Origin of the sequence: Nocardia sp. NPDC006630 (assembly GCF_040611495.1) — a bacterium.
Taxonomy (GTDB): domain Bacteria; phylum Actinomycetota; class Actinomycetes; order Mycobacteriales; family Mycobacteriaceae; genus Nocardia.
The window spans coordinates 286,380-344,050 of sequence record NZ_JBEXOK010000005.1 but is presented as its reverse complement, the minus strand read 5'-3'; the positions used below and the strand labels follow the sequence as shown (position 1 = coordinate 344,050).

The window sequence follows — 57,671 nt, the reverse complement described above, 5'->3', positions numbered from 1 at the left end:
CACCCGCGCGCCGATGGCAGCACCCAGCCGGCCGACCACCTGGGTGGCGCTGAGCGAATTGCCGCCGAGCTCGAAGAAGTCGTCGTCCGCACCGACGCGTTCCGCACCGAGCACCGAGGCGAACACCTCGGCCACGGTCCGCTCGGCGGTGGTGGACGGGGCCCGGTAGGCCCGCGCCTGGAACTCGGGTATCGGCAGCGCTTTACGGTCCAGCTTGCCGCTGGCATTGAGCGGCAGGGCCTCGAGCCGGACCACAGTGGCGGGCACCATATACGACGGCAGCGCCGCCCGGACATGCGCCAGCAGCGCGGCATCACCCACTCGCGCACCGGATTCGAGCACCACATAGGCCACGAGCCGATCACCCGTCGCGGCCCGCACCAGCGACACCGCGGCACGATGCACCGCACTGTGGCTCAGCAGCACCGTCTCGATCTCGCCGAGCTCGACACGCTGACCGCGCAGCTTCACCTGGAAGTCACTGCGGCCCAGATACTCCAGCGCATAACCCTCGACGTCCGGGTCGGCCACCCAGCGCACCACATCACCGGTGCGATACAACCGCTCACCACCGGCATGCGCGACAAACCGCTCCGCCGTCAACGCGGGCGCACCGAGATAACCGCGCGCCAACTGCACACCGGCCACATACAGCTCGCCCGCCGCCCCGAACGGCACCGGCTGCAACTGCCGATCCAGCACATGCACACGTGTATTGGCGACCGGGCTGCCGATCGGCACCGCGACGCCCGCCGACCGGTCCGCGGGATGCGCAGTGACCACGGTCGCCTCGGCCGGGCCATACCAGTTGACCAGCGCCGTATCCGGCAGCGCCGCAACGGACTTCGCGGCGGTCTCGGCGGACAGCGCCTCACCGGCGGCGAACACCCAGCGCAGCTGCGCCGAAGCGGGCACCGCCGAGGTCGCCGCACCGTCGAGGTACGCCTCGAGCATGGACGGCACGAAATGCACCGAGGTGACGCCGTAGTCGGCGATCATGCGCGCGATGTAGGCCGGATCGCGATGTCCGTCCGGCTCCGCGACGACCACCGCCGCACCGGTCTGCAACGGCCAGAACAACTCCCACGTGGAGATGTCGAACGTGATCGGCGTCTTGTGCAGCACCACATCCCCCGCACCGTGCGGGTAGGTGCGCTGGGCCCAGCGGAACTGATTGGCCATCTGCCGGTGCGTGATCACCACGCCCTTGGGACGACCGGTGGAACCGGAGGTGTACATGACGTATGCCGCATGATCCGGCCGTACCGCGGCCGCACCGACGAACTCGATATCGTCGGCGCCCGCCACGGCTTCGATGAAGAAAAGCGTTACACCCGAAGCGGTTTCGAACGAATCATCGCCGCGGGTCAGCACGCATACCGGGGCCGAACCGGCCAGCACGTATTCATTGCGCTCCGCCGGATGATCGGGATCGACCGGCACGTACGCACCGCCGGCTCGCAGCACGGCATAGAGGGCGACAACGAGGTCGATGCTGCGCCGCATGGCGACCGCGACCCGTGTCTCCGGTCCGACGCCGCGCAGCGTGAGTTCCTGCGCCAGCCGCCGCGAGCGCGCATCGAGTTCGGCATAGGTCAGCGTGGTGTCGCCGAACATCACCGCGAGCGCATCGGGCGTACGCGCCGCCTGCGCGTCGAACAGTGTCAGCAGCGTCGAATCATCGAGCAGCTCGGCCACTTCGGTGGCATTGACGGTGTCGAGCGCTTCGCGCTCGCTGTCCAAGAGCGCGTCCACCTCGCCGACTCGCGCCCGCGGATCGGCGCCGAAGCGGCCCAGCAGCAGTGCGAGCCGCTCCGCGAGCGCTTCCGCCGCCGCATTGTCGAACAGATCGCGCAGATACTTGAGAGTGACCCGCAGCGTCTTGCCCGGCGTCACCATGACGGTCACCGGATAGTGCGTGCCATTGGCCGCCGAGGTGCCGAGCAGGCCCACCCCCTCGATGGGCGCGGCCGCCTCGTCCAGCGCCGCATCGTCCACCGGGAAGGAGGCGAACACCACCAGCGAATCGAAAATCCCGTCTATGCCGGTGATTTCCTGGATTTCGCCGAGGCCGAGGTAGTGGTGATCCAGCAGTGCCGCCTGCTCGTCCTGCAGCTGCCGCAGCACATCGGCGAGGGTGTCGGCGGCATCGAGCCGCACCCGCACCGGAATGGCATTGAGGAACAGGCCGACCATGGTCTCGATGCCCGCCAGCTGCGGCGGGCGGCCGGAGACCGTTGCACCGAAGACCACGTCGTCACGATCGGTGCTGCGCCCGATGAGCAGACCCCAGGCCGCCTGCACGATGGTGTTCACCGTGACGCCGGTCTCGGCGGCGACCGCGCTCAGCGCGGCGGTATCTGCGGCGGACAGCTCGAAGCCCAATTCGCCGATGCCCGCGGAGATTTCGCGCGACCGGTCGACCGGCGCCAGCGGCGACGGCTCGGTGAATCCGGCGAGCGCCTCCTGCCAGGCCGCCCGCGCGGCATCGCGATCCTGTGCGACCAGCCAGGCCAGATAGTCCCGGTAGGAGCGCACCGGCGGCAGCAGCGCCGGATCCCCGCCGAGCGCGTAGAACGCCAGCATGTCCTGCATGAGCAGCGGCAGCGACCAGCCGTCGAGCAGAATGTGATGGCTGGTGACGAACAGCTGATACCGCTCCGGCGCGGTGCGCACCAGGGTGAACCGCAGCAGCGGAGCGGACCGCATATCGAAGTGGCCGCTCATCTCGGCGGCCATCAGCCAGTCGGTGCGCGCGGGGGCCGCGCCCGGCTCGCGATCGCCGAGATCCATATAGCGCCAGGGCACTTCGAGATCGTCGACGACCACCTGCAGCGGGTTGCCCGCGGAATCCTCCGCGAAGGCGACACGCAGATTCACATGCCGGTCCAGCATGGCCTGCGCGGCGGCGCGCAGTCGGGGAATATCGAGTTCACCGCCGAGCTCGACGGTGAACTGCACCATGTACGCATCGACAGAGGATTCGGCCAGCAGCGCGTGGAAGAGCATGCCCGACTGCAGCGGCGTGAGCGGCCAGACATCCGACATGGCCGGGTAGATCTCTTGCAGCCGTTCGCGATCCGCATCACTGATCTGCACCAGCGGACCGGTGGACAGCTCCAGCTCGCCCGAACCCGGTGTCACCGATTCGGCGATCTCCGCCAGCCCCGCCACGGTGCGCGCGGCGAAAACATCCTTGGCCTTGAACGCCAAACCCTGTGCCCGCGCCCGGGACACGATCTGAATGGAGGTGATGCTGTCGACGCCGAGGGCGAAGAAATCATCGTCCAGCCCGACCTGCTCGACCCTCAGCACCTCGGCGAAGATATCCGAGATCAGTTGCTGCGCAGGTGTTTCCGGAGCCCGATAGGCGGTCACGGCCAGTTCCGGCGCGGGCAGCGCGGCGCGATCGAGCTTGCCGACGGGCGTCAGCGGGATCTCGTCCAGCACCGTGATCCCGGCGGGCACCATATGCGGCGGCAGCGCGCTCTCGGCCAGCGCCGTCAGGTCGGCCACATCCACGGTTGCGCCGGGTGCGGCATGCACGTAGGACACCAGAACCGTTGCGCGGTCCTGCACCTGGTGACCGACGGTCACCGCGAAATCGACGGACTCGTGCCCGGCGAGCACGGCGTCGATCTCCCCGAGCTCGATCCGGAGCCCGCGAATCTTCACCTGGAAGTCATTGCGCCCCAGGTATTCCAGTTCACCGTCGGCAGTCCAGCGCACCAGGTCGCCGGTGCGGTACAGCCGGGAACCACTGTCGTCGAACGGATTCGCCACGAACCTGGTCGCGGTGAGCCCGGGCCGCCGATGGTAACCGCGCGCCAGCAGCACGCCGGCCACATACAGCTCGCCCGCCACGCCCGGTGCGACCGGCCGCAACCGCTCGTCCAGCACGTACTCGACGGCACTGCGAATGGGCGTGCCGATGGTGACCGGACGCTCCGGCGACAGTTCGGCGCTATTGGTCCAGATGGTGGTCTCGGTGGGTCCGTAGCCATTGAGCAGCGACCGCTCGCCGTCGGCGATCGGAGTCACCCAGCGCCGCACCACCTCGGGCGGGCAGGCCTCGCCGACGGCCACCACGACCCGCAGTTCGTCCAGCCCGTTCGGGTCCAGTGAGGCCAGCACCGACGGCGTGATCACCGCATGGCTGACCGACTCCCGGGCCAGCAGCGCACCCAGATCCTCGCCGCCGTAGACCTCGGGCGTGGCCACGACCAGGGTGGCCGCCGAACCGAGGGCGATGAGCTGTTCGTAGATCGAGGCGTCGAACGACGGGGACGCCACCTGCAGCACCCGGGATTCGGGCGTGACCCGGAAGCGCTCGCGCAGCTCCTCGGTCACGCCGGACAGACCTGTATGCGAGACGACCACGCCCTTGGGCAGACCGGTCGATCCGGAGGTGTAGATCGTGTACGCCGGATGTTCGGCCCGCAGCGGCTGCACCCGGTCGGCATTGGTCACCGGTTCGGCCGGGTAGCTCTGCAGCTGCTCGCCGAGGTCGGCGGTGTCCAGTTCCAGCCAGGTCACCGCGTCCGGCAGCTCGGCGCCCCGGCCGCCGACGGTCAGACCCAGCACCGCCTGCGAATCGGTGACCATGTGCAGTACCCGGTCGGCCGGATAGTTCGGGTCGACCGGGACGAATCCGGCGCCGGTCTTGGCGACCGCCCAGATGGCGAGCACCGATTCGACCGAGCGCGGGATGGCGAGGGCCACCAGGTCCTCGGGCCCCACGCCCCGGTCGATCAGCAGCCGGGCCAGCCGGGTCGAGCGCTCATCGAGCTCGGCATAGCTGAGCTGGTCATATGCCTGTGCGGCATCGGCCAGGACGAGGGCAACCCCGGTCGGGTTGGCCTCGACCGCGGCCGAGAGCAACTGCGGCAGTGTGGGGACGCGGGGACGTCTGGTGCGGGTGGGCCGTACACGAGCTGTACGGGTCATGCGCGCACCGCCCGAATCGCGCTGTGCCGCTGGCCGACCACCCGAATCATGAAGATGTCCCTCATCCTGTCCGTTGTTGCTCGTGCCGCCGGTACACCCCCCGAAATGAATCGAGTGTGCGCGGGGTGTGTTACTCGGCCAGCCGGGGACAGCCGGTAATCACCGTGCACGGCCGCCGGGAGCGACCTGCAACATCGAAACAGGGTTATCGGGGTGCCTCTCCGATAACGCTCGATATTACGGATTGTTCGCGCGACCGTGGTCGGCGAGTCCGCCCAATGCCTGTACCCAGCCCTCCACAAGTCGCTTGATCTGCTCCAGGTCCAGCACCGCGCCCGCGAAGTCGAAGCGGGCGACGAGACCGTCCTGGAGGGTGTCGACGGTGACGTCCAGGTAGACGTCATCGGCGACCGGATCCGGATACACCCTGGCCGGGCGCAGATCGCGGTAGCGGAAACCGATGCGCCCGGCCGGCAGTGCGGCCGTTTCGGCAGCGGTCACGGGATTCAGATGCCGCAGCAATCCGAATCCCACGCCTCGGGACGGAACCCGCCGGCAGAGGTCGCGGATCTGTTCGATCACCGCTCCGGCCGCCGGGCCGCCGCGGCGCACCTCGTCGAAATCCGCACCGGTCAGCCGCAGTGCCAGCGGGTAGGAGGTGCTGAAGGCCCCGACCGTGCGGTGATCGGCGGGATCGCCGAGCACCCGCGCGTCCGCGATCAACCTGACCACCGAACCGAGTCCGGCCCGCGCCGAAGCGCCGCTGTCGTCCAGCAGGGTTACCGCGAGCGCGGTGAGCAGTACCTCCTCGAGATTCGACCGATACGAGCTCGCCACCGCCTCGACGGCCGACGCGCCCTCACCGGTGATGAACACCGAGACCCGGCCGCGGCTGATCGGGTCCGCGCCCGCGCCGAGCACCGCCGCGAGCGCCATGCCCCGGGACTCCGAGCCCAGAGCCGCATGCCACCAACCCATTTCGCTGACGGTCGATATCGCCGCGGCCCGTGCGGCGAGCTGCTCCGCGAGCACGGCCGGATGCGTGTCCGCGCCGGGCGGCGCGGCCTGACCCGACCAGGACGCGGTCAGCTCCTCGATAATGGTGTGCCACGAGGTGTCGTCCACGACCAGGCCGTTGGCGACCACGACCAGCACCGCCGCCGGGCCGTCGGCCGGATCGAGAGTCGGATCCGCCTGGACGCCCTGCATCAGCACGAAGCGAATATTGCGGCCCTTCTCCGGATCCAGCTCCGCGGCGGCGGCATGGACGACGGCCTCGATCGGATCGCCCACCGCCTCGACGGACGGATCCACCTGCCACACCATCGCATCGCGGGAATTCGCCTGCGCCGGAATATCGAGCACGCTCGCCGGCCCGTCCCGCCGCAGTCGCGAGCGCAGGGCGGGATGCCGATCGAGCAGGGCCGCCACCGCGCGCCGGACCCGTGACCCGGAGACATCGGCCGCGATCTCCAGCGTGATCGCCCGGACCGACCGGCCCGACCGCTCGACCTCGAGCAGTTCCATCGCACCGGCCGGGAGCGGCGAGATCGTGCCCACCGCGGCCAGGCGCGGTCCCATGACGGGCAGGGCCCGCGGCGCGGCGACGGGATCCACGGCGAAGACCGGCAATGCCCGGGAACCGGTATCGACGGGAGAAGGATCCATTCGGGTCCGCAGAGTCACGCCCGGCGGCGGGCCCGAGCTGGTGATGACCGGAAGTACCTGCGTGACAGCCCAATCGGCGACCGGATCCAGGTCCGGTTCGGCCGGCTCTGCGATCTCCTCGACAAGATCGCCGGCCGACTCCTCGGCAGTTTCGCCGGCCGCTTCGGTGGTGTCGCCGGTCCGCTGATCGGCGGCCGCGAGCACGGCGGCCAGTTTCGGGCCGATGATCGCAATGGCCTCGGGGGTGACCATCAACTGGTGCAGGAACGGGATGGGATGGTCGGTGATCGCCCCCGTGACGAACGCACGCCAGTCCGCGGCGGTGTGCGGATAGTCGTCGATGCCGCGGATCTCGGCTCGGAAGAGATCCATATCGCCGTCGAAAACGTCCGGCCGATAGGCGGATCCGAGTTCGACGGTGCGCACCGCGCCCCGGTAGATGCGGCGCACGCCCTCCAGGCTGAGTACCGCGAGGTCGGCGGGAATGGCCGCGTGCAGCGCGGCCAGCGCCTCATCGCCCAGATCCTGCAGATCCCCTTCGGGGAAGTCCTCCGTGCTGACACCGAGCGCCGCGAACTCGTCGCGCAGTGCGCTGCGGAAGTCGGACATGTCGGCCTCCGGGTAGGCGTCCAGGACGGCCAGCACATCGGTGCGCTCGCCCTGGGCACGGAGTTCGGTGCCGATGGCCTGGGCCAGCACACCGCCGAGTGAATAGCCGAGCAGCCGGTACGGGCCCTCCGGCTGGATGGCCCGCATCTCCGCGATATAGCGGCGGGCCACCTCGGTCAGCGATTGCGGCTGGTAGTCGTCCTCGGTCAATGCCGGGGACTGCAAGCCCAGAATCGGCTGATCCTCGGGCAGGTAGCGCGCCAAACCGGCGTAGCACCAGGACATTCCGGCCATCGGTGGCGCACAGAACAGCGGTGTGCGGGTACCTGTGGCGCGAATGGGCAGCACCACCTGTAGCGCCGCGTCAGCCGTAGCGCTGTCGGCGCTGCTGCCGAGCGCGGCCGAAACCTGTTCGGCCAGACCGGCGACGGTCGGATCGGTGAAGAACCAGGCGACCATGACCTGCGCGCCGGTCAGCTTGCGCAGCCGGCTCACCACCTGGGTGGCCAGCAGGGAATTGCCGCCGAGGGTGAAGAAATCGTCATCCCTGCCGACGCGGTCGGCGGCGAGCACCTCGGCGAAGGCGGCGGCGACGGTCTCCTCCATCGGGGTGACCGGCGCGCGGTATTCCCGCTGTGCCAGTACCGGTTCCGGCAGGGCCGCCCGATCCACCTTGCCGATCGGGGTCAGCGGAATCTCGTCCAGCACCACGATCGCCGACGGCACCATATGCGTCGGCAAACTGCGCGCGGCATATTCGAGCAATCGCTCCGGCTCCGCTGCCACGCCCGGCACGGGCCGCACATAGGAGACGAGAATCGTTGCGCCGGCGGGGTTCTTGCGGCCGAGGGTGAGCACGAAGTCCACCGCATCGTGCCCGGCGAGCACCGCGTCGATCTCGCCGAGTTCGATGCGGAAGCCGCGGATCTTCACCTGGAAGTCGGAGCGCCCGACATAGTCGAGCTTCCAATCCACCGACGGCACAGCGCGATTGCCGGATCGCAGCGCCGGATCGGCATACCAGCGCACCACATCGCCGGTGCGGTACATTCGCGATCCCGGTCTGCCCCAGGGGTTTGCGATGAATCGCTCCGAGGTCAGTCCGGGCCGGTTGCGGTAACCGCGCGCCAGCGAGCCGCCCGCCAGGTACAGATCGCCCGCGACGCCCGGCGGCACCGGACGCAGGCGGGCATCGAGCACCAGGGCCGAAACACCGTGCACCGGTGCGCCGATGGTGATCTGGTCACCGGCTTCGAGCCGGGCGAACGAGGAGATGACGGTGGCCTCGGTGGGGCCGTAGGCATTGTGATAGACCCGGCCGGGCTGCCATTTGGCCAGCAGTTCCGGTGTGGTCACATCGCCGCCGACGGTCAGCAGCCGCAATTGTTCCTGATCGGCCGGGTCGAGGGTGCCCGCCACCGCAGGGGTGAGGATCGCATGCGTCACGCTCTCGGAACGCAGCAGCTCGGCCAGTTCCGGGCCGCCCATGATCTCCGAGGGCACGATCACCAGCACCGCACCCATATGGAAGGCGCACACCCATTCCAGCACCGACGGATCGAAGCTCGGTGAGCAGTTGTGCAGCATGCGATGCTGCGAATTCAGCTCGTAGCAGGCCACCGCGTAGTCGGCGAGACCGCCGAGACCGGCATGGGTGACGGTGACGCCCTTGGGCATACCCGTGGATCCGGACGTGTAGATCATGTACGCCGGATGCTGCGCGCGCAGCGGCGTGATCCGATCGCCATCGGTGATCGGCGCCGCCGATTCGGTCATCAACCGGGCGTCGGTCGCCGCATCGTCCAGTGCCAGCCATTCCACGTCGCCGGGCAGCGTGCCGAGGTGCGCGGTGCCGGTAATGCCCAGCGCCGCACCGGAATCCGCGATCATGTACCGGACCCGGTCGGCGGGATAGGTCGGGTCGACGGGCACATGCGCCCCACCGGCCTTGGTGATGGCCAGGACGGCGGCCACCATTTCGAACGACCGCGGGAAGGAGACCGCGACCAGCGTTTCCGGTCCGACGCCGCGTGCGATGAGCACCCGCGCCAGCTGCGAGGTGTAGTCGTCGAATTCACCGTAGGTGATGGAGTGACCGCGGTAGCGGATAGCGGTGCGGTCGCGGCCGAGGCGCAGTCCCCGGGTGAGCAGGTCCGGCAGCAGCCCCGCCTCCATGACGCTGTCGCTGTGCACCCGGGTGAGCAGTGCGTACTCGTCGACGTCCAGCAGCAACAGGTCGCCGATCGGCGTATCACGCTGTGCTACAACAGCTTCCAGTAGCTGCGTGAATCGCTCCGCGAACACCCGCACCGATGCCTCGTCGAAAAGGTCACGGGCGAAGGTGAATACCGCGTGCATACCGATGTCGTCACCGGCAACGGCCTCCCGCATGATCAGCGACAGATCGAATTGTGAGGTCGTGACGCCCGAATCCAGTGCGGCAATCCGCAATCCGGGCAACTCGAAGCCCGAGTCGGCGAGATTCTCGAACGACAGCAGCACCTGGAACAGCGGATTGCGGGCGGTGGAACGCTCCGGATTGAGCAGTTCGACCAAGCGCTCGAAAGGCACATCGGCATGGGCGAAGGCCGCCAGATCGGCCTCTTTGGTCTCGGCCAGCAGTTCGGTGAACCGCAGTTGTCCGGGCACCCGCGTGCGCAGCACCAGGGTATTGACGAACATGCCGATCATGTCGTCCAGCTCGGCTTCACCACGTCCGGCGACCGGCGTGCCGATCACGATGTCGTTCGTCCCCGAAATACGCGCGAGGAAGGCCGCCAGCGCGGCGTGCACCACCATGAACAGCGTCGCGTGCTGTTCGCGGGCCAGCGAGCGCAATTGTTCGCACAGTTCGTTGCCGATCGAGAAGGCGACCTGCCCGCCCGCGAAGGACGGGCGCGGCGGACGCGGGCGATCGGCGGGCAGGTTCAACTCCTCCGGAACACCCGCCAGCGCATCGCGCCAGTACGAGCTCTGCGCCGAGATCAGGCTCTCCGGATCGGATTCCGTGCCCAGCACCTCACGCTGCCACAGCGCGTAGTCCACGTACTGCACCGGCAGCGGCGGCCATTCGGGTGCGCTGCCCGCCGTCCGCGCCAGATACGCGGTCATGACATCCCGCGCCAGCGGTCCCATGGACCAGCCGTCCGCACTGATGTGATGCGCCACGAACATCACCACATGCTCGATCTCGCCGCTGGGGCTCGGCGTGATGCGGAACAGCTTGGCCCGCAGCGGAACCTCGGAGGTCACATCGAATCCGCTGCTCAGTTCGGCGGTTATCCGCTCCAGCAGTACCGCCTGCTCGACCGGCTCCGGCGCGAGGCTCGGCACCGCGTGTTCGACGGGCAGCACCACCTGGTGCGCGATGCCGTCCACCTCCGGATACACGGTGCGCAGCGATTCGTGCCGGGCGACCACATCGGCGACGGCCCGCTGCAGTGCGGCGGCATCGAGCTCGCCGGTCAATTGCAGCACCACCGGCATGTTGTACACCGCCGCGGCGGGTTCGAGCTGATTCACGAACCACATGCGCTGCTGCGCGAGTGAGAGCGGAATCAATTCCGGGCGCGGCCGGGCTGCCAGCGGAATGCGATCCCCGGTCGCCTGCGATTCGAGGAAGGCGGCGAGCGCCCGCACCGTCGGGACCTCGAACACCGCGCGCACCGGGACGCGTGTCTCCAGTGCCGCGCCGAGCCGGGCCACCAACTGGGTGGCAATGAGCGAATTGCCGCCGAGTTCGAAGAAGTCGTCGTCGCGGCCGGCGCGGTCCACGCCGAGCAGTCCGGCGTACACCCCGGCCACCAGCTCTTCGAGCGAGGTGCAGGGTTCCCGGTATTCCCGTTGCGCCAGTTCGGGTTCCGGTAGCGCCCGGCGGTCCAATTTGCCGACCGGGGTCAGCGGAATCTCGTCGAGCACCACGACCACCGCGGGCACCATATGCGACGGCAGCTGCCGCCCCGCGTACTCGAGCAGCCGAGCCTCGTCCACCGAACGGCCCGCCACCCCGAGCACGTACGATACCAGCATGGTTGCGCCGGCGGCGTTTTCGCGGCCCAGTGTCACCGCGAACTCGATATCCTCGTGCGCGGTCAGTACCGCGTCGATCTCGCCCAGTTCGATGCGGTAACCGCGGACCTTCACCTGGAAGTCCGTGCGCCCCAGGAAATCCAGTTCCCAGCCGTCCGCCCCCGGCACCCAGCGCACCAGATCACCGGACCGGTACATCCGGGAACCCGGCGCACCCCACGGCGCGGCCACGAAGCGCTCGGCGGTCAGCCCACCGCGATTACGGTAGCCCCGCGCGAGCGCCGAGCCCATCAGGTACAGCTCACCGGGAACTCCCGGCGGCACCGGATTCAGCCGGGTGTCCAGCACCAATGCCGAAATACCCCGGATCGGCGCACCGATCGTCACCCGCTGTCCCACAGCGAGATTCACATAGGTCGAACCGATCGTCACCTCGGTCGGACCGTAGCTGTTGAGGTAGCGGCGTCCGGGCTGCCACTTGGCGATCAGCTCCGCGGAGGTCGCATCGCCACCGGTGCCCACCACCCGCAGCTCGTCCAGCCCCGCCGGATCGACCGTGCCCAGCATGGCCGGGGTGATCATCGTATGCGTGACCCGCTCGGCCTGCAGCAACTCACGCAGCTCGAGGCCGCCGACCACCTCCGGCGGGACGATGACGAGCGTCGCACCCGTGGAGAAGGTGTACAGCCACTCCTCCATGGACTGGTCGAAGCTCGGCGAGCACACGTGCAGGAAGCGGGCATCCGCTGTGACAGCACATAATTCGATGCCCTGCTCGACAAGTCCACCTAACCCGGCGTGGGTGACCGCGACGCCCTTCGGCAGACCGGTCGAACCGGAGGTGTAGATGACATAGGCGGGGTGCTGTAGTCGCAGGGGCGCGCGGCGATCCGCATCGGTCACCGCGGCGGGCGACATCCGGGCGCACGCATCGGTGACCGCCGGGGCGTCCAGAGCCAGCCATTCCACGTCACCGGGCAGGTCACCCGCGAGACCGGTCAGCGTAAGACCCACCGTCGCAGCGGAATCGGTGACCATATGCCGAATCCGGTCCGCCGGATACGCCGGATCGACCGGCACATAGGCGGCACCCGATTTCGCTACGGCCCAGACCGCGGCGATCATTTCGTACGAGCGGCCGATGGCCAGTGCGACCACCGATTCCGGCCCGGCTCCGCGCGCGATCAGCACGCGCGCCAGCTGCGACGAATAGTCGTCCAGCGCACCGTAATCGAACGAGCGGTCCCGGCTCCGTACCGCGATCCGGTCCCGGCCCAGCCGCACGCCCCTGGTCAGCAGCTCGGGCAGGAGCGCCGGCTCGGCGACATCGCCGGAGATTCGGGTCAGCAGCTCGTATTCGCCGGGGTCGAAGATCGGCAGCTCGCCGACCGGCAGCTCCGGGTTGCGGGTGACGGCCTCGAGCACCCGCACGAAACGCTGCGCGAACGACCGCACCGTGGCGTCGTCGAACAGTTCGGTGGCGTAGTTGAAGGCCGCCGAAATCCCCTGCGGCGCACCGTCGTCGCCGATGCTCTCGATAAGCGTGAGATCCAGGTCGAACTTGGCCACCGGGAGATCCAGCTCGACGGACGACACCGTCATGCCCGGCAGGGCGAGCTCGGCGCGGGTCATGTTCTGCAGGGTCAGCGCCACCTGGAACAGCGGGTTCCGCGCCTGCGAACGCGGCGGATCCAGCAGTTCCACAATGCGTTCGAACGGCACGTCCGCATGCTCGAACGCCGCGAGATCGACCTGCCGGACGGCGGCGAGCAGTTCGGTGAAACCGGCGGCCGGATCGATATCGGTGCGCAACACCAGGGTGTTGACGAACATGCCGATCAAATCGTCCAGTTCGGCCGCGCCCCGGCCGGCGATCGGTGCGCCGATCGCGATATCGCGGGTGCCGGACAGTCGGGCCAGCACCGTGGCGAAGGCCGCGTGCAGCACCATGAACAGGGTGCTGTTGTGCTCCTGCGTCATTCGCTGCAATCCGGCGTGCACCGCCGGATCGATCTCGAAGATCAGGGTCGCGCCGTGGCCGGAGGACGCCGCGGGGCGCGGCCGATCGGCGGGCAGGTCCAGCTGATCGGGCAGCCCCGTCAGGGTGGTGCGCCAGAAGTCGAGCTGACGGGCCAGCAGGGATGCGGAATCGGTTTCGTCGCCGAGGATGTCGCGCTGCCACAGCGCGAAGTCGGCGTACTGCACCGGCAGCGGCGTCCACTCCGGTTCCCGGCCCCGGATGCGGCTCAGATAGGCCGTCACGAGATCGCGGGTCAGCGGTCCGGCGGAGAAGCCGTCGCCCGCGATGTGGTGCACCACGCACACCAGCACGTGGTCATCGGCGGCCAGCCGCAACAGCCCCAGCCGCAGCGGCGGCGCGGCGCTCACGTCGAAACCGGCGACCACGGCCTCGGTGACATACGCGGCGAGTTCGGCCTCGGTGCCATCGCGCAGCGGGACGGCGGGCAGCGCCTCGGGGTCTCCCGCGGCCAGCACCACCTGACAGCCGATACCGTCGTGCTCCCGGTACACGGTGCGCAGCACTTCGTGCCGGTCGACCAGGTCGTAGACGGCGGCCCGCAGTGCGGGCACGTCCAGCGGCCCGGTGATCCGCAGCGCGGTCGGCAGGTTGTAGATGCCCGCACCGGGGTCGAACCTATTGAGGAACCACATGCGCTGCTGGGCGTACGACAGGGGTATCCGCTCCGGGCGCTGCCTCGGCCGCAGCGGGGCGATCGCCGAATCCACATGCTGGGCAAGCTGTTCCGCGAGCAGCGCGACAGTGGGCGCTTCGAAGACGGCACGCACCGGCACCCGGGTTCCGAGCGCGGCGCCGAGCCGCGCCACCACCTGGGTGGCATTGAGCGAATTGCCGCCGAGTTCGAAGAAATCGTCGTCCGCCCCGGCCCGTTCGACACCGAGCACCGCGGCGAAGACCTCGGCGACGGTGCGTTCGGCCGGAGTCGACGGCGCACGGTAGGCGCGGGCCTGAAACTGCGGCACCGGCAAGGCTTTACGGTCCAGCTTGCCGCTGGCATTGAGCGGCAGGGCCGCGAGCCGGACGACCGCGGACGGCACCATGTACAAGGGCAGCGATTCGCGCGCGTGCGCCAGCAGATCCGCATCGGTGACCTGTGCACCCGATTCCGGCACGAGGTAGGCGACCAGGCGGTCTCCGGTATCGCCGCGCACCAGCGAGACAGCCGCACGATGCACCGCGGCATGGCTCAGCAGCACGATCTCGATCTCGCCGAGCTCGATGCGCTGACCGCGCAGCTTGACCTGGAAGTCACTGCGGCCCAGGTACTCCAGCGCATGACCGGCCCCGGCGGGATCGGCCACCCAGCGCACCACATCACCGGTGCGGTAAAGCCGCTCCCCACCGGAGTGCGCGACAAAGCGTTCCGCGGTTAACGCGGGTGCACCGAGATAACCGCGCGCCAACTGCACACCGGCCACATACAACTCCCCCGCCGCACCGAACGGCATCGGCTGCAACTGCCGATCCAGCACGTGCACACGTGTATTGGCAACTGGACCACCGATCGGCACGGCGACACCCGCGGCATTACCGGCGGGCTGCCCGGTGACCACCGTCGCCTCGGCCGGGCCGTACCAGTTCACCAGCGCCGTATCCGGCAGCGCCGCACCGAACTTGGCGACGGTCCCAGCCGAGAGCGCCTCACCGGCGGCGAACACCCAGCGCAGCGAGGGATGGGTCGCGGCGGGGCCGTCGAGATAGGCGTCCAGCATCGACGGCACGAAATGCACCGTGCTGACGGCATATTCGTCGATGACACGCGCAATGTACGCCGGATCACGGTGCCCATCGGGCTCCGCGATCACCACGGCGGCACCGGTCTGCAACGGCCAGAACAACTCCCACGTGGAGATGTCGAACGTGATCGGCGTCTTGTGCAACACCACATCACCCGCACCGTGCGGATACGTCCGCTGCGCCCAGCGGAACTGGTTCGCCATCTGCCGGTGCGTGATCACCACACCCTTGGGACGACCGGTCGAACCCGAGGTGTAGATGACATACGCGGCATGATCCGGCCGCACCGCCGCCGCACCGACGAACTCGATATCGGCCGCACCCGCCACGGCATCCACCAGAAAAAGCGGTACACCCGAGGCGGTTTCGAACCCGTCGACAGTCCGCGTCAGCACGCATACCGGAGCCGAACCGGCCAGCACGTACTCGTTGCGCTCCGCCGGATGATCCGGATCGACCGGCACATACGCACCGCCCGCCCGCAGTACCGCGTAGATCGCGATCACCAGATCGATATCGCGCCGCATGGCCACCGCCACCCGCGACTCCGGCCGCACCCCGCGCAGGGTCAGTTCCCGCGCCAGCCGCCGCGACCGCGCATCGAGTTCGGCGTAGGTCACGGTGGTATCGCCGAATATCACCGCCACCGCGTCCGGGATGCGCGCCACCTGCGCGTCGAACAGCGTGAGCAGTGTCGAATCATCCAGCAGCTCAGCGACTTCGGTGGCATTCACGCTCGCCAGGGCAAGGCGTTCGCTCTCGATGAGCGCATCCACGTCCGCCACCCGCGCCTGCGGCTCCACCGCGAAACGGGTGAGCAGCTGCGAAAACCGCTGTGCCATGGCCTGTGCCGCGGGTTCGTCGAACAGATCGCGCAGATACTTGATGTTCACGCGCAGCCGATCGCCGACCGGCTGAACCATGACCGTCACCGGATAGTGCGTGCCATTGGCCGCGCCCGTTCCGAGCAGGCCCACACCGTCGATCGGCGCCGCCGCCTCGTCGAGCGCGTCCCCGTCGACCGGGAAGGAGGCGAACACCACCAGCGAATCGAAAAGCCCTTCGAATCCGGCGATTTCCTGGATTTCACCCAGACCGAGGTAGTGGTGATCCAGCAGGGCCGCCTGCTCGTCCTGTAGTCGCCGCAGTACCGCGCCGAGCGTGTCGGCCGCGGCCAGCCGCACCCGCACCGGAATGGCATTGAGGAACAGGCCGACCATGGTCTCGATACCGGCCAATTGCGGCGGACGGCCCGACACTGTCGCACCGAAGACGACATCGTCACGATCGGTGCTGCGGGCGATCAGCAGTCCCCAGGCCGCCTGCACGATGGTATTGACCGTGACACCGGTCTCGGCGGCAACACGGCTCAGGGCGGTGGTGTCGGCAGCGGGCAGATCGAAGCCCAATTCGCCTATACCGGCGGAGATTTCACGCGATCGATCGACCGGGGCGAGCGGTGTCGGCTCGGTCAGACCGGCCAGGGCGGCACGCCAGGCATCGCGCGCCGCGGCCTGATCCTGCGCACCCAGCCACGCCAGGTAATCGCGGTAGGAACGCGGCTGCGGGAGCGCTTTCGCATCGCCGCCGAGCGCGTAGAGGGCGAGCATGTCCTGCATGAGCAGCGGCATGGACCAGCCGTCGAGCAGAATGTGATGGCTGGTGACCCACACCCGGTACCGCTCGGGCGCGGTGCGCACCAGCGAGAATCGCACCAGCGGCCCGGTCGCCATATCGAAGTGGCTCGCCATATCGGCCGCGAGCAGCCAGTCCGTCTTGACGGCGGACCCGTACGGCGCACTGTCGGCGAGATCCAGGTAGCGCCAGGGCACTTCGACATCGTCGAGGACGATCTGCAGTGGATTGCCCGCCGCGTCCTGCGCGAATACCACCCGCAGATTCACATGCCGATCCAGCACCGCCTGCGCGACCGCGTGCAGCAGGTCGACATCGATGGCACCGCCGAGATCGACGCTGAACTGCGTCATATAGGCATCGACCGAGGACTCCGCCAGCAGCGCGTGGAACAGCATGCCCGACTGCAGCGGCGTGAGCGGCCAGACATCGGCGAGGTTCGGATACACCTCGCGCAATCGCGCCAGCTCGGCATCGTCGAGCCGCACCAGCGGACCGGTCACCGGTTCCGCCTCCGCCTGTGCTGTTGCGGCAGTGGCGATCTCGGCGAGCGCGGCCAGGGTACGGGTGGCGAACAGATCCCTGGGTTTGAACGCCAGGCCCCGCGCACGCGCACGCGAGACGATCTGGATCGCGGTGATGCTGTCCAGGGCGAGCGCGAAGAAATCGTCGTCGAGACCGACCCGTTCGCTCTTCAGCACCTCGGCCAGGACTACGGAAATATCCTGCTGCACAGCGGTTTCCGGAGCACGGTACGATGTGCTCCGCAGGTCCGGTTCGGGCAGAGCGCGACGATCCAGCTTTCCGGCAGGGGTCAGCGGTATCTCGTCGAGCACCACGATCGCGGCCGGCACCATATGGCCGGGCAGGCGACGCTCGGCGTGCGCCGTCAGTTCGGCAGGCCGCACCGCGGCGCTCCCGGCCGCATGCACGTAGGTGACGAGCACCGTGCTGCCATTGGCAAGCTCATGGCCGACGGTGACGGCCAGATCGATCGCGGGGTGTTCGGCCAGCACGGCATCGATCTCACCGAGCTCGATCCGGAACCCGCGGATCTTCACCTGGAAGTCGTTGCGGCCCAGGTACTCCAGTTCACCCGCGGCGGTCAGACGCACCAGATCACCGGTGCGATATAGTCGAGATCCCTTGGTGTCGAAAGGGTTTGCCACGAATCGCGATGCGGAGAGCCCCGGCTGCCCGTGATACCCACGAGCCAGCGGGCTGCCCGCCACATACAGCTCGCCCGGCGTACCGACCGCCGCCTCGGCCAGCCGCTCGTCGAGCACGTACTGGGTGACGCCGGGAATGGCCGCACCGATGGTGACGTCCCGGTCCGGGAGCAGGCGCGCCATATGCGTCATGACCGTGGCCTCGGTGGGGCCGTACGCATTCCAGAACGCGCGCCCCTCGGAATTGAAGCGCTGCACCAGGTCCGGCGGGCAGGCCTCACCGCCGGTGACGACCACCCGCAGCTCGTCCAGCCCCGCCGGATCGACGGAGGCGAGCGCGGCCGGTGTGACGAAAGCGTGCGTCACCCGCTCACGCCGCAGCACCGCCGCCAGATCGGCGCCGCCGTACACCCGGGGCGACACCACCACCATGGTGGCCGCGCCGCCGACCGCCAGCAGCAGCTCCAGCACCGAGGCGTCGAACGACGGGGACGCGAAATGCACCGTGCGCGAATCCGCGGTGATGTCGTACCGGCCGCGCTGTGCCTCACAGAAGGCAGCCAGCCCGGCGTGCGTGACGACCACGCCCTTGGGTGTGCCGGTGGAGCCCGAGGTGTAGATGACATAGGCCGGATGTCCGGCCCGCAGTGGCCGCACCCGATCGGCATTGGTGACCAGATCGGACGGGTACGCGAGCAGCCGGGCGCCGAAATCACCGGCGTCGAGGGCCAGCCACTCGACCTCATCGGGTAGTTCGGACCGGGCGACCTCGACGGTCAGGCCCAGTACGGCACCGGAATCGAGCACCATGTGGGCAATCCGGTCGGCCGGGTAATTCGGGTCCACCGGAACGAACGCGGCACCGGTCTTGGCGATCGCCCAGACGGCGATCACCGACTCCAGTGAGCGCTCGATGCCGACGGCGACGCGGTCCTCCGGGCCGATGCCGCGGTCGATCAGCAGGCGCGCCAAGCGACTCGACCGTTCGTCGAGCGCGGCATAGCCGAGAGTTGCCAAGGTGCCGGTGGCATCGGCCAGTACCAGCGCCACCCCCTCGGGATTCGACTCGACCGCAGCCGATATCAGCTGCGGAAGCGTCGGTACCCGCGAAGGCCGCGCGCGAGTAGGTCGTACGCGCGTTGTGCCGATCATCCGCACACCGCCCAGATTTTGTGCTGCCACTGCCCGGCAACCCGATCCATTAAGTTGTCCCCCACCGTATTCATTGTTCCCCGTACCGCGCGTGCGCATCGGAAGAACCGAGCGCGCACGCTCGACTTTTCCGCTAACGCGCGGAGAATACAACCGGAAAAGGAACTACGGCCGGTACTTCAGCTCAGTGCAAGTGAACATCCGCTAGCCCCGGGAGCATTACCACGGCGGACGTCCATGCCTCCGTATCGGCACTCGAGGCGAGAATCACAGTTTGTAAATCTTCGAACGGGGCAGGATCCAGGCCGGCCAGACCGGACGCGTCGGCGAACAGATGGGTAACCCACTCATCGCCCAGTGCCGCGGACAGGTCGGCGGCTGCCGGATCGACGAGTACGAACGAGGCTCCCGCCGCACCGGCCGCGACCAGCTCCACCAGGGCCAGCGCCGATCCCGGCGCACCCTCGTGGAAGGTCCGGGATTCGAAGGTGATTTGGGCGGTGTCGCGGGCGCGATCCGCGGCAGCGGCCAGTGCGTCGTAGGTCAGGACGCCACCGGACGCGAGGTACGCCGGGTCCACCCCACGCAGCGCGCGCGTGCGGCTGGCGTAGGTGACCGGGCGCGCGGATTCGGCGGCAACTTGAGCGGCCACTTCCGCATCGTCGAGCACCAGCCAATCGATGCCCACCGCCGTCGCGGGCACGGCGCCCACGGTGATACCCACCTTGACGTCCAGACCCGGTGCATCGGCCGCCGCGAGCGGCACCAGCATGGCGCCGGTCTTGAGCACGGCCCAGGTCGCCACGGCCTGATCCACACTGCGCGGCAGACTGACCACCACCCCCGCGCCCGGTCCGCTGCCGTGCGCGATCAGCACCCGGGCCAGCCGCGAGGAGCGGGCGTCGAGCTCCTGATAGGTCACCGAGTCCTCGCCCCACACCAGCGCCGGACTGTCCGGATCATCCTCGACCGCGGTGGTCAGGACCTGTGTCAGCGCGGCGCCCCGGGCGGCCGGAGCCGCCGGTTCGGGAGTCGGCCGCGGTGCCGCGGCCACCCCGGAACCCGGTGTGCCGAGCAGTTCGATATCCCCGACCACCGCGTGCGGGTCGGCGGCCACGGCCAGCAGGATCCGCTCCAGCACCCGGCCGAACGAGTCGATGGTCGCCTCGTCGAAAAGGTCGGTGGCATAGGCGAAGATCACGTCGAGCACGCCCAGCGCACCGTCGGCGCCGGACCGCGGCTCCATGCTGATCTGCAGATCGAACTTGGCCGCGGCCAGTTCGGTATCGATGGCCGACACCCGCAGCCCCGGCAGTTCCAGCACCGGAGTCTCGGTGTTCTGCAGCGAAAGCACCACCTGCAGTAGCGGATTCGCGGTGCCGCGACCGGCGGCCGCCACCTCGGAAACCCGCTCGAACGGCACATCGGCGTTGCCGAAGGCGTTCAGGTCGGTCTCCCGGGCCTGCGCGACCAGCACATCGAACGGCGCATCGAGATCGACCGGGGTGCGCAGCGTCAAGGTATTGACGAACATGCCGACCAGATCGTCCAGCGCCCGTTCACCACGACCGGCGACGGCGGTGCCGATAACCACATCGGTACTACCCGACAGCCGGGCCAGCCAGGCCGCCACGGCCGCGTGCACCACCATGAACAGCGAGGCATTGTGCTGCCGCGCAATACGATTCAGTGCGACGTGCACCTCGGCGGGCAACCGGAAGTCCGCGAACGCGCCCGCCGTGGAGGAGGCCGCGGTGCGCGGCCGGTCCAGCGGCAGGCTCGGGGCCGGCAGGTCCGCCAGCTGCTCGCGCCAGAACGCCAATTGCTGTGCGGCCAGGGAGTTCTCGTCCTCGTCGACGCCGACCACCGCGCGCTGCCACACCGCGAAATCGGCGTACTGCACCGACAGCGGCGACCAGCCGATCTCCCGGCCCGCACTGCGTGCCAGGTACGCGGCCATGAGGTCGCGCGCCAGCGGAGCCATGGAGGCGCCGTCGGCCGCGATGTGATGGGCGACCAGCACCAGCAGGTAGTCGTCCGGATCATCGCCGGTGATCAACCGCACCCGCAGCGGAACACGCTGCGCCACATCGAATCCGGTGAAGACCAGCTCGGCCACCCGGGCGCCGATATCCTCTGCCCGCTCCACCTCGAGACCGTCCGGCAGCACCTCGGCCACCGACAGGATCTCCTGGTACGCCGCCGCGCCCGGCGCCGATTCCGGATACCACGTGCGCAGGACCTCGTGCCTGGTCAGCACGTCCTCGACCGCCTGCCGCAGCGCGGGCACATCGAGCGCGCCCTGCAGGCGGATGGCCATGGGGATGTTGTAGGCCGCCGACTCCGGATCGAACTGGTTCAGCACCCACATGCGCTGCTGCGCCAGCGACAGCGGCACCCGCGCCGGGCGCTCGCCCGCCACCAGCGGCGGTCGCGCGCCCACGCCCGCACCGGGCACCACACGCGCGGCCAGTCCGGCGACCGTGGAGGTCTCGAACAGTTCGCGCACCGCGACATTGGTATCGAGCGCCTCGTTCACCCGCGCCACGGCCCGGGTGGCGATGAGCGAATTACCGCCCAGCTCGAAGAAGTCGTCGTCCGCGCCGACCCGGTCCGCACCGAGCAGTTCGGCGAAGACACCGGCCACGATCTCCTCGATGGGAGTCGACGGCGCCCGGAACACCTTGGCCTCGAAAACCGGTGCGGGCAGCGCCTTCCGGTCCAGCTTGCCCGAGGCATTGAGCGGGAACTCGTCGAGCGCCAGCAGTGCGGACGGCACCATGTAAGCCGGAAGAGACTGTGCAAGAGCAGTTTTCAGCTCTTCACCATCGGCATCCGCGACCACGTAACCGATGAGCTGATCGCCGGTGTGCGCATCGGCGCGCACCACGACCACCGCCTGCGAGACACCGGGCTGCGCCAGCAGCGCCGCCTCGATCTCGCCCAGCTCGATCCGCAGCCCGCGCAGCTTCACCTGGAAGTCGGTGCGGCCCAGGTACTCCAGCTCACCGGCCGCATCCCACTTCACCAGATCGCCGGTGCGGTACATGCGCGCGCCGATGCCGAACGGATCGGCCACGAACCGATCGGCGGTCAGATCCGGTCGCTCCACATATCCGCGCGCCAGCTGCACACCCGCGAGATACAGCTCGCCCGCGACACCCGGCGGAACCGGGTTCAGTCGCGAATCCAGCACGTACACCTGGGTATTGAAGACGGGAGCGCCGATCGGCACCGAGGTGATGTCCGCGTCGGTGACCTCGTGATAGGTGACGTCGACCGCGGCCTCGGTCGGGCCGTACAGATTGTGCACCCGCGCACCGGTCAGCTCGCGGACCTTCTGCGCGGTGCTGCCGGGCAGCGCCTCACCGGAGGCGAACACCTGCCGCAGCCGCAGCGCGGAGGTCTCGGCGCCGCCGAGCGTGCCCACGAACACCGACAGCATGGACGGCACGAAATGCGCCGTGGTGATGCCCTGTTCGGCAATGATCTGCGCCAGGTACACCGGATCGCGATGCCCGTCCGGCTTCGAGACCACCAGTCGCGCACCGGCCTGCAGCGGCCAGAAGAACTCCCACACCGAGACGTCGAAGGTGGCCGGAGTCTTCTGCAGCACCGCGTCATCGGCGGTGAGGCGGTACTGCGCCTGCATCCACACCAGGCGATTGACAATGGCCCGGTGGCTCACGGCCACACCCTTGGGCTTGCCCGTCGAACCGGATGTGAAGATCACGTAGGCGGTGTTGTCCGGCCGCAGCGGTTGCGTGCGTTCGGTATCGGCGATCGGCGCGGCGCTCAGACCCTGTGCGGCCTGCTCCAGATCCTCGACCCGGGCCGTATTGATCACGCGTCCCGAGCTGAAATCGTCTGCGCGCGTGGTCAGAATCAGGCGCGGCTGCGCGGTATCGAGAATGTGGCCGATGCGATCGAGCGGCTGATCCGGATCGATCGGCAGATACGCCGCGCCCGTCTGCACCACGGCGTACATGGCCACCACGAGCTCGGTGGAACGCCGAATGGCCAGTGCCACAGTCGATTCCGGACCCGCGGCGAAGCCGCCCATCATGAGCCGGCGGGCCAGGCGATTCGCGCGCTGCTGCAACTCGCGGTAGGTGAGCCGCTCGTCCTCGAATACCACCGCAATGGCATTCGGGGTGGCCGCGACCTGTGCGTCGAACATCGACACCAGCGTCGCCGGAATACCGTGCGGCAGACCGACGGCCGCCTCCAGATCGAATCCGGTGGCATTCCAGTCGCTGACGACCTGCTGCCGTTCCCGGGCGCCGAAGACCGTGATATCTCCGACCGAGGCGCCCGGATCGGCGGTCACGGCCGCCAGCACCCGCTCGAAGCGCTCGGCGAACACCGCCACCGTCGGCTCGTCGAAAAGATCCAGCGCATAGGAGAATTCGCCGGCCAGACCATCGGCGTCGCCGTGCTCGTCGTGCGATTCCTGCATGGTCAGCTGCAGATCGAACTTGGCGAACGGAATCTGCAGATCCGCGCCCGCCACACTCAGCCCGGGCAGCTCCAGCCGGGTGGGCGCCATGTTCTGGAAGGCCAGCATGACCTGGAACAGCGGATTACGCGCCTGCGAGCGCGCCGGATCCAGCAGTTCCACCAGGCGCTCGAACGGCACGTCGGCATGCCCGAAGGCCCGAATATCGGTATCGCGCACCTGGTGCAGCAGATCCTCGAAGCTGGTGGCGGGATCGATATCGGTCCGCAGCACCAGCGTATTGACGAACATGCCGATGAGATCGTCGAGTTCGGCCGCACCGCGTCCCGCCACCGGGGTGCCGATGGCGATATCGCGGGTGCCGGACAGTCGCGCCAGCAGAATGGCGAGCGTCGCGTGCACCACCATGAAGAGCGTGGTGCCGCGGGCCTCGGCCAGATGCCGTGCCGCCGCATAGGTTTCGTCGGTGATCCGGAATCCGAAGGTCCCGCCCCGGTACGAGGCCACCGGCGGCCGCGGCCGGTCGGCGGGCAGCACCAGCTCATCGGGCAGATCGTCGAGTGCTTCGCGCCAGAACGCGATCTGCTGCGCCAGCACCGAATCCGGATCGTCCTCGCTGCCCAGCGTCTCGCGCTGCCACACCGCGTAATCGGCGTAGTGCACCTCGAGCGGCGTCCACTGCGGTTCCCCGCCGCGCGCCCGCTCGGCATAGGCGGTCACCAGATCGCGCGCGAGCGGACCCATGGAGACGCCGTCACCGGAAATGTGGTGCACGGTCGCGACGAGCACATGCTCCTGCGCGGCGATCCGCAGCAGTCGCAGGCGAATCGGCGGTGCGGCGGTGACGTCGAAACCGGCGCCGACCACCTCGGCGACCCGCTCCGGAATCTCGGCCGCGGTGATATCGAGCAGCGAAAGTTCCGGCACCGCACGGGGATCGTCGGCGGCCAGCACCAGCTGGTAGCCCTCGCCGTCGACCTCGGGATAGATGGTGCGCAGGACCTCGTGCCGCGCAACCAGATCCCGCGCCGCCGCACGCAGCGCCTCGACATCGATGGCGCCGCTCAACCGCACCGCGAGCGGAATATTGTCCACCGCGCTGTCAGGATCGAAACGGTTCAGGAACCACATGCGCTGCTGCGCGAAGGACAGCGGAATCCGTTCCGGCCGGGGCAGCGAACCCAGTGCCGGACCCGCGGTCACGGCCGCGCCGCCGTCGAGTTGCGCGGCCAGCGCGGCGACCGTCGACGCCTCGAACAGCACGTGCACGGGCACCCGGGTACCCAGCGCGGTGCCGATGCGCGCCGCGGCCTGCGCCGCGAGCAGCGAGTTGCCGCCGAGTTCGAAGAAGTCGTCGTCCGCGCCGACCCGCGCCTCCGGGTTGTCCGGAATCAACAGCGTCGCGAAGACCTGTGCCACAGCCTCTTCGGCGGGAGTGGACGGCGCGCGGAACTCGCGGGCCGCGAACACCGGCTCCGGCAGTGCCGCCCGATCCAGCTTGCCGACCGGGGTCAGCGGGATCTCCTGCAGCACCACAATGGCGGTGGGCACCATGTACGCGGGCAGCGATTCACCGATGAAGCCGGCCAGCTCGGCGGTATCGAGAGTGGTTCCGGGACGCGGTAATACATAGGAGACCAGCGCGGTCACACCCGACGGCAGCGTCTTGCCCAGCGTCGCAGCGTAATCCACATCGGCGTGTGCGGTCAGCGCATTGTCGATCTCGCCGAGCTCGATGCGCAGACCGCGAATCTTCACCTGGAAATCCGAGCGGCCCAGGTACTCGATGACACCGCCGGCCTCCGCGTCGCCACCCGCGGCGGAGGTGCGCTTCACCAGGTCACCGGTGCGGTACAGGCGCGCGCCCGGAGTACCCGTCGCCTCACCGAAAGGACTGGCCACGAAGCGTTCCGAGGTCAGCCCCGGCCGCTGGTTGTAGCCCTGCGCCAGCGCGGGACCCGACAGGTACAGCTCACCCACCACGCCGTCCGGCACCGGCCGCAGCCGCGAATCCAGCACATACGCACCGACACCCGGTACCGCCGAACCGATGGTGATGCCCTCGTGCGGCAGCAGCGGTGCGCTGCTGGTCGCGAGAATCGTTGCCTCGGTGGGCCCGTACCCGTTGTAGAAGGAGCGGCTGCCGGTCGCCCAGCGACCGACCAGCTCCGGCCCGAACTTATCGCCGGCGACCACGACGGTGCTCAGCTCGTCCAGTCCGGACGGGTCAACCGACTCCAGCGCACCCGGCGTGATCAGCACATGGGTGACACGTTCGCGGCCGAGCAGGTCCGCCAGTTCCACGCCGCCGAACACACCGGCGGGGGCGACCACCAGGGTCGCACCGGCCGTGAAAGCCAGCAGCAACTCCAGCACCGACACATCGAAGCTGGGCGAACATACATGCAGCACACGCGAATCCGAGGTGACGCCGTAGTGCTCGCGCTCCGCGGCGGCGAGACCGGCGAGGCCGGTGTGGGTGACGACAACACCCTTGGGCTTACCCGTCGAGCCGGAGGTATAGATGACGTAGGCCGGATGCTGTTCGGTCAGCGACCGAACCCGGTCCGCATAGGAGATGGGGTGCGCGGGATGCGCGTCGATCCGCCCGGTCCACACCGGATCGTCCAATTCGATCCAGTAGGTGGAGGTCCCGAGCGCTCCGCGGTACTCCCGCGTCGTCAGTCCGAGCACCGCGCCCGAATCGGTCAGCAGATGTTCGATGCGATCCGGCGGATACGCGGGATCGACGGGGACATACGCCGCACCGGTCTTGGCGACGGCCCACACCGCCAGCACCGATTCGATGGACCGGGTGATGCCGATGGCGACCATATCGCCGGGGCCGACTCCGCGCCCGATCAGTTCCCGCGCCAGCTGGGACGAACGGGCGTCCAGGTCGCGATAGCTGATCTCACGCTGATCGGCCGGATCACCGGTCGGATTGAACCGGACGGCGATGGCATCGGCCGCGGACTCGACCGCGGCGGTGAGGAGCTGCCCGAAAAGAGGGCTGCCGGACCGACGCCGACGATTACCGCGAGCTGTACGGCGGGCAGTATCCATTCGAGTGCATTCACCTCTCGGGTCTAGCTGGTCCGCATGCCGAAGACCTTCGGCCAACCCACGAATAATGGTGGTCGAACCACGCTGGCGGACTGAGCAATCATATCGGGCGCGCGGTGCCGCGATGACGGCTCGAGCTCAGAGAGTATCGGTGACCAGGGACCTTCGTTGCAGCCTTGTGATCTGCACCACAGGCAATTACAGCCACCCACGTCGGGTGGCTTGCACCCCGGCCTGGAATCGGGTGCTCGCCCCGAGCCGCTCGAGCAGGCTCGCGGTCCGCCGCACCACGGTCCGCCGGGACAGCCCCAGCCGGCGCGCGATGGTGTCGTCGGTCGCACCCATGCTCATGAGGGTGAGGATGGCGCGATCGCGCTCGTCGAGGGATTCGGACGGGTTCACCGAAATCGGCGTGGCCATGGACCACAGCGAATCGAAGGTCTTCACCAGCAGATCCAGCGTGGGCGAGGGGCCGACCCGCACACCCATCGGATCACCGCGCCGCTCGTCGGAGTGCAGTACCAGTACCGCCCGGCGGTCGTCGGCCACGATCAACTTCATCGGCGGATCGGGCAGCGTACGCGCCTGCGCGCCTGCGGCATTGGTGGCGAGCACGTGCCGCAGTCGTTCTGCGTCCTGGTAGATCGTCTCCTGATACAGCGTGCGGTAGTCGATGCCCGAGGCGATGCGCGCGGACTTGAGCTCGAACATCCGCTCCTCGGTCTCCACATCGGAGAGGAACGGACCGCGCTCCACCACCTTCACGCAGGTGTGCGCGGTGTGCTGCAGATCTTCGAAATCGGCGAGCAGCTGGCGGCGTTCGTAGACGGCCACCACGGCACCATCGGCATCGGTGGTGCGCCGCACCGATCGGAAGGTCTCACCCAGGCGGGCCGCCGCCGACTGCATACGCAGTACATCGGAGGTGCGGCGCCGAGTCTCGGCCTCCGACAAGGCTTCCGGAGCATGTGCATCCCAGCGCACGGTGCCACTGCTTTCGGTCAACCGCACCGCGGCCTCCAAATGGCACAGCGCCTCCAGCGCGGCCTCGGCCACGCGCGGCGGGCAGCCCAGACGCTCGGCGACTTCGAGTGCGGTCGACCGTGGATGCTGCACGAGCACCGCGTAGGCGCGCCCGTGCAGCGAGGCAGGGTCGAAGAGATCATCCAGTGTCGTCACCGCGCCCACCGGCATCCGCCGGTCCGGGAAGCGCCCGTTCGCCGGGGCGGGTGAACGCTCTACTGGTCCGGACCCCACTGCTGCTGCATGATTACGCCCTTGCTGACCAGCCATGGGAGCGGATCTTCCTTGGTTCCAGCGGCGTCCCAGATCTCCAGGTGCAGGTGGGGACCGGTGGAATCACCGCGATTTCCGACAGTCGCGATCACGTCGCCGGTGTTGACGCGCTGTCCGCGGGTCACGTACATATCGTTCACGTGGCCGTAGACAGCGGTGGTGCCGTCGTCCTGCTTGACGCGGACCCACAGGCCGAAGCCCTGCGCCGGTCCGGCATCCAGAACGGTTCCACCCATGACGGAGTGGATCGGAGTGCCGATGGCATCGGCGAAGTCGATGCCGTAGTGCATGGTGCCCCAGCGAGCGCCGAAGCCGGAGCTGATGACACCGGCGGTCGGCCGCACCGCGGCGGCGGGTGCCATCTTCTGCTGCAGATCCTTGAGCGTCGCCTCGGCCTGCGCCAGCGGGTTCGCGATCTCCGGCGGCAGGTTCTGCAGACCGAAGGGCGCGGGAGCCGGGGCCGCGACGGGTGCGTCACCGGCGGGGGCCGGAGCCGCGACGGTGGCGGCGACCTCGGCGGCCTGCTTGACGGCCGGGGCGGCATCGCGCAGTACCGCAGCATCCGCGTCCTGAGCGGCCGGCTTGTTCTCATGATTGGGGGCGACCGGTGCGGCGTGCGCGAGGGCCGGAACCATTTGGGTCGCGGTGCCGATCAAGGCACTCGCGGCGACCGCGGCTCCGGCCGCTACTTTGACGCGGTCGACGGTGGACGGTTCGGCCCGATGTCGCTTTCGGGCGACCGAGCCGATGCGGTGGATGCCCGAATCATCGAGCAAATCCAGAACGGATACGGAGTTCGCCGTCTCTCTGTGGTGCGACAAAGTTCGTCCTAGAGTTCGAAGTTCCGGTAACGATTCGGCATCGCTGTGATGGAAACAGTACTCGCCCGTGACCATTCCGCAACCTTGCGTTCGAAAATCCCAGGTGGCACTGCCCACCGGTAGATCACGAATAAGGGGCGGGGGCGCACACTTGTGGGCGTGCTTCTAGACGAGCTGAATACGCCGATCGTGCTCGCCCCGATGGCGGGCGGACCGTCCACACCCGAATTGACCGCTGCGGTCTCCGACGCGGGCGGACTGGGATTCCTGGCCGCCGGATATCTCGGCGCGGACGATCTCGGTGGGCGGATAAAACTGACACGCACCCTCACCTCCGCGGCATTCGGTGTGAATCTGTTTTACCCGTCCGCACCTAGTCCTGTGACCAGTTTCGGCGACTACGTTGATCTCCTCGCCCGCGAATTCCCCATCGGTGAGCCAAGATTCGACACCGACGCCTGGGCCGCGAAGCTCGATCTGCTGATCACCGATCCGGTGCGGGTCGTGTCGTGCACCTTCGGTTGCCCCTCGGGCGAGGAGATCGCGCGACTGCACGAGGCCGGATCGGAGGTGTGGGTCACCGTCACCTCGGTCGCCGAGGCGTGCATCGCCGCCGAGGTCGGGGCCGATGTGCTGATCGCCCAGGGTGCGGAGGCGGGCGGGCACCGCGGCAGCTTCGCCGACCGGCCGGAGGACGACACCGCCGATCCGCTGGGGCTGCTGACACTGCTGCAGCTGCTGCGGGCCGCCGTGGACCTGCCCCTGGTCGCCTCGGGCGGCATCGCCACGGGTGCGGCCGTGGCGGCGGCGCTGGTCGCCGGGGCCGCCGCCGCGCAGATCGGCACCGCATTCCTGCGCACCGACGAGGCGGGCACCGCTCCGCTGATCCGCGATGCCGTCACCCTCGACACCCCGACCATGCTCACGCGCGCCTTCACCGGCCGCCGCGCCCGCGGATTGCGCAATCAATTCATGCTCGACCACCTGGACGCACCCTCGGCCTATCCGGAAATCCATTACGCCACCGGTCCTTTGCGCGCGGCCGCCCGCGCCTCGGGCAATGCCGACGAAGTGAATCTCTGGGCAGGTCAGGCACATTCGCTGGCGGCCGAGCTACCGGCCGGCGAGCTGGTGCGGCAACTGTCCGAGGATGCGAAAACCGCTCTGAACAAGGCACTTTCGATTCGAATCCAGGGTTGTTGACAACCTTTTTCATCTAGAATCGGCTGACACCATCCGCCATCCCATGAGGAGAGCGATATGTCACTCGACGTACCCACCGCACTGCTCGAGCGCGCCGAACGCGGTGAAGTCAGCGACGAAGAGTTCGTCGAATGTGTTCGGACTTCGCTGCCCTACGCCTACGAGGTCGTCAGCCGAGTCGCTGCCGACCTGCATTCCGGTGCTGCCGAGGAATACGCGGACAATGTCATTCCACCGCCGGACGAAGTGGCACGCGGCCAGTTGCTGCGCGCCATGGCCTCCGACGCCATTCGCGGTGGGCTGGAACGGCATTTCGGCGTGAAGCTCGCTTTCCAGAACTGCCATCGCGTGGCAGCGTTCCCGCTCGCCGCCGTCGGCGGCGACACCTACAGCACCTTCATCTCCACCCGCGCCCAGCTCCTCAACCAGAGCCCCGAACTACGTAACTGCTGAGCGCAACCCCGCATCGGCGCGACCGGCAACCCCGGCCGCGCCGATGCGCGCGGCTCACCGTTTCCGGAACTTCTTGATCTCGACAGCGAACAGATAGACGAAGACCGCGAACGGCAGGTCGAAAAGCACCGCCGCGATGAGGATCTCTCCCCCGTCGAATTTCGGGTCGGTGAAGGAGATGATGATGCCCACCACCGTCATCATCCCGAAAAACATGACGAGCACGAACAATACGATCCACCATGCCACTCGGCCCACGCCGATCCTGGGCTTGCCCGAATCCACACCCGTCGCATTCGACAGCCGTTCGTCCGTGTACTGAGCAGCCGGCGAATACGGCGGATACGAAGCAACCGGCGGCACAGCCGCAGTGGACAGCCGGGAGTGTCCCTGCGTCGTGTATCCCGGCCCCGACGTGGGCCGATAACCCGTCCCACCCGGATATCCCTGTCCCGCAGGTGAATACCCCTGCACCGGTGGCGGCTGGACCTGGTGCGCCGGTGCGCTCCGGTAGGACGTCGCATAGCCCTGCCGCGCCGGTACCTCCGCTTGCCACTGCGGCATCTCGCCCTGCCACTGCGGCGCATATCCCTGCTGCGGCTGTGCGTAGCCCGCCTGGGGCGCACCGGATTCCACTCGGGGGTAGCCCTCGCTCGTCCCCCAGCGCACAGTCGGCGAGGCACGCGGCGCGGAGATGTTCGGCGGTGGCGGGCTCGGCGGTGACACCGCCGCACGGGCGGCCGCGGCCAGCGCGCCCGCACTCGCGTAGCGCAGTCCCGGATCCTTCTCCATCCCGCAGGCGATCACCTGGTCCAAAGCCGTTGGCACCGCGGGATTGTGCGCACTCGCGCGGGGCGCAGGGGCCGTGAGGTGCGCGGCCATCTGCTGCGGCGGGCTGGTGTTGCCGTAGGGGCGGTTCCCGGTGAGGCATTCGAAGAGCACGCAGGCCAGCGAATACACATCCGAGCGCAGATCCTCTGCGCCGGAGAATCGTTCGGGCGCCATATAGGACCAGGTCCCGATGGCGGCGCCGACGGCGGTCAGGGTGGTCGAGCCGACGCCGCGCGCGATGCCGAAGTCGATCAGGTAGGCGAATCCGCTCTCCAGCATCAGCACATTGGAGGGCTTCACATCCCGGTGGATCAGCCCGGCGGCATGCGCGACATCGAGGGCCTCGGCGACCTGCGCGACGACATCGACTGCGGCCGTGGGCGACAGCGCTCCGTCGGCCTCCAGGGTCCGGCCGAGATCGAAGCCGTCCACCAGTTCCATATCGATGAACAGCCGCCCATCGAGTTCACCGAAATTGTGGATGGGAACGATATGCGGTCCGCGCAGCCGGGCGGCGAGCCGTCCCTCCCGCTGGAACCGCCGCTGATAGTCCTCGTCCTCGACCAGTTCCGGCGGTAGTACTTTGAGGGCCACATCGCGCCCCATGCGAGTGTCCTCCGCCAGCCATACCTGCCCCATGCCGCCCCGCCCGAGCAACTTCCGGAGTCGGTAGTGACCCAGTGTGGCTTCTCCCGGCACATGTCCTCCCATCGATCCCTGCCATGCGCAAGGCGCTCAGCATACGACCATCCGGCGCCGATTCCCGCGTGGCCTTGACCGCTGCTCACCGAGTGCGCAATCCTGCAGCCGGACAGCGGAAAACAGCATTCCTAGGAGCAGCCGTGGCGACCGATGAGCCGACCGACACTTTCGACCTGTGGGATCAGGACGGCGACGGGTTGATCTCGAGCGGCGACATCCTCGCCGGAATCGAGGCCTTGGGCCTGGATATCGACGCCGATGCGGTGGGGCGACTGGTAGCCGCGGCCGATACCGACGGGGACTGGCTGATCTCGCGCGCCGAGTTCGAGGCGGCCAGGATCGGCCGGACCGTCGAGATCACCGATGCGGACGCGGCTTTCGAGACGTTCGATGTGAATCGCAACGAGCTGATCGAACTGGAGGAGCTGGAATCGCTGCTCCGCACCTGCCCCGAACTGAGCGACGATTCGGCCGCCGCATTGATCGCCGAGGCGGATCTGGACGGGGACGGCTACCTGTCCCGGGCCGAATTCGCCGCACTCCTGGCCCTGCTGGCGGGCTGAGACAGCCCCGCCGGCAGGTTGCGACAACAGCCCGTGGTTATGCCTCCTGGAGCTTCCGCTTCAACACCTTGCCGGTGGGATTGCGCGGCAGCTCCTCGAGGAACACCACCTCGCGCGGCACCTTGTACCGCGCCAGATTCGACTTCACGAAGTCCTTCACCTCGACCTCGCTGAAGACCTGCCCGTCGTGAACCACGACGAAAGCCTTGAGACGAGAACCGAATTGCTCGTCCGGAACGCCGATCACGGCGACTTCGCGGACGGCGACGTGCGTGTAGAGCAACTCCTCCACCTCGGCGGGGAAGACGTTCTCCCCACCGGAGACGATCATGTCGTCATCCCGGCCGTCAATGAAAAGCCTTCCGGCACTGTCGAAGTGGCCGACATCGCCCGAGGACATCAGGCCCCGGATGATCTCCTTGTGCCCGCCGCCGGTGTACCCCTCGAACTGGATCACATTGCCGACGAAGATGCGACCGGTCTCCCCCACCGGCACGGACTTTCCCTCCGTATCAAGGATTTCCACGCGCGCACCCAGCACCGGGCGGCCGACGCAGCCGGGTTCCACCGCCAGATCTTCAGGCGTGGCGATGGTCGCGTAGGCGACCTCCGTCGACCCGTACAGGTTGTAGACGACCGGACCGAAGGTGGCGGTCACCTCACGGCACAACTGCGCGCCGAGCTGCGACCCCGCCACGAAGACAATGCGCAGTGCGGACAGATCACGCCCGGTGACACCCTTGCCGCCCAGATCCACCATGCGGGACAGCATGACCGGCACCACGATCATCGTGCTGGCATGATGGCGCGCCACACTGTCGATGGCGACCTGCGGGTCGAAGCGCCGCCGGATCACGAGGGTGGATCCGAAGCCGAGAGTCAGCATGCCGCAGGCGAATCCGAGCGTATGGAACATGGGCGCGCAGCATTCGGTCACCTCGCCCGACCGGAACGGGACCTTGGAGAGCAGGCCACCCAGTGAGGCAAGGGATTTCGGCTCCGCACGCGGCGCACCCTTCGGAGTGCCGGTGGTGCCGCTGGTCAGCAGAATGATCTTGGGCTCGACTCCCGGCGACGGCGGCGCATCCGGCGAGCCGGCGGCGATGAGTGCCTCCAGGCTGTCTTCGCGGGGCGACTCCGTCCATGCCCGATAACTGCCCCGGTGCGGGGAGACCCCGTCCAGCATGCCGGCGTACTCCTCGTCGTAGACGAGCAGATCGGTGCCCTCCCGGGTGGCCACGTCCCGAATCTGCGGCCCCGCGAAGTCCGTATTGAGCAGAATGATTTTCGCGCCGCACTTGGCCGCGGCGAATATCGCATCCACGATCCCGCGGTGATTGCGCGCCAGAATGGCAACGCCCTCACGGGGTTTCAGCCCGCGCTCGCGCCAGGCATTGGCGAGCCGGTTGGACCGGTCCTCCAACTCGGCGAAGGTGAGTGAGCCGAGCTCGTCGATCAGTGCCGTCCGGTCGCCGTACCGGGCGGCCGACAGCCGCAGTCCGGCCGCGAGGGTGCCGTAGCGCAGGAGCGAGTTGGCCGCAGACAAGAGCACGGTCGGCGATTCGATCCGCACCAGCCCCGCACCCAAGGCCAACCGGGCGGACTCGAGCTCCAAATACGCCCGCTCCCCGAGCGAACGAATCAGTCCGAGTGTCATACAAGCGCCCCGATCACCACTGTGCCCGCCCCACTGCAGGCATCCGCCCTCAAACTAACGGTACGGGCGTACCCGCGCCAGAGGGACAACCGGCCGAACGCGCGGTGCCCCGCCTCCCCGGAACCGGGAGGCGGGGCACCGTCGTCACAGCATCAGGACAGCGTGGTGACCGTCAGCGCACCATCGGCGTACTGCGCCCGCAGCCGCTTCTTGTCGAACTTGCCGACACTGGTCTTGGGCACCTCGTCGATGAAGGCCCAGTGCTCCGGCAGCTGCCACTTGGCGAACTTGTCGGACAGGAAGTCGCGCAGCTCTTCGGGTTTCACCTCGGCGCCCTCGGCCAGCACCACCGCGACGAGGGGACGCTCATCCCACTTCTCGTCCGGAACGCCGATGACCGCGGCCTCCGCGACGGCGGGGTGACCCACCACCGCGTTCTCCAGATCCACCGAGGAGATCCACTCACCGCCGGACTTGATGACATCCTTGGACCGGTCCACCAGCGTCAGATACCCATTGGCGCTGATCTTGCCGACATCGCCGGTACGCAGCCAGCCGTCGTGGAACTTCTCCGGATCGACCTCGGCGCCGGTCGGCGAGTAGTACGCCCCGGTGATCCACGGCCCCTTCACCTCGAGCTCACCGAGCGCCTGCCCGTCATTGGCCACCACGGTCCCGTCGTCGGCGACCAGACGCGCCTGCACGCCCGCCGGGAAGCGGCCCTGCGTGTAGCGGTAGGCCCACTCTTCCTCGCCCTCGACACCGGCGGGCGGATGCGCCACCGACCCGAGCGGAGAGGTCTCGGTCATGCCCCAGGCGTGCAGCAGCTTGACCCCGTGCCGCTCCTGGAAGGCCCGCATCATGGACGGCGGCACCGCGGCGCCACCCACCACACAGGTGCGCAGATGCGAGATGTCCTGCGGCGCGGCCTGCAATCCGGCCAGCACACCGCCCCAGATGGTCGGCACGGCCGCCGCGAAGGTCGGCTTGGCCACCGCCATCATCTCCAGCAGCGGTGCGGGCTGCAGGAACCGGTCGGGCATGAGCACATTCGCGCCCGACATCAGCGCCGCGTACGGAATGCCCCAGGCATTGGCGTGGAACAGCGGCACGATGGCGAGCACGGTGTCGGAATTGTCGAAGCCCATACCGTTGGGCGAGATGACCTGCATGGCGTGCAGGTAGTTGGACCGGTGCGAATACACGACGCCCTTGGGGTCGCCCGTGGTGCCGGAGGTGTAGCACATGCCCGCCGCGGAACGCTCGTCCACGATCGGGAAGTCGAAGGTGTCCGGCTGTGCCGCAAGCAGTTCGGCGTAGGAGTGCACCTGCACGCCCTCGGGCGCGGTGAGTGCGGCGGCATCGCCATTGGCGACGATGACGTGCCGGACCGTCTTCAGATTCGGCAGATACTGCGCGAACATCGGCAGCAGCGAACCGTCGACGATGACCACCTGGTCCTCGGCGTGATTGGCCACGTACACCAGCTGCTCGGGGAACAACCGAATGTTCAGGGCGTGCAGCACCGCTCCCATGGCGGGGATGGCGACGTACGCGACCATGTGCTCGTTGTTGTTCCACATGAAGGTGCCGACCCGGTCGCCTTCGCCGATGCCCAGGTCACGCAGGGCATTGGCGAGGCGGGCCGCATCCGCGCCGACCTCCCGGTAAGTCTGGGTGCGAATCCCGTCCCCGGTCCAGGTGGACACGGTGCTGTCGCCCTGGAAGGTGGAGGCGTACCGCAGCAGTGTCGCGAGAGACAGCTGCTCGTCCTGCATGGTGCTCAACATTTCCCAACCGCTCCCTACATGTCCCTACGTGCGAGTGAACTGAGTCACGTCTCGGCAGAATAGCTGAATTCGGACATGGCCGGGATGGGCACCAACTGAGGGCAACCTGCCCGCAAAAGAAACTGCGGGCGGCGAACCCCACTCTCGCCGCCCGCAGTTCTTGTCGCCGACCCGCCACCGCCTGTGCGGCAACCAGCCGGCCTCGAAGTCCTGGAAAAGACCGGTGTCGCAACGACGCCCCCTGCGGCGCCGCTGAATAGCCAATCACTAACCAGGACAAGCAAATTGGAGTAGGATCTTCCGTGAATATAGGGAGTGGGACAGCGGGCTGTCCAGTCGGGGTGCGGCGGTGCAGGTCAGGCGGCGATCACCGTCTCAGAAGCTTTCCTGCGAGCCGCACTCGCACCGGCGCGAGTTACCCCGCCGGTGTCCAACCCTGCCAAAATGGCCGAAAATACCGATTGAGTGTCCGGGTATGCCTTACTGACCAGCGCTGATACCTCTACTGTCGAACTATGAATCGTGAGCCGTCCATCCTGATCATCGGCGCCGGATTCGCCGGCCTCGGCATGGCGCTGGAGCTGCAGCGCCACGGGCTGTCCAACTTCACCATCCTGGAGAAGGCGGCCGATCTGGGCGGCGTGTGGCGCGAGAACACCTATCCGGGCGCGGCCTGCGATGTCCCGTCACCGCTGTACTCCTGGTCCTTCGAGCCGAAATCCGATTGGCCGCGCCGGTTTTCGCATCAGGCCGATATCCACAACTACATGCGCACGGTCGCGGAGAAACACGACCTGCCTGCGAAGATCGAGTTCGGCGTCGAGGTCGACGAGGCGGAATTCGATGAGCAGGCCGGGATTTGGCGGGTGCGCACCACCGACGGCGTCACCCATATCGCCGATATCCTCATCCCGGCGGTGGGGCAGCTCTCGCGCCCGGCCATGCCGAACCTGCCCGGCATCGACAGTTTCACCGGCGCCGCGTTCCATTCCGCCCAGTGGGATCATTCGGTCGACCTCACCGGCAAACGTGTGGCATGCATCGGCACGGGAGCCTCTGCCATTCAATACATTCCGGCGATCGTCCCGCTTGCCGCACATCTGACGCTGTTCCAGCGTTCGGCCGCCTGGGTGCTGCCCAAGTTCGACACCGAGTACAGCGCGATGCACAAGGCCCTGTTCAAACACGTGCCGATCACGCGCATGGCGGAACGCTTCGCGATCTGGTCGCTCTTCGAGGTGCTCGCCTTGGCGCTCACCGATATCCCCGCCATGAAGGCGCCGGTGATCGCGCTGGCCGATCGGCATCGCGAGAAGCAGGTGCCCGATCCGGCCTTGCGCGCCAAGCTGACTCCCGATTACGCGGCCGGCTGTAAACGCGGCCTGTTCTCCAACGAGTACATGCCCGCGCTCGGCCGGGACAATGTGACCGTGGAGACCACCGCCATCGAGGCGGTCACCCCCACCGGCATTCGCACCGCCGACGGCGTGGAGCATCCGGTCGACGTGATCGTCTACGGCACCGGCTTCAAGGGCACGGAATTCCTTGCGCCCATGAATATTTACGGCGTGGGCGGTCGCAAGCTGGCCGATGCGTGGTCGGCGGAGGGCGCCCGCGCATACCTCGGCATCTCAGTGCCGGACTTCCCCAATCTGTTCATGATGTACGGGCCGAACACCAATGTCGGCTCGGGTTCGATCATCTACATGCTGGAGTCGCAGGCCCGGTACATCCGCCAGGTGGTGGAGTACCTGGCGCCCAAGCCCGGGACATTTCTGTCCGCGCGCGCCGAGGTCGAACAGTCCTGGGACGACTGGCTGCAACGCCGCTTGAAGGACACTCCGTGGAACTTCTGCTCCAGCTGGTACCGCAATGCGTCCGGGCGCATCACCAATAACTGGCCCGGTGCGACGGTGCTGTTCCGTTGGAAGACAAATACATTCAAGCCCTCCGACTACGAGGAGACGCAGTCCGGACGGCGGTGATACGCGGCGGCGGCGGTGTGCGCGGACCCTTGACTCCCCCGCTCAACTGTCTGAGACTGTCATCACTCCGGCAATTGATCGTCTGAGACACAGGCGACAACGCCAGGGCGTATCCGAGCTTTCGGAGGGTCTCAATGACGCTGCCTTCTTCGCCCGCACAGTCCACCGCCGCCATCCCGGTCGAAACCCTGCCCGACCGCACGGCCCGCTGGGCGCGGGAATGCCTGGAGTGGGCCAGGGTGCCGTTCCTGCCGCCAGGCCGCCGGGTCGGCCGCGTCTACGACATCGTCGGCCCGCAGAACCTCTTCGGCGAGGATTCGCTCTTCATCAATCTCGGCTACTGGCGCGATCGCCCCGAGAGTCTCGACGCGGCCAGCCGCGATCTGGCCCGGCTGGTCGCCCGGGAGGCCGAACTCGGACCGGACGATGTACAGCTGGATGTCGGATTCGGTTACGGCGACCAGGATTTCCTGTGGGCGCGCGAATTCGGCCCCAAGGAAATCATCGGCATGAATATCGCCACCGAACAGATCGAGATCGCCACCCGGCGCGCCGCCGAACTCGGTCTCTCCGACCGGATTCGCTTCGAATACGGTTCCGCCATCGACCTGCCGCGCGCCGACGCCTCCTGCACCAAGGTCACCGCCCTGGAGTCGGCCTTCCACTTCCCCTCCTACGACCGCTTCTTCGCCGAGGCGTACCGCGTCCTGCAGCCCGGCGGCAAACTGGTGACCGCCGACATCACCGTGCGCCCCGGCCCCGTCACCGATCTGATGATCCGCGCCTCCGACCGCCCCGGCGCCGAACGCACCGCCTACGACCTCCCCCGCTACCGAAAGGCGCTCACCGCCGCCGGTTTCGAGAATGTCAGCGTGTATTCGATTCGCCGCGACGTCTATTCACCCCTGGCCACCTACCTGAGCAAACGCCTCCGCGACCCCGACATGCGCCGCGTCAACCCGGTTCTGCGCGCCACCTTCAGCCGCCCCGGCCTGCTCGCCTGGGGCCCCTGGGCCGACTACATCATCGCCGTCGCCACCAAACCCTGACCCCGCCCGACCCCTGGGATGCTGTCCCCCGAGCCCCAACCAGGTAGACTCCCCGACGTTCAGGTCGGCCCAGCGCCACCGGTTCAGCCTTCGTAGCTCAGGGGATAGAGCAACCCTCTCCTAAAGGGTAGGTCGCAGGTTCGAATCCTGCCGAGGGCACAGTTGCCGGCTCTGCGGAGTCTCCCGCTACGGGAGAGTTTTCCCGCGCATCGGGCTTGACTGTCCTGTAGTGGCAGCGCCGATCGTCATGGCATGACAAACACAACGGCTTCTCTCGACCACACCGTCCTCGTCGAGGACTACACCACGCTCTGGAACGAGCCGGACGCCGAACTGCGGCGCCGGGCCATCGCCGCGCTGTGGTCCGCCGGCGGCGTGGAGTACGTCGAGGGCGCCCACTTCGCCGGGCTCGACGAGCTCGATGCTCGAGTTGCCGAGGCGCACAACGCATTCGTCGCCAGTGGCCGGTACCGCGCAGTCAACGCCGCTGATGCCCGCCGCCATGGCGACCTGGTCCTGTTCACCCTGCAATTGGCGACCCCCGATACGGGCGAAATCGCCTGGGCTGCACGCGTGTTCCTGCTGCTCGACAGCGACGGAAGAATCCGCGAGGACTACCAGATCACCGTACAAGCACTGGCCGTTCAGTAGCCGACGCCGGGTCACTCCCGCCGCACTGCGCCAAACCTCTTTGTAATAAGACGCTTTCACAGAATTGGGATTCGACATGTCGTACTTCTCCGCACCGGATGGAACCGAACTCTTCTACCGTGACTACGGCAGCGGCAGCCCCGTCGTTTTCGTGCACAGCATGCTGATGAGCAGCGATATGTGGCAGCACCAGATGTTGCATCTGGCCGCACGCGGGCACCGCGCCGTCGCCTACGATCGCCGTGGGCACGGCAGATCCGACGATCCGGGCACCGGATACGAATTCGACACTCTCGCAGACGATCTGGCCGCACTGCTGGACCGGCTGGAGCTGACCGGCGTAACACTGGTCGGGCACTCGATGGGCGGCGGCGAGGTGATCCGGTACCTGGCCCGCCACGGCAGCGACCGCATTGCCCGCATCGCGCTCGTCGGCGCCACCGCCCCACACCTCGGCATCGACCCGCGGATCGCGACGGCACTGCTGGACCAACTCCGCACCGGCTATGCCCAGTGGGTGACCGACAATGCCGGACTGTCCTTCGGAGACGATCTGCCCGGCTGCCATATCCCGCACCTCGAGAAGGAGGCCACCATCCGGGACTGGATGCGGGTATCCCTGCACGCCGCGGTGGAATGCAACCGCATCAATCTGGCGGCCGACTTCCGGACCGAGGCGAGCCGGATCGGTGTCCCCGCATTGATCCTGCACGGCGACCACGACGCCTTCGCCCCGCTGGAGATCAGTGGGCAGCGCTCGGCCGACCTGATCCCCGACAGCAAACTCGTCGTCTACGAGAACGCCTCGCACATGCTGCATCTCTCACACCGTGAACAGCTCAATCACGACCTACAGGAGTTCGCACTGACCGTTTAACGTCGCACGGGGTGGCGAACCGCGGCAGGACAGTGATGAAGCTTATCCAGTACGCGAAAGGCCCTCCGCGGGTTGCCAACTCAGGGTTGGCCGATCCGCGGAGGGCGCAATCAGGAACCGAACTACATCGGGTAGATCGAGTGCTTGCGGGGGTTGAACTCCGGCTTGACCGGTGATTTGTCGCGCAGCAGGCGGAGGGCTTGGCGGATCTCCAGGCGGGTGCGCGCCGGTTCGATGACGGCGTCGATGTATCCGCGCTCGGCGGCGACCCACGGGGTGGCCATTGTCGCGTTGTACTGGTTGATCATGAATTCGCGCGCGGCCGCTCGATGTTCCTCGGCCACGGCGGCCAATTGCCGTTTGCCGATGAGGTCGACCGCGCTTTCGGCGCCGATCACCGCGATGCGGGCTGTCGGCCAGGCGAAGCTGATATCGGCGCCGACCTGACGGGCGCCCATCATCCCGTACGCGCCGCCGTAGGACTTGCGCACCACCAGGTTGATGATCGGCACTGTCGCCTCGATGATCGCGCGCGGGACACGACCACCGCGAATGATCACGCCGTTGGCTTCCTCCACGAGGCCCGGCAGCACGCCCGGGGTATCGACGACGAAGATGAGGGGAATGTTGAATGCGTCGCAGAGCCGGATGAAGTAGGTCGACTTGTCCGAGCAGGCGGCGTCGATGGAACCGCCGAGCACCAGCGGCTGGCTGGCGATCACACCGACGGGGCGACCGTCGACCCTGGCGAACCCCGTGATCAGATTCTGCGCGAATTTCTCGCGGACCTCGTGGAACTCACCGTCGTCGAAGAGCCGCAGCAGGATCTCGTGCATGTCGTAACCGGCGCGATCGGAGTCCGGGATGATCTTGTCGAGCTCGCGGTCGGAGTCCGTGATCTCCGGTTCCAGGCCCGGATTCACGATCGGCGGCTGTTCGACGCAGCTCGTCGGCATATAGCTCAGGTAATTGCGGGCCCAGTCGTAGGCCTCCTGCTCGGTCTCGGCCACGTGATGCAGGGTGCCGCGTTTGGCCTGCACCTCCGCGCCGCCGAGCTCCTCGGCGCTGACGTCCTCACCGTTGACGGCCTTGATCACATCCGGCCCGGTGACGAACATGTAGGAGTCTTTGGTGCCGATGAGCACATCGGTATTGATGGGCCCGTAGACCGATCCCGCCGCGCATTTGCCGAGAATGATCGAGACCTGCGGCACGTAGCCGGACAGTTTCTCCAGCACCCGGGAAATATCGCCGAACGAGGCGATGGAACCCACAGCGTCCTGAATTCGGGCGCCGCCCGAATCGTTGATCGTCACCACGGGGCACGCATTGTCGAACGCGAATTGCAAGGCCCGCATGAACTTCTGGGCGGAGGTGACGCCGACGGTCCCGGCGTACACGGTCTGATCGTGGGAGATCACCACCACCGGACGCCCGCCGATCGTCCCGCGACCGGTGACCAGTCCGTCACCGTAGAGCGCATCCGGCTGACCGGGCTGGCGGGCCAGCGCACTGGTCTCGATGAACGTCCCGGGGTCGAGCAGCATGTGCACGCGCTCGCGAACGCTGGGAATGCCCTTCTTCGCCCGCTTGGCGATCGCGGCCTCGCCCGCCGGTTCCGCGGCGATCGCCAGGATCTTGGCCAGCTCATCAAGCTTGGCCTGGGTACCGATCACGCTAACTGCCACCTTCCAACCAACTCTTATGCTCTCGCGACGTTAAGCGGTGTCGACACAGAACACATCACAGCATCAGATATACGGGATGAATCACAATCATGGTGGGGCCCACATCCCGAATCCCACAATGCCAGGTGGCTCAGACCGCGAGACCGGCGCTCCACGAATCGGCCACCGGTTCCGGTACTCGAATCGGTGACGCGGGCGGAGGTAATGCATCAGGAACGATCGGGCGCGGAGCGACCTCCATGACCGCTTCCGCCACCGCGAGGCAGGCGCCCAGGCGCGGCGGATTACGCAAGCCCGAATCACTCTGCAGCAGTAGCCGGACCGCAGCCCACGGCAGGTTCACATCGGCGAAGGCCGTTTGGAACAGTCCCGCCGAGGGGCGCGGATTGGCTTCCAGCAGTACCGGTTCGCCATTGCGGTAGCGCAATTGCACATTGGTCAGATAGGCGAGTTCGAAATGCCGGACGAGTTGGCGGGCGATGTCGACCACCTCCGGGTTGTCCAGCAGCATGCGGAAGCGGCCCTGCTTCGAACGCGGAATGCCGACCAGCAGTTCGCCTCCCGGCGCCGAGAGGCAGTCGATGCTGATCTCGGGGGCGTCGAGGTACGGCATGACGAGCAGTTCGAACTCCGGTTCGCCCTCCTCCGCCGAGCGCTGCAGGGCCTCGGCCACCGCGTCGACCGAGGCCACCGGGCGGGGCGGAGCCAGCAGGCTGGCCATGCTGAGCGGGCGATCGTCCAGGATTCGGAAGCCGAAGGCCGAATACTCACCGCTCGGCTTGATGCAGACGGTCTCGCCTCCTGCCGACAATTCCGCGACGGCCGCGCGCAATCCGTCGGCATCGGACACCACGCGCCACGGCGGCACCGGAATGCCTGCGGCACTGGCGGCTTCATAGGTGCGCGTTTTACTGGTCAGCACCTGCACCGCGGACAGCGGCGAGCACATCAGGCTGGTACCGACCGCCGCGAAATCCGCGGCGTGCCCGGCGAGGGCGTCGAGGCGGCGCGGCGGTATGAGGACATCGATGTGGTTGGTCCGGCAGAAGTCGAGCGCGAATTGCGCGTACTCGTCATTGCCGACGTGGCGAGGTTCGACGGCCGGCACATCGCAGACCGACAGCGCCGCCGCGCCCGGATCCACATTGCTGGCGTACATGGTGACGTCGACCCCGTCGGGGTTCTCCCGCAGCAAGCGCATGACCTGGGCGGTTGCCGCCCCGGCACTGCTCAGCCAAATACGAAGCGTTATAGCAACGCTCCTCTCCTGTTCCATGCGGCCGAGCGGTGAAACCTTCGCGCAATCCGGTGGTGGGGCGACCCTATCCCGGTTCGGTGACGCGCACATTTCGGCGAGAATCGGGCGCAAAAACACTGCGTGCCCACCGGTCGGCGGGCACGCAGGTTGTCGTGATCCGGCTATCACCAGGCGTGGCAGCGGCCGTCATCGTGGCCCCACTGGTCCCGCTCGTGGTCGTGCCAGCGGCCGTGCCGATCGCAGTGCCAATCGTTGTGCCAGGGATCGTTCGGGTCTGCCCAGCCGGGACGGTTGAAGCCGCCCCAGTCATTGTCGTCACGGTCGTGGTCCCAGGGAGACTGGTGTGCCGTCGGAGCCGCGGCGGCGGCGGTGCCCATTGCCGGAACTACGAGCATGGCGCCGGCGGCCGCTGCGGCGAACAACGTGGTGAAGAGCTTTGGTTTCAAAACTTGGTCCTTCCTGCTTACGTGCCATGGTGGCGAACCCATTGCAGCCCAGGACCGGCCGTGCACCTAGGGATGACAGCGGACTCTCAGCACATTCCAACCAGCGCGGTCAGTGTCTGCCACCGGTATTCGCAGTCGAAACAGGATGGCTCGGGGCGCCTGCCGCCTGGGTCGTGCCGGGCGCGGAGGCCGCCGAGCCACCGTGATCGCTCGCCATGGCGATCCCGCCGCCGGCGACCGTGAAGACGGCGACGGCGGCGATCAACCAGGCGGCCGGGCCGCGGCGGCCGCGCGGGGCGGGACGGTCGGCTTGGGTGCGCGGCGGAGCGGGGACCCTGGGCAGTTCGATTGCGGCAGGGCCGCTGTCGAAGACCGCCGGGCGTGGGACGGGCGGCAGCACCCGTGCGGCCGGAGGGGGCAGTACCCGAGCGGCGCCGGGCGGGGCAACGCGTTTCGCCGGAGGTGCTGCCGCGACACGTGCGGCGTTCGGCTCGATACGCGCGGCGGCGGGGGGCGGCGAGGCGATACGCGCCGCAGCCGGAGGCGGCGAGGCGATGCGCGCCGCCGCGACGGGCGGCAGTTTCGCCGCGAGACGGGAGGCGATCATGGTGGCGCCGCGCAGTACCGTGCGCGCGGACTCGGCGCTGCTGATCACCGGCAAACCTATTGTGGCGGAGACGCGTTCGGCGAGCAGGGGTATCGCTGATCCACCACCGGTCAGGACGACGGAGTCGATCTCGCGACCGGCGCGGACGGCGGCATCCGCGGCGTCCGCGATGCGCTGCACGGCGCGCGCCACCGGTTCGGCGATCAGCGCCTCCAATTCTGAGCGCACGATTCGCCGATTCTCTTGGATACCGGGCAGATTCACCTCGATCACCGCGGAGACATCGCGGGACAGGCGCTCCTTGGCAAGGCGGGCGCGGGCACGCAGTGCGCGAATTCCGTTCCAATTCCGGCGATCTCGTGGATCGAAGCCCGGATTCGCCGCGGCCAGCTCGGTGAGTACATGCTCGACGAGCAGCGCATCGACCAGATCGCCGCTGAACTCGCTGGTGCGGGTCGGGCGGTCGACGCGGACATTGCCGCCGTCGGGCCAGCTCACCAGCGCCACATCGAAGGTCGCGCTGCCCACATCGCACAGCAATACTGTTGTGTGTGAAGGGATTTCGCGGGAGACGGCCAGTGCGGTGTAGGCGGCTTCGGCCTCCGTCACGAGAGTGACTCGGCTGCCGCCGGTGCGCAGCGCGGATCCCAGCTCACGTACCGCGTGTGCGGTCCAGGCCGAGGGATGGGCGACCACGCAGGCCGGGGCCGCATTCGCGGTGAGCAGGCATTTGATCGCGGTGGCCACCAGCTGCGCGCCGGTGCGGCTACCGCCCTGCGCCACCACCGGAACCGGATCGCCCACCCGGGAGGTGAAGTCGCGGAAGGCGCTGCCGGGGTACGCCCGATCCGCTTCCTCGGCCGGGCGGCCGAGCAGCGGAAGCGAATTGTCGGCGAGCTGAACGACCGCGGGGGTACGAATGATCTCGGGGCGATCGGTGAATGCGGAAACAAAGGAATCCGAGCCGATGACGATACCTACGCCGATACCTGATGACCTTGCCATGGACCGGCTCTCCATTCCGTGTAGTCCGACTCGACAGCTCATTCAGATTAGGGATCGAAGCTGGTGAAGAGCTGCACCCTTCCTGTGTGGTGGCTGTCGGCCGAAGCTTGGAAAACCCCAGGCAAAAGCACAGATCACTGGCAACTGGCTCCCAGACTCCGGGCATAGCGTCTCGTTCTACCAACGGCGAAGACAAGCCGCCCTGCTACTCAGAGGAACAGCAATGGCTGTCGAAATTGACATGAACGGAATTCCCCAGCTCGGATCGATCGGTGCGGCTGCGCAAGAAGCGGTTTCGGAGCACGCCGGACCCGCGGCGGTAAATCTCGCGCACGGCTCGTTCCCGGCGTTCGACCAGCACGCGGGAATCGGCGAAACCGTCGACGTTCAGACCGCCAACCAGGCTGTCTTCCAGAGCGCCGGCCAGACCGGCTTCTCCGAGTACCAGAGCGAGACCGTCAGCGAATCCCAGCACCTCGACACCCGCCCGGAACCGCGCGACCACAACAACTTCGGTCAGCACGCAGGTTTCGACAACAGCGCAGACTTCCGTGAAAGCGCCGACTTCGGCCAGCACACCACTTTCGGCGAAACCGGCGCCCTCCACGAGCACAACAACTTCAACGAGCACCGAGACTTCGACCAGCACAATGGATTCGGCGACCACCGAGACTTCCACGAGCATGACGGCTTCAACCAGCAGGTCGGTTTCGAACAGCAGTCCGGCTTCGACCAGGTCAGCGGTTTCGACCAGCAGGTCAGCGGTTTCGAGCAACAGATCGGCTTCGACCAGCAGGTCAGCGACTTCAACCAGCAGGTGAGCGGATTCGAGCAACAGATCGGCGGCGTCGACCAGTTCAGCGGAATCAACCAGCAGATCAGTGGTTTCGAACAGCAGATCGGCTTCGACCAGAACGTCACCGAGGTCGACCAGCAGACCGGATTTGACCAGCAAGTGGGCTTCGAACAGCAGACCGGGTTCGACCAGAACGTCACCGTCAACGAGAGCCAAACCTTCAACGAGAACGTCGTTTTCGACCAGCAGCAGTCCTTCAACGAACACGATGGCTTCAACCAGGGCATCGGTTTCGCCGACCGCGGAGACTTCAACGACCGCGGTGATTTCAACCAGCACAACGGATTCGGCAATCATGAAGGCTTCGGCGAGCGCGGCTTCGAAGGACGCGGCGGTTTCAACGAGCACGGCGGGATCGACCAGCGCGGCGGCTTCGACGGACGCGGCGTAATCGACCAGCACGGCGGCAACCAGCATGGCGGTTTCGACGGACGTGGCGGGGTCGAGCAGCGTGGTGGGTTCGACGGACGCGGCGGAATCGACCAGCGCGGTGGGTTCGACGGACGCGGCGGGATCGATGAGCACGGCGCCGAAGGCCGGCACTCCTGGCGCCCCGGCCATCCTAATCCGGTTGGGCCGGAACGTAATCCCGGCGACCACGACGGCGGCCGCGGCGGCGAGCACAACGGCCCCGGCAACCGCGGCGGCGAACACGGACACCCCGGCGCACCTGGCGGATCCGACCAGCACGGACGGCCCGGCGACCATAACGGCGGCGGGGGGCACGGCCACCTGGGCGGCTCCGTGAATCCCGGTGGACCCAATCGCGGTGGCGACCACGGCCATGACGGACCCGGCTCTGCACAGCACGGCCAGCCAGGGCACGACGGCGGCGGCAACCGCGGCGGCGACCATGGCCACCCGGGTGCACCCGGCGGATCGGGACTGCACAACGGTGGCGGTGAACATGGCCACCCCGGCACACCCGGATCGGGACAGCACGGCCAGCCCGGCGGGCATGACGGCGGAGGCCGCGGCGGTGAGCACGGAAACCCCGGCGGATCAGGCCAACACGGGAATCCGGGCGGGCCTAACGGTGGTGGCGAACACGGGCACCCAGGGGCACCCGGCGGATCCGGTCAGCACGGAAACCCCGGCGGGACCAACGGTGGCGGCGAACACGGGCACCCCGGTGCACCAGGCCAACATGGAAACCCCGGCGGCGAGCACGGCCACCCGGGTACACCCGGCGGATTGGGACAACACGGGAACCCCGGCGGATCTAACGGTGGCGGCGAACACGGCCACCCCGGCACACCCGGCGGATCGGGACAACATGGGAACCCGGGCGGGCCCAACGGTGGTGGCGCGCCCGGCGGATCGGGACAACACGGGAACCCGGGCGGGCCCAACGGTGGTGGCGAGCACGGGAATCCCGGTGCGCCTGGCGGTCACAACGGTGGGGGTGAGCATGGTCAGCCCGGTGCGCCGGGTGGGGTTGGGCAGCATGGGAATTCGGGGCAGCCGGGGAACGGCGGGCCCGGTGGTGCGGGTGAGCACGGGTCGGGTGGGGTGCATGGCGGGATCGGGGGCAGCGGCGATGAGGGTCACGAGCGGGGTGGGTTTGCCGGCAATGTAGGCGTATCCGGCTCGGGTTCGAATGAGCTCGTCGGGGCGCACAGTGCGGCGCCAGGGGTTGGGTTGTCTTCCAACGCTGGACTTTCCGCGAATGCTGGGCTGTCCTCCGGGATCGGTGCTTCGTCCGGTGCGGGTTTGTCCGCCAATGCGGGCCTGTCCTCCGGCGCTTCGTCCGGTGCGGGATTGTCGTCCAACGTTGGCCTGTCCTCCGGCGGCGCGTCTTCCAATGCGGGCTTCTCCGCTGGCGGTGGGGTGTCCTCCGGTGGGGGTCTGTCCTCCGGTGGCGGAGTGTCGGCCGGTGGCGGGTTGTCTTCCAGTGCGGGACTTTCGGCCGGTTCGGGGTTGGGGCAGGCGCCGGGGGCTTCGCTCGGGCTGTCGAATTCGAGTGCCAACCTCAATCAGTCGGGCAGTGTCGGGACTGCGCACTTCGGGCAGTCGGCGGCTTCGTCGGCCTCCGGTGTGGCCGCGGCGAACGCGGTGGCACCGATAGCCGTTACCCCGGTGTCGGCGGGTGTGCAGACAAGTGCTGCCGCACAGTCGATTTCCGGGACCGTGGCTCAGGCTGCGGTAGCTCCGCAGCCTGCCGCGATCGCGAACTCGTTCTCCCTGACCAGCGGCTCGGTGCATCCGGTCACCGCACCGGCCGCCGATCTCGGTGCGGCGTCGACCACCGTGTCCTCGACCACCGGCGGTGGAGCGGCCGCGCCGACCCATCTGGTCACCACCGCACCGGCAGCGCCGCAGCTCGGCGCGACCGCACCGGCGGGTTCCCAGATCGGCACGGCGGCAACGGGCGGCTCCCAGATCGGCTCAGCTGCAACGGAACCCACTCACGCGGGCACCATCGCACCCACCACCGCGGCCGGTGGCGCGGCAGTGGCCGCCGGTGGCGCGGCCGTCGCGCCGCAAAGCGCCGCGCCCGCAACGGAACCCGCGCACGCACCGGTCACGGCTCCGACCACGGCGGCGGCACCCACCGCGGATCTGGGCACCGGCGCGACGACGGGCGGGGGCACCACCCCGCACGCCTCGGCCAATGCCGGCGCACTGCTGTCGGGCAATGCGACCACCGCACCGACAACATCCGCAGGCACCGCGAACCCCTCGGATGCGGCGCATGCGGGAACCGCCGCGCCCGCGGCCAGCGCTCCGGTCACCACTGTGGCCGCCGCTCCGGCACCGGCCGCCGCTCCGGCACCGGCCGCCGCTCCGGCACCGGTGGATCACGTCTCGGCCGCGACCACCGTCGCCCCGGCCGATGCGACCACAGTGCATCCGGCCGACGCGACGACAGTGCATCCGGTCGATGTCACGGCGGCCGATCCGGGCGCGACCATCGATCACACCGGGCTGACCACCTCGGATGCCGGTCTGTCGACCGGATTGACCTCCGACGCAGGAACCGCGCTGACCCACAGCACGGTCGATACCAGTCACTCCGCCACGACCGACCTGCACCACTGATCGCCCTCCGGCCCGCCGCGTCCGACGCGGCGGGCCGGAACCGCACCCCCACCGCGCATGAAAGGAAATGGCGTGACCGCGTCAACCCCGGCTTCCGCGAGGAAACTCTCCCCGTCGACCGATTCGATGACCGCGCTGCTCGATGAGCTGCGGTCGGTGACCGATGCCGTCGGCCGAACCGATCTGTCGAACCGGCTGGTGTCGGCGCGGCAGCGGGTCAGCGATTCCCGACTGCGCATCGTTGTCACCGGCCAGTCCAAGAAGGGCATCAGCTCGCTGGTCAACGCCCTGGTCGCCGCCGATGTGTGCGCCACGAATGTGACTGCGCCGGAACGCAATCGCGGGCCGAAGCCGCTGCCCGGACCGGTGGTCGTCGAATACGGCGAGTCGAAGTCCACGAAGGCCGGCGAAGCGGGCCGGACCGAGGTCGCCCTGCCGGTGGATCTGCTCGCCGAGGGCGTGGTGCTCATCGATATGCCGGGTGTCACCGGCGCCGGTTCCCGGCGCGCGACGGAGATCCTCTCGATGCTGCCGACCGTCGACGCGGTGCTGTTCGTCTCCGATGCCAGCCAGGAGTACACCGCACCGGAAATCCGTTTCCTGCAACAGATTCACCAGCTCTGCCCGATGGTGGCGGGCGTAATCAACAAGATCGACAGCTATGTCCGCTGGGCCGATATCCAGAAGGCCAATCGCAAGCATCTCACCGATGCCGATCTGGATCTGCCGATCCTGCCCGTCTCCTCGGCCATGCACAAAACCGCGCATCGCCTGGGCGACCAGATGCTCGAGGTCGAATCCGGTATCCCGCAACTCGAGGCGTTCATTCGCAATCACCTCGTCGCGCGAGCGGATGCGGTGGCCCGCGAATCCGTCGTCAACGATGTCCGTGTCGTCTCCGATCACGTTGCGCTGGCCTTGAATTCGGAATTGACCGCACTGCAGGACCCGTCCCGCAGTGCGGAACTCCTCGACCGCATCCGCGCCGCCCGCGATACCGCCGAGGCCCTGCGCAAGCGCACCGCGAATTGGCAGTACGTGCTGGGCGACGGCATCACCGAACTGACCGTCTCCGTCGAACACGATCTGCGACATCGGCTGCGCGCCATTGTGCGCGAGGCCGAGGAGGAGATCATGAAATCCGATCCGGCCCGCCAGTGGGAGGCGTTCAGCGAGCGCGTCAACGGCCGTGTCTCGGCCGCGGTCGAGGACAATTTCATTCTGGCGCATCAGCTTTCGATAGACCTGGCGGGCAAGGTCGCTGATCGGTTCAGTGAGGACGGCAAGGTCCAGTTGCCGGCGCTGCCGGGCGCGGACACGGATGCGCTGCTCGGCCAACTCGGTTCGGTGGAAGCACTGGAGAGCGGCAAGGCCGGAGTGGTCCAGCGCGCCATCACCAGCCTGCGCGGTTCGTACGGCGGCGTGCTGATGGTCGGCCTGGCGACGAGCCTGCTCGGCCTGGCCCTGGTGAACCCGTGGTCCATCGGCGCGGGACTCCTGCTCGGCGCCAACACTTTCCGGGAGGATCACAAGGCGCTCAAGGCCCGCCGCCGCTCCGAGGCCCGGCTCGCCGTGGCCCGGCTCATGGACGAGGTCGTCTTCCAGGTCAGCAAGGAGTCCAAGCAGCGCCTGCGTGATGTGCAGCGCACCCTGCGCGATCACTTCACCACGGTGGCCGACGAAATGCTCCGCTCCGCAAACGATTCCCTGCAGGCCGCGCAGGAGGCCGGAAATACGCACGAAAGCCGGCGCGCGGCCCGCATCGCCCAGGTCGAGGGAAATCTGGGCTATCTGCGCCAATTGCGGGTGCAGGCAGCGGGTTTGGTCCAGGCAGGAGAAGCGCGGTGACCGGTCGAGAACTGACCGAGGCGCACCGCCTGATCCGCGCGGCCCGTACCGAATTCGGCCCGCGCTCCCGGTGCGACGCCGAATTGGCCGCCTGCGAGCGCCGACTGGGCGAACCGCTGCGGGTGGCGCTGGCCGGCACCCTCAAGTCGGGCAAATCGACGCTGCTCAATGCCCTGATCGGCGATGAGATCGCGCCGACCGACGCGACCGAGTGCACCCGCGTGGTGACCTGGTTCCAGCAGTCGGCGACACCCCGCATCCAGCTCACCGCCGACGGCCGCCCGCGCCTGCTGCCGGTGCTGCGCACCGATGGCCAGCTCACCCTCGATCTGGGTGTCACCGCCGATCGCGTGGAAAAGCTGGAGGTCTTCTGGCCTTCCTCGCTGCTGGACGATTTCACGATCATCGACACCCCCGGCACCTCGTCGAATTCTCGCGATGTCTCCGAACGCACCCTGGCCCTGCTCGCCCCCGAGGACGGGATCTGCGAGGCGGACGCCATCGTCTACCTCATGCGCGATCTGCACGACACCGATGTTCAACTGCTGCAAAATATTCAGGATCAGATGGCGACCGGCACCGGTCCGCTCGGCGTCGTCGGCGTACTGTCCCGAGCCGATGAGATCGACGGCGGCCACGGCGATCCCCTGGCGGCCGCACACCGCCTGAGCCGCGCCCTCGCCGATGCGCCGGAACTGCGGGGTCTGCACCAGAGCTTCATTCCGGTTTCCGGTCTGCTGGCCCTGCGCGGCCAGACGCTGCGCCAGGCCGAATTCACCATCCTGCGCACCCTGGCATCGGTCCCCCGCAATGATCTCGAAGCGGCCCTGATCTCGGTGACCCGCTTCACCGCACCCACCAGCAATCTTCCGGTGACCGAAATTGACCGCACCCGCCTGGTCAATGCCTTCGGCCTGTTCGGTATTCGACTGGCCGTCTCCATGATTCACGCGGGCATTGCCGACGCACCGGCGCTGGCCGCCGAACTGCTGCGCCGCAGCGGCCTCGATGACCTGCGCCGCACTCTCAACAGCCAATTCGGCCAGCGCAATGAACAACTCAAGGCCTATTCCGCCATGGCATCGCTCAAACGCATTCTGAACCGCCACTCGGGGAGCGAGGGGCTCTCCCGTCAGGTGGATCGCAGTCTCGCCGATACCCATACCTTTACCGAGCTCCGGCTACTGTCCAGCATTCGCGCCACCCGACTGAGCGAACTCGATCGCGACCTCGCCACCCGAGTCCTCGGCGGTAAGGGCATCTCCGCACACCAGCGGCTCGGCCTGCCGGCGAACGCGGGTCCGGCGCAGCGGCGCGATGCCGCCCTGCGCGCAATTCGCGACTGGCGCAACCGACTCGACAATCCGCTGCTGGATCCGCTCACCGCCGCCACCTGCCGCGCCGTGGCCCGCAGCTGCGAATCGATTGTCGAGGACAGCCGGACGGCGGTTCGGTAACCGAATTCAGTAGATGTTGTAGAACTCGCGAGCCACCTTGAAGCCGTGACCGGTAGTGCCGTCGGCGCATTCAACGTACTGCATGGTGACACTGCAGACCATGGCGCCTTCGCGGACCTGCTGGCCGTAATCGACTACGCGAGAATGGAAGTCGATGGGCTGATCGGTGTGACAGTTGAGCTGCGCGAAGGTCCCGTCCTGTTCGGAGAACACATCGCCGTACGCGCCGTGGCAGTTGACCGGCGCCGCCGGCTGGGCGTAACTGTGGTCCCTGATCTCGCACTCCGCACCGTGCGGGCCGATGAGGCAGCCGATGTTCCCGGACGGTGAGACGAACTGGTCGAGTTGCGCGGCATTCGCCGGCGCCGCGCTGAGCGCGAGGGCCGTGACGGTCGCCGCGACGGCACCGAGGGCGATCGAAAAGTGGGTCGCTTTCATGACTTCGGATCCTTCTGGGGTGGTCGATGAGGGTGTCCCCATGCTGTTCCCGAGCGGTTTCAAAACCCTTACGCCCGGCTTGTCAACCGGCAATCCGCGAACCGAACCGACCGGGCTGAAGTTGACATTCGCTCCGAGCACGCTCAACATTGCCGAGTCAGCACCTCGCTAGGCGAGGCTCCTGTACGAACACAGGCCACTGATCCGACGACGTCGAGAGACGCCCAGGGTTAGGACAGATCAGCCCGGATTAAGGGTTGATCCAAAGTGGCTTCCCCGGGCCGCGAGCCCCCGGATACGTCGTACAGTGCCGAAGCTCTGACGAGAGGGGTGCAGGGCTACGCCGTTGTGCGTGGCCATGTTTCCCCCTCGCCCGCGCGGTCTGACGCGATGAGTTTCACGACGTCCTCGTGCGTCATGGCGGCAAGGAGGTGAGGGGCGACACATGAGTTCCGGCGATAGTCCGTATCCGAGTACGGATTTCCGATTCGTCTCGTCCCCGGCTTGCCGCATTTCGGTAATCGGCTGACCCGCAAGCACATTCGACCCTCCGGCGCCCTGCCGGCGGCGTGGTAGGCGTGTGCCGCGAGCAGTTTCGGTGTGCCCGAAATCGCTAGGTGACCGGGTTGATTCCGCACGCCCGCAACACCTGATGTCGAAAGCGAGGGAACGGCAATGGCCTTCTTCTCGAATGGCGGCGACCGCCGTACCGTGACCACCGCGGCTCCCCCCGGAGCCGCCGCCACCTCCGCCACCATGGACTCCGCCCATGTGGGCGATATCGTCGGCGCGCTGGGCAGTATCGGCCAGCACGACACCCTCGAAGGGCGTACCCGCACACAGCGTCTGCGCATGTTGCTCGCCATCATCGGCCCCGGCCTCATCGTCATGGTCGGCGACAATGACGCCGGTGGCGTGGCCACCTACGCGCAGGCCGGACAGAACTACGGTATGGCCCTGGTCTGGACGCTGCTGCTGCTCATCCCGGTGCTGTACGTCAACCAGGAGATGGTGGTGCGGCTGGGCGCGGTCGCCGGAGTCGGGCACGCGCGCTTGATCTTCGATCGCTTCGGCAAGTTCTGGGGTGCGTTCAGCGTCGGCGACCTGTTCATCGTGAACGCGCTGACCATCGTCACCGAATTCATCGGCGTCTCCATGGCTCTGGGCTATTTCGGCCTGCCCAAGGGCATTTCGGTGCCGCTGGCAGCGGTACTGCTGTTCGCCATGGTGGCAGGCGGTTCGTTCCGCCGGTGGGAGCGTTTCCTTTTCGGGCTCATCGCCGTGAATATCGTCATGTTCCCGCTGGCCTTCATGGTGCATCCGAGTGCGCGCGACACTGCGCACGGTCTGCTCCCCTCGTTCCCCGGCGGGCTGAATTCCACACTGCTGCTGCTGATCGTCGCCATTGTCGGCACCACCGTCGCGCCCTGGCAGCTGTTCTTCCAGCAGTCGAACATCGTCGACAAGCGCATCACCCCGCGCTGGATCCGCTACGAGCGCATCGATCTGTGGATCGGGATCGTGGTGGTCATGGCCGGTGCGATCGCCATCATGGCCGCCGCGGCCTTCGGTCTCGCCGGTACCGGCGCCATCGGCAATTTCACCGATGCCGGGGCGGTTGCCCAGAGCCTGTCCGATCACATGGGCAAGACCGTCGGCGCGCTCTTCGCCATCCTGCTGTTCGACGCCTCGCTCATCGGCGCGAATGCCGTCGGCCTGGCCACCACCTATGCTCTCGGCGACACTCTGGGCAAGCGGCACTCACTGCACTGGAAGATCAGCGAAGCGCCGATGTTCTATGCGGGATATGCGGCGCTGCTGGCGATCGCGGCCGCCGTATCGTTCAGCCCGGATCATGTGCTGGGCCTGCTGACCCAGGGCGTGCAGGCGCTGGCCGGTGTCCTGTTGCCTTCCGCCACAGTGTTTCTGGTGCTGCTCTGCAATGACCGGGCGGTGCTCGGCCCCTGGGTGAATACCGTGCGGCAGAACATTGTCGCGGGGGTCATCGTGTTGTCGCTGGTGCTGCTGTCACTGGCACTGACCGCCGCGACCTTCTTCCCCGGCCTGACCACCGGCGCCCTCGAAATCGGATTCGGCGCCGGGGTGGCCATCGGCCTGCTCGGCGGCGCGGGCATGCTGATCAGCTGGCGGATCGCCAAGCGGCGCGAAATCGAGCGCACCGCAAAGGAACTCGGCGATATCGACCCGGATCAGATCGAGGAATTGGATGCGACCCCGCTCACCCGCGCCGAGCGCAGGGCGATCGCGGAGCAGGATCGTGATACCTGGCGCACCCCGGCGCTGCACACACTGGAGCGTCCGGTGTTCAGCACGGCGCGGATGACGGGCATGCTCGCACTGCGCGGCTATCTGCTGGTGGCGGTGATCCTGGTGGGCGTCAAGGTCTTCCAGGCCATTACCGGCTGATCAGACGCCGTCGATCGCCAGGGTGGCCTGCATGAGGCTCATGGCGGCGGCGCACGGGTCCGGCTGTGCGGTGTGGCTGCGATTGTGCACCCACCAGGTGACTATTCCGGTATCGGAGATGGTCACCGCACAGCTGCCCGGATCGTTCGGGTCCCGCACGTACATACCCGCGAAGTGTTTGATCACCACCCGCTCGATCTGATAACCGAAATCACCGGCCACCTTGGTTTCGGTCATCAGATTGTCGTTGCGCAGCCAGGCGTAGGTCAGGCCCACGGTGCCGCCGGCCGGATAGTCGCCGATCCAGTTGCAGATGGTCGGCGCGCTCTGCTGGTGCACCGACGGCACCTGCAGGGTGGTGGCGATGACCTGGTCGGGCAGTGGACCGCAGCCGGCCAGCAGGTCGGGGTCGTCGGCCGAGCGCACCGCGGTGTCCTGCTGATGGCTCGAGCATCCGGTCACGACGCCGAGGGTGGCCACGGCTACCGCCATCGCCGCAATTGTCTTGGTGAGCACGGGATTCACCCCTTTGCCAGAGTCGCCGAGGCCAGTCGATCGACGGCCGCGCAGGCGGCATCGGGCGTGGCGGCGGCGGAATCGACTGTCCAGGCGATGAAATCGGCGTCACCGGTGGGCACCGCCGCCTCGCAGGAATGCGCACCGCGCCAGCTGTATCCGGAGCGGCCGACAATGTCCACACCGTCTCGCTTCACGGAAGTCGCTGTGTCACTGTGATATCGGTCGATCGGGCTGCCCCGGAACCAGCGGAAGGTGACGCTCGATCCGTCCTGCGCCTCCCAGCGACACAGCAGGGCGTCGCTGGAAACGAGGGTCACCGCACCGAGCCCGGACTGCGTGCCGACCTGACCGGCATCCGCCGAACCACAGAGCCCGACATCCACCGACGGCGCCGCCACCTGCGGCTTGGAACTGGCGGGTGCGGCGGCGGGAGTGTCCCTACCCGGCGTGCCGCAGGCCGAGAGCAGCAGCGCGGCCAGCAGCACCACACTCACTTTTCCCGACAATGCACGCACGATTGCGATGATAGCGACGGAAGGACTTCCCGGCGCTACGCGACCACCCGCGGCCACGGGTAGAAGGCCAGATGAATGAGCAGCACCACCAGCAAGGCGAGCAGGACCGCGGCAAAGGGATGAGCCCGGCGCTCCAGATAGCCGATCGTGCGGAACAGCGTGGGGAACGGGACATCGCGGCTGAATACCAGCGAAAGCACGCCGGGAATCACCACCCAGACGAGCGCTATCAGGCCGTAGAGCACATAGGCGCCCACGTAGGTATTCGGATCCATATGCCGCGCACCGGCCGCGAACAGCACACCGAAGACGAAGACCACCGCGGCCAGCACCAGGTACCCCACCCCGAGCAACTGGACCGGCGCATTGTTCGTGGTGATACGGCCATTGGCGGTCACCGGCCGGCCCCCGACGCTGCTGGGCGCCGGATCGGGATTCATCGTCAATTGCGGCACCGCGTAATACGCCAGGACCACGATGACGAACACCACGATCAGGCGCACCCACGCGTGCTGAGCCTGCAGATGCCCGATCGTCGATGAGATGGTCGGCCAGTTCGCCAACCGGAATACCGATGCCAGTTCGGGAATGGCAATCGCCAGTCCCGCGAGGCCCCACATGAGGTAACCCCAGAATTCCGCCGAACGCCCCGCTGCCATGGGCGCCGCGCGCCCCGCTGCCGAGGGCTCGGCGCCGTTGCCGACCGCCTCCGTCATAAGGCCGGTCTACCACGTGAAAGGGTGCGCGGCGGGGAAGCCGTGCAGTCGATATCAGCCTGGTGCTGTGCCGTCATCCGCACACCTCAGCGCGGTGCGACGGAGTTGCCCGGGAGCGCTGCGGCCGAGTTGTCCGGGAGCTGTCCGACAGGGTTGCCCGCCGTCAGATCGGCGAGCACGGCCGCAGTCGGCGAACCGGGAACCGCGGTGTAGACGACCAGCAATTGGTCCGGATCGCCGGGCAGCGCCAGCGTCTCGTAGCCGAAGTCGAGCGTGCCCAGTACCGGATGCTGAATCAGCTTGGCGCCGTACGTCTTCTCCTTCACCGGATGGTCGGCCCAGATGCGGCGGAAGGCATCGCTGCGGCGGGACAGTTCGTCGACCAGCAGCAGCAGGTCCGGATCATCCGGATGCAGTCCGGCATCGCGGCGCAGGAAGGCGGCGGTCTCGGCCGCCACG

At 67.7% G+C, this 57,671-nt stretch carries 30 protein-coding genes, 1 tRNA gene and 1 riboswitch (2 of these 32 cut by a window edge); of the genes, 12 read left to right on the top strand and 19 right to left on the bottom strand.

From position 1 onward, the window contains the following. The 5 genes from ABZX86_RS16690 to ABZX86_RS16670 all read right to left on the bottom strand — a co-directional run. Positions 1-4,947: the 5' end (the start) of an amino acid adenylation domain-containing protein gene (locus ABZX86_RS16690; RefSeq protein WP_355124309.1), read on the bottom strand. Its footprint begins 9,291 nt before the window's first position; only the first 4,947 of its 14,238 coding nucleotides appear in the window; the start codon lies at positions 4,945-4,947; its stop codon lies off the left edge, out of view. Positions 4,948-5,184: 237 nt separating this feature from the next. Beyond that, entirely contained in the window at positions 5,185-18,987 is a 13,803-nt protein-coding gene (locus tag ABZX86_RS16685; protein WP_355124307.1) for an amino acid adenylation domain-containing protein, read from the bottom strand. Positions 18,988-19,171: 184 nt separating this feature from the next. Then, entirely contained in the window at positions 19,172-26,512 is a 7,341-nt protein-coding gene (locus tag ABZX86_RS16680) for an amino acid adenylation domain-containing protein (protein ID WP_355124305.1), read from the bottom strand. Between the two features lie 198 nt (positions 26,513-26,710). Beyond that, positions 26,711-27,691: a helix-turn-helix transcriptional regulator gene (locus ABZX86_RS16675; RefSeq protein WP_355124303.1), complete on the bottom strand. Its 981-nt coding sequence runs from the start codon at positions 27,689-27,691 to the stop codon at positions 26,711-26,713. A 59-nt stretch (positions 27,692-27,750) separates the two neighbouring features. Beyond that, on the bottom strand, positions 27,751-28,629 hold the full coding sequence (locus ABZX86_RS16670; RefSeq protein WP_355124301.1) for a M23 family metallopeptidase: 879 nt from the start codon (positions 28,627-28,629) through the stop codon (positions 27,751-27,753). A 159-nt stretch (positions 28,630-28,788) separates the two neighbouring features. On the opposite strand from ABZX86_RS16670, the gene ABZX86_RS16665 reads away from it, so the two are divergent. Both ABZX86_RS16665 and ABZX86_RS16660 read left to right on the top strand, forming a co-directional pair. Continuing rightward, on the top strand, positions 28,789-29,832 hold the full coding sequence (locus ABZX86_RS16665; RefSeq protein ID WP_355124299.1) for a nitronate monooxygenase: 1,044 nt from the start codon (positions 28,789-28,791) through the stop codon (positions 29,830-29,832). 57 nt (positions 29,833-29,889) lie between these two features. Next, the gene (locus tag ABZX86_RS16660) at positions 29,890-30,285 is read left to right on the top strand and encodes an SCO5389 family protein (RefSeq protein ID WP_327143649.1); all 396 of its coding nucleotides are present in this window, start codon (positions 29,890-29,892) and stop codon (positions 30,283-30,285) included. Positions 30,286-30,339: 54 nt separating this feature from the next. On the opposite strand, the gene ABZX86_RS16655 is transcribed toward ABZX86_RS16660, so the two are convergent. Beyond that, entirely contained in the window at positions 30,340-31,827 is a 1,488-nt protein-coding gene (locus tag ABZX86_RS16655) for a protein kinase (protein ID WP_355124297.1), read from the bottom strand. Between the two features lie 131 nt (positions 31,828-31,958). Here ABZX86_RS16655 and ABZX86_RS16650 point away from each other — a divergent pair, with 131 nt between their 5' ends. Beyond that, positions 31,959-32,381, top strand: a complete 423-nt coding sequence (locus ABZX86_RS16650; RefSeq protein ID WP_355124295.1) for an EF-hand domain-containing protein — start codon at positions 31,959-31,961, stop codon at positions 32,379-32,381. Positions 32,382-32,418: 37 nt separating this feature from the next. Here ABZX86_RS16650 and ABZX86_RS16645 read toward each other — a convergent pair whose 3' ends face one another. Both ABZX86_RS16645 and ABZX86_RS16640 read right to left on the bottom strand, forming a co-directional pair. Then, positions 32,419-34,038, bottom strand: a complete 1,620-nt coding sequence (locus ABZX86_RS16645; protein ID WP_355124293.1) for an acyl-CoA synthetase — start codon at positions 34,036-34,038, stop codon at positions 32,419-32,421. Positions 34,039-34,190: 152 nt separating this feature from the next. Further along, positions 34,191-35,828, bottom strand: coding sequence for a long-chain fatty acid--CoA ligase (locus tag ABZX86_RS16640; protein WP_355124291.1), 1,638 nt, complete (start codon positions 35,826-35,828; stop codon positions 34,191-34,193). 515 nt (positions 35,829-36,343) lie between these two features. On the opposite strand from ABZX86_RS16640, the gene ABZX86_RS16635 reads away from it, so the two are divergent. The 5 genes from ABZX86_RS16635 (at position 36,344) to ABZX86_RS16615 (ending at position 40,390) form a co-directional block, all read left to right on the top strand. After that, positions 36,344-37,813 carry an NAD(P)/FAD-dependent oxidoreductase gene (locus tag ABZX86_RS16635; RefSeq protein ID WP_355124289.1) on the top strand — a complete coding sequence of 490 codons (1,470 nt, stop codon included), beginning with the start codon at positions 36,344-36,346 and terminating at the stop codon, positions 37,811-37,813. Positions 37,814-37,947: 134 nt separating this feature from the next. Next, complete coding sequence (locus ABZX86_RS16630; RefSeq protein ID WP_355124287.1) at positions 37,948-38,862, top strand: methyltransferase domain-containing protein; 915 nt, start codon at positions 37,948-37,950, stop codon at positions 38,860-38,862. Between the two features lie 86 nt (positions 38,863-38,948). Then, positions 38,949-39,021 (top strand) — tRNA-Arg (locus ABZX86_RS16625). Positions 39,022-39,114: 93 nt separating this feature from the next. Then, entirely contained in the window at positions 39,115-39,513 is a 399-nt protein-coding gene (locus ABZX86_RS16620) for a hypothetical protein (protein WP_355124285.1), read from the top strand. Positions 39,514-39,589: 76 nt separating this feature from the next. Continuing rightward, positions 39,590-40,390, top strand: a complete 801-nt coding sequence (locus ABZX86_RS16615) for an alpha/beta hydrolase (RefSeq protein ID WP_355124283.1) — start codon at positions 39,590-39,592, stop codon at positions 40,388-40,390. Positions 40,391-40,512: 122 nt separating this feature from the next. Here ABZX86_RS16615 and ABZX86_RS16610 read toward each other — a convergent pair whose 3' ends face one another. From ABZX86_RS16610 to ABZX86_RS16585, 6 genes are all read right to left on the bottom strand, one after another. Further along, positions 40,513-42,066, bottom strand: coding sequence for an acyl-CoA carboxylase subunit beta (locus tag ABZX86_RS16610; RefSeq protein ID WP_355124281.1), 1,554 nt, complete (start codon positions 42,064-42,066; stop codon positions 40,513-40,515). Between the two features lie 142 nt (positions 42,067-42,208). After that, a complete protein-coding gene (locus tag ABZX86_RS16605) occupies positions 42,209-43,279 on the bottom strand; it encodes an ATP-grasp domain-containing protein (protein ID WP_355124279.1) in 1,071 nt (356 codons plus the stop codon). Positions 43,280-43,500: 221 nt separating this feature from the next. Continuing rightward, complete coding sequence (locus ABZX86_RS16600; protein ID WP_327143632.1) at positions 43,501-43,782, bottom strand: hypothetical protein; 282 nt, start codon at positions 43,780-43,782, stop codon at positions 43,501-43,503. Between the two features lie 109 nt (positions 43,783-43,891). Further along, a complete protein-coding gene (locus ABZX86_RS16595; RefSeq protein WP_355124277.1) occupies positions 43,892-45,394 on the bottom strand; it encodes an Hsp70 family protein in 1,503 nt (500 codons plus the stop codon). Positions 45,395-45,599: 205 nt separating this feature from the next. Further along, entirely contained in the window at positions 45,600-46,667 is a 1,068-nt protein-coding gene (locus ABZX86_RS16590; protein ID WP_355124275.1) for a hypothetical protein, read from the bottom strand. 585 nt (positions 46,668-47,252) lie between these two features. Further along, a complete protein-coding gene (locus ABZX86_RS16585; RefSeq protein WP_355124273.1) occupies positions 47,253-47,870 on the bottom strand; it encodes a hypothetical protein in 618 nt (205 codons plus the stop codon). A gap of 21 nt (positions 47,871-47,891) precedes the next feature. Here ABZX86_RS16585 and ABZX86_RS16580 point away from each other — a divergent pair, with 21 nt between their 5' ends. The 3 genes from ABZX86_RS16580 (at position 47,892) to ABZX86_RS16570 (ending at position 52,597) form a co-directional block, all read left to right on the top strand. Continuing rightward, complete coding sequence (locus tag ABZX86_RS16580) at positions 47,892-49,292, top strand: hypothetical protein (protein WP_355124271.1); 1,401 nt, start codon at positions 47,892-47,894, stop codon at positions 49,290-49,292. A 72-nt stretch (positions 49,293-49,364) separates the two neighbouring features. Further along, on the top strand, positions 49,365-51,140 hold the full coding sequence (locus tag ABZX86_RS16575; protein WP_355124269.1) for a dynamin family protein: 1,776 nt from the start codon (positions 49,365-49,367) through the stop codon (positions 51,138-51,140). Beyond that, positions 51,137-52,597 (top strand): dynamin family protein, encoded by a 1,461-nt coding sequence (locus ABZX86_RS16570; protein WP_355124267.1) that lies wholly within the window; start codon positions 51,137-51,139, stop codon positions 52,595-52,597. Before ABZX86_RS16575 ends, ABZX86_RS16570 begins: the two co-directional genes overlap by 4 nt. A 6-nt stretch (positions 52,598-52,603) precedes the next feature. Here the strand turns inward: ABZX86_RS16570 and ABZX86_RS16565 are convergent, their stop codons facing one another. Next, a complete protein-coding gene (locus tag ABZX86_RS16565) occupies positions 52,604-53,035 on the bottom strand; it encodes a DUF6636 domain-containing protein (protein ID WP_355124265.1) in 432 nt (143 codons plus the stop codon). 157 nt (positions 53,036-53,192) lie between these two features. Next, a riboswitch (M-box (ykoK) riboswitch) is annotated at positions 53,193-53,372 on the top strand. Between the two features lie 338 nt (positions 53,373-53,710). Here ABZX86_RS16565 and ABZX86_RS16560 point away from each other — a divergent pair. Beyond that, complete coding sequence (locus ABZX86_RS16560; protein ID WP_355124263.1) at positions 53,711-55,462, top strand: NRAMP family divalent metal transporter; 1,752 nt, start codon at positions 53,711-53,713, stop codon at positions 55,460-55,462. Here ABZX86_RS16560 and ABZX86_RS16555 read toward each other — a convergent pair whose 3' ends face one another. The 4 genes from ABZX86_RS16555 to ABZX86_RS16540 form a co-directional block, all read right to left on the bottom strand. After that, the gene (locus ABZX86_RS16555; RefSeq protein WP_355124262.1) at positions 55,463-55,978 is read right to left on the bottom strand and encodes a DUF3558 domain-containing protein; all 516 of its coding nucleotides are present in this window, start codon (positions 55,976-55,978) and stop codon (positions 55,463-55,465) included. Between the two features lie 5 nt (positions 55,979-55,983). Further along, positions 55,984-56,496, bottom strand: a complete 513-nt coding sequence (locus ABZX86_RS16550; protein ID WP_355124260.1) for a DUF3558 family protein — start codon at positions 56,494-56,496, stop codon at positions 55,984-55,986. Between the two features lie 35 nt (positions 56,497-56,531). After that, positions 56,532-57,212, bottom strand: coding sequence for a hypothetical protein (locus tag ABZX86_RS16545; RefSeq protein WP_355124258.1), 681 nt, complete (start codon positions 57,210-57,212; stop codon positions 56,532-56,534). 86 nt (positions 57,213-57,298) lie between these two features. Continuing rightward, a protein-coding gene (locus ABZX86_RS16540) for a helix-turn-helix transcriptional regulator (protein WP_355124256.1) crosses the window boundary here: on the bottom strand, positions 57,299-57,671 show its final stretch. It continues 512 nt past the right edge of the window; the window shows 373 of its 885 coding nt (coding positions 513-885); its start codon lies off the right edge, out of view — the gene reads right to left on this strand; its stop codon occupies positions 57,299-57,301.

Bases quoted from the DNA above. Each gene is read 5' to 3' on its own strand.
- ABZX86_RS16615 (WP_355124283.1), top strand. From the start codon at position 39,590: ATGTCGTACTTCTCCGCACCGGATGGAACCGAACTCTTCTACCGTGAC.
- ABZX86_RS16685 (WP_355124307.1), bottom strand. From the start codon at position 18,987: ATGATCGGCACAACGCGCGTACGACCTACTCGCGCGCGGCCTTCGCGG.
- ABZX86_RS16620 (WP_355124285.1), top strand. From the start codon at position 39,115: ATGACAAACACAACGGCTTCTCTCGACCACACCGTCCTCGTCGAGGAC.
- ABZX86_RS16680 (WP_355124305.1), bottom strand. From the start codon at position 26,512: ATGGATACTGCCCGCCGTACAGCTCGCGGTAATCGTCGGCGTCGGTCC.
- ABZX86_RS16660 (WP_327143649.1), top strand. From the start codon at position 29,890: ATGTCACTCGACGTACCCACCGCACTGCTCGAGCGCGCCGAACGCGGT.
- ABZX86_RS16655 (WP_355124297.1), bottom strand. From the start codon at position 31,827: ATGGGAGGACATGTGCCGGGAGAAGCCACACTGGGTCACTACCGACTC.
- ABZX86_RS16630 (WP_355124287.1), top strand. From the start codon at position 37,948: ATGACGCTGCCTTCTTCGCCCGCACAGTCCACCGCCGCCATCCCGGTC.
- ABZX86_RS16635 (WP_355124289.1), top strand. From the start codon at position 36,344: ATGAATCGTGAGCCGTCCATCCTGATCATCGGCGCCGGATTCGCCGGC.
- ABZX86_RS16640 (WP_355124291.1), bottom strand. From the start codon at position 35,828: ATGTTGAGCACCATGCAGGACGAGCAGCTGTCTCTCGCGACACTGCTG.
- ABZX86_RS16560 (WP_355124263.1), top strand. From the start codon at position 53,711: ATGGCCTTCTTCTCGAATGGCGGCGACCGCCGTACCGTGACCACCGCG.
- ABZX86_RS16590 (WP_355124275.1), bottom strand. From the start codon at position 46,667: ATGCTGGTTGCCGCCGTGCTGGTCGATTACGCCGCGTCCGTCGAAGCC.
- ABZX86_RS16645 (WP_355124293.1), bottom strand. From the start codon at position 34,038: ATGACACTCGGACTGATTCGTTCGCTCGGGGAGCGGGCGTATTTGGAG.
- ABZX86_RS16565 (WP_355124265.1), bottom strand. From the start codon at position 53,035: ATGAAAGCGACCCACTTTTCGATCGCCCTCGGTGCCGTCGCGGCGACC.
- ABZX86_RS16595 (WP_355124277.1), bottom strand. From the start codon at position 45,394: ATGGCAAGGTCATCAGGTATCGGCGTAGGTATCGTCATCGGCTCGGAT.
- ABZX86_RS16605 (WP_355124279.1), bottom strand. From the start codon at position 43,279: ATGCGCTTGCTGCGGGAGAACCCCGACGGGGTCGACGTCACCATGTAC.
- ABZX86_RS16545 (WP_355124258.1), bottom strand. From the start codon at position 57,212: ATGACGGAGGCGGTCGGCAACGGCGCCGAGCCCTCGGCAGCGGGGCGC.